General features: G+C 63.1%; 52 protein-coding genes and 5 pseudogenes (2 of these 57 running past the window's edge). 26 read left to right on the forward strand and 31 right to left on the reverse strand.

What is annotated here, in order from left to right:
- Positions 1-131, forward strand: partial view of a xanthine phosphoribosyltransferase gene (locus tag TU80_RS05895; RefSeq protein WP_017846032.1) — the final stretch only. The gene continues 442 nt to the left of window position 1, outside the view; only the last 131 of its 573 coding nucleotides appear in the window; the start codon falls outside the window, past its left edge; the stop codon is at positions 129-131.
- A gap of 130 nt (positions 132-261) precedes the next feature.
- Here the strand turns inward: TU80_RS05895 and TU80_RS05900 are convergent, their stop codons facing one another.
- From TU80_RS05900 to dadA, 6 genes are all read right to left on the reverse strand, one after another.
- Positions 262-2184: an acetyl-CoA hydrolase/transferase C-terminal domain-containing protein gene (locus tag TU80_RS05900; RefSeq protein ID WP_017846033.1), complete on the reverse strand. Its 1923-nt coding sequence runs from the start codon at positions 2182-2184 to the stop codon at positions 262-264.
- 136 nt (positions 2185-2320) lie between these two features.
- Positions 2321-2734, reverse strand: a complete 414-nt coding sequence (locus TU80_RS05905) for a c-type cytochrome (RefSeq protein ID WP_026139909.1) — start codon at positions 2732-2734, stop codon at positions 2321-2323.
- A gap of 181 nt (positions 2735-2915) precedes the next feature.
- Complete coding sequence (locus TU80_RS05910) at positions 2916-3464, reverse strand: cupin domain-containing protein (protein ID WP_046381653.1); 549 nt, start codon at positions 3462-3464, stop codon at positions 2916-2918.
- Between the two features lie 116 nt (positions 3465-3580).
- Positions 3581-4654 (reverse strand): alanine racemase, encoded by a 1074-nt coding sequence (alr, locus tag TU80_RS05915; RefSeq protein ID WP_046381652.1) that lies wholly within the window; start codon positions 4652-4654, stop codon positions 3581-3583.
- Positions 4655-4733: 79 nt separating this feature from the next.
- The gene (locus TU80_RS05920; RefSeq protein WP_017846037.1) at positions 4734-5087 is read right to left on the reverse strand and encodes a RidA family protein; all 354 of its coding nucleotides are present in this window, start codon (positions 5085-5087) and stop codon (positions 4734-4736) included.
- Positions 5059-6360 carry a D-amino acid dehydrogenase gene (dadA, locus tag TU80_RS05925; protein WP_017846038.1) on the reverse strand — a complete coding sequence of 434 codons (1302 nt, stop codon included), beginning with the start codon at positions 6358-6360 and terminating at the stop codon, positions 5059-5061. Before dadA ends, TU80_RS05920 begins: the two co-directional genes overlap by 29 nt.
- Before the next feature lie 155 nt (positions 6361-6515).
- Here dadA and TU80_RS05930 point away from each other — a divergent pair, with 155 nt between their 5' ends.
- Positions 6516-7004 carry an Lrp/AsnC ligand binding domain-containing protein gene (locus tag TU80_RS05930; RefSeq protein ID WP_017846039.1) on the forward strand — a complete coding sequence of 163 codons (489 nt, stop codon included), beginning with the start codon at positions 6516-6518 and terminating at the stop codon, positions 7002-7004.
- A gap of 47 nt (positions 7005-7051) precedes the next feature.
- Here TU80_RS05930 and TU80_RS05935 read toward each other — a convergent pair whose 3' ends face one another.
- Entirely contained in the window at positions 7052-7405 is a 354-nt protein-coding gene (locus tag TU80_RS05935) for a YkgJ family cysteine cluster protein (protein WP_017135860.1), read from the reverse strand.
- Positions 7406-7519: 114 nt separating this feature from the next.
- Between TU80_RS05935 and TU80_RS05940 the strand changes: the two genes are divergently transcribed.
- Positions 7520-8812: an NAD(P)/FAD-dependent oxidoreductase gene (locus TU80_RS05940; RefSeq protein WP_057004014.1), complete on the forward strand. Its 1293-nt coding sequence runs from the start codon at positions 7520-7522 to the stop codon at positions 8810-8812.
- 1 nt (position 8813) lies between these two features.
- Here TU80_RS05940 and TU80_RS05945 read toward each other — a convergent pair whose 3' ends face one another.
- Positions 8814-9038 carry a DUF1127 domain-containing protein gene (locus tag TU80_RS05945; protein WP_017846042.1) on the reverse strand — a complete coding sequence of 75 codons (225 nt, stop codon included), beginning with the start codon at positions 9036-9038 and terminating at the stop codon, positions 8814-8816.
- A gap of 165 nt (positions 9039-9203) precedes the next feature.
- Here TU80_RS05945 and TU80_RS05950 point away from each other — a divergent pair, with 165 nt between their 5' ends.
- Positions 9204-10628, forward strand: coding sequence for an aminotransferase-like domain-containing protein (locus TU80_RS05950; protein ID WP_046385149.1), 1425 nt, complete (start codon positions 9204-9206; stop codon positions 10626-10628).
- A gap of 62 nt (positions 10629-10690) precedes the next feature.
- Positions 10691-12259 (forward strand): phospholipase D family protein, encoded by a 1569-nt coding sequence (locus tag TU80_RS05955; protein WP_032804275.1) that lies wholly within the window; start codon positions 10691-10693, stop codon positions 12257-12259.
- Positions 12260-12344: 85 nt separating this feature from the next.
- On the opposite strand, the gene TU80_RS05960 is transcribed toward TU80_RS05955, so the two are convergent.
- The gene (locus TU80_RS05960) at positions 12345-13487 is read right to left on the reverse strand and encodes an MFS transporter (RefSeq protein WP_057004015.1); all 1143 of its coding nucleotides are present in this window, start codon (positions 13485-13487) and stop codon (positions 12345-12347) included.
- A 161-nt stretch (positions 13488-13648) separates the two neighbouring features.
- Positions 13649-15142 carry an aldehyde dehydrogenase gene (locus TU80_RS05965; protein ID WP_046381649.1) on the reverse strand — a complete coding sequence of 498 codons (1494 nt, stop codon included), beginning with the start codon at positions 15140-15142 and terminating at the stop codon, positions 13649-13651.
- 230 nt (positions 15143-15372) lie between these two features.
- On the opposite strand from TU80_RS05965, the gene TU80_RS05970 reads away from it, so the two are divergent.
- A complete protein-coding gene (locus TU80_RS05970; RefSeq protein ID WP_017846047.1) occupies positions 15373-15735 on the forward strand; it encodes a cupin domain-containing protein in 363 nt (120 codons plus the stop codon).
- 71 nt (positions 15736-15806) lie between these two features.
- On the opposite strand, the gene rpmG is transcribed toward TU80_RS05970, so the two are convergent.
- On the reverse strand, positions 15807-15962 hold the full coding sequence (rpmG, locus tag TU80_RS05975; protein WP_003176906.1) for a 50S ribosomal protein L33: 156 nt from the start codon (positions 15960-15962) through the stop codon (positions 15807-15809).
- A gap of 11 nt (positions 15963-15973) precedes the next feature.
- On the reverse strand, positions 15974-16207 hold the full coding sequence (gene rpmB / locus TU80_RS05980; RefSeq protein WP_003176907.1) for a 50S ribosomal protein L28: 234 nt from the start codon (positions 16205-16207) through the stop codon (positions 15974-15976).
- Between the two features lie 458 nt (positions 16208-16665).
- Between rpmB and TU80_RS05985 the strand changes: the two genes are divergently transcribed.
- Entirely contained in the window at positions 16666-18258 is a 1593-nt protein-coding gene (locus tag TU80_RS05985; RefSeq protein WP_057004016.1) for an ABC transporter substrate-binding protein, read from the forward strand.
- Positions 18259-18317: 59 nt separating this feature from the next.
- Here the strand turns inward: TU80_RS05985 and radC are convergent, their stop codons facing one another.
- Positions 18318-18992 carry a RadC family protein gene (gene radC / locus TU80_RS05990; RefSeq protein ID WP_017846051.1) on the reverse strand — a complete coding sequence of 225 codons (675 nt, stop codon included), beginning with the start codon at positions 18990-18992 and terminating at the stop codon, positions 18318-18320.
- Positions 18993-19135: 143 nt separating this feature from the next.
- On the opposite strand from radC, the gene coaBC reads away from it, so the two are divergent.
- The 4 genes and pseudogenes from coaBC to argB all read left to right on the forward strand — a co-directional run bounded on the left by coaBC (position 19136) and on the right by argB (position 23400).
- On the forward strand, positions 19136-20344 hold the full coding sequence (gene coaBC, locus TU80_RS05995; RefSeq protein ID WP_017846052.1) for a bifunctional phosphopantothenoylcysteine decarboxylase/phosphopantothenate--cysteine ligase CoaBC: 1209 nt from the start codon (positions 19136-19138) through the stop codon (positions 20342-20344).
- 5 nt (positions 20345-20349) lie between these two features.
- Positions 20350-20805 carry a dUTP diphosphatase gene (gene dut / locus TU80_RS06000; protein WP_017846053.1) on the forward strand — a complete coding sequence of 152 codons (456 nt, stop codon included), beginning with the start codon at positions 20350-20352 and terminating at the stop codon, positions 20803-20805.
- Between the two features lie 242 nt (positions 20806-21047).
- Positions 21048-22472, forward strand: a pseudogene (locus TU80_RS06005) (phosphomannomutase/phosphoglucomutase); the annotation flags it as partial.
- 22 nt (positions 22473-22494) lie between these two features.
- Positions 22495-23400 carry an acetylglutamate kinase gene (gene argB / locus TU80_RS06010; RefSeq protein ID WP_017846055.1) on the forward strand — a complete coding sequence of 302 codons (906 nt, stop codon included), beginning with the start codon at positions 22495-22497 and terminating at the stop codon, positions 23398-23400.
- A 148-nt stretch (positions 23401-23548) separates the two neighbouring features.
- Here argB and pyrE read toward each other — a convergent pair whose 3' ends face one another.
- Positions 23549-24196 carry an orotate phosphoribosyltransferase gene (pyrE, locus tag TU80_RS06015; RefSeq protein ID WP_017846056.1) on the reverse strand — a complete coding sequence of 216 codons (648 nt, stop codon included), beginning with the start codon at positions 24194-24196 and terminating at the stop codon, positions 23549-23551.
- Positions 24197-24278: 82 nt separating this feature from the next.
- Between pyrE and TU80_RS06020 the strand changes: the two genes are divergently transcribed.
- The gene (locus TU80_RS06020; RefSeq protein WP_003195493.1) at positions 24279-25058 is read left to right on the forward strand and encodes a catabolite repression control protein Crc; all 780 of its coding nucleotides are present in this window, start codon (positions 24279-24281) and stop codon (positions 25056-25058) included.
- Between the two features lie 60 nt (positions 25059-25118).
- Here the strand turns inward: TU80_RS06020 and TU80_RS06025 are convergent, their stop codons facing one another.
- Both TU80_RS06025 and rph read right to left on the reverse strand, forming a co-directional pair.
- Complete coding sequence (locus TU80_RS06025; protein ID WP_017846057.1) at positions 25119-25487, reverse strand: DUF4870 domain-containing protein; 369 nt, start codon at positions 25485-25487, stop codon at positions 25119-25121.
- Between the two features lie 22 nt (positions 25488-25509).
- On the reverse strand, positions 25510-26232 hold the full coding sequence (rph, locus tag TU80_RS06030; RefSeq protein ID WP_046381645.1) for a ribonuclease PH: 723 nt from the start codon (positions 26230-26232) through the stop codon (positions 25510-25512).
- Positions 26233-26461: 229 nt separating this feature from the next.
- On the opposite strand from rph, the gene TU80_RS06035 reads away from it, so the two are divergent.
- The 6 genes from TU80_RS06035 (at position 26462) to TU80_RS06060 (ending at position 31758) form a co-directional block, all read left to right on the forward strand.
- Positions 26462-27325 (forward strand): YicC/YloC family endoribonuclease, encoded by an 864-nt coding sequence (locus tag TU80_RS06035; RefSeq protein ID WP_017846058.1) that lies wholly within the window; start codon positions 26462-26464, stop codon positions 27323-27325.
- A 10-nt stretch (positions 27326-27335) separates the two neighbouring features.
- A complete protein-coding gene (gene gmk / locus TU80_RS06040) occupies positions 27336-27956 on the forward strand; it encodes a guanylate kinase (protein ID WP_017846059.1) in 621 nt (206 codons plus the stop codon).
- 167 nt (positions 27957-28123) lie between these two features.
- Positions 28124-28387, forward strand: a complete 264-nt coding sequence (gene rpoZ, locus TU80_RS06045) for a DNA-directed RNA polymerase subunit omega (RefSeq protein WP_003176920.1) — start codon at positions 28124-28126, stop codon at positions 28385-28387.
- A 60-nt stretch (positions 28388-28447) separates the two neighbouring features.
- The gene (spoT, locus tag TU80_RS06050) at positions 28448-30553 is read left to right on the forward strand and encodes a bifunctional GTP diphosphokinase/guanosine-3',5'-bis pyrophosphate 3'-pyrophosphohydrolase (protein ID WP_017846060.1); all 2106 of its coding nucleotides are present in this window, start codon (positions 28448-28450) and stop codon (positions 30551-30553) included.
- A 24-nt stretch (positions 30554-30577) separates the two neighbouring features.
- Positions 30578-30958: a RidA family protein gene (locus TU80_RS06055; RefSeq protein WP_003176922.1), complete on the forward strand. Its 381-nt coding sequence runs from the start codon at positions 30578-30580 to the stop codon at positions 30956-30958.
- 56 nt (positions 30959-31014) lie between these two features.
- Positions 31015-31758 carry a hypothetical protein gene (locus TU80_RS06060; RefSeq protein WP_017846061.1) on the forward strand — a complete coding sequence of 248 codons (744 nt, stop codon included), beginning with the start codon at positions 31015-31017 and terminating at the stop codon, positions 31756-31758.
- Positions 31759-31886: 128 nt separating this feature from the next.
- On the opposite strand, the gene TU80_RS06065 is transcribed toward TU80_RS06060, so the two are convergent.
- Positions 31887-32738, reverse strand: coding sequence for an SDR family oxidoreductase (locus TU80_RS06065; RefSeq protein ID WP_046381644.1), 852 nt, complete (start codon positions 32736-32738; stop codon positions 31887-31889).
- A 189-nt stretch (positions 32739-32927) separates the two neighbouring features.
- Between TU80_RS06065 and exbB the strand changes: the two genes are divergently transcribed.
- From exbB to TU80_RS06095, 6 genes are all read left to right on the forward strand, one after another.
- Positions 32928-33899: a tonB-system energizer ExbB gene (gene exbB / locus TU80_RS06070; RefSeq protein ID WP_046381643.1), complete on the forward strand. Its 972-nt coding sequence runs from the start codon at positions 32928-32930 to the stop codon at positions 33897-33899.
- A gap of 6 nt (positions 33900-33905) precedes the next feature.
- Positions 33906-34331, forward strand: a complete 426-nt coding sequence (exbD, locus tag TU80_RS06075) for a TonB system transport protein ExbD (RefSeq protein ID WP_017846064.1) — start codon at positions 33906-33908, stop codon at positions 34329-34331.
- Positions 34328-35077, forward strand: a complete 750-nt coding sequence (locus tag TU80_RS06080) for a TonB family protein (protein WP_017846065.1) — start codon at positions 34328-34330, stop codon at positions 35075-35077. Before exbD ends, TU80_RS06080 begins: the two co-directional genes overlap by 4 nt.
- Before the next feature lie 229 nt (positions 35078-35306).
- The gene (locus TU80_RS06085; protein ID WP_046381642.1) at positions 35307-36227 is read left to right on the forward strand and encodes a hydrogen peroxide-inducible genes activator; all 921 of its coding nucleotides are present in this window, start codon (positions 35307-35309) and stop codon (positions 36225-36227) included.
- 8 nt (positions 36228-36235) lie between these two features.
- On the forward strand, positions 36236-38311 hold the full coding sequence (gene recG, locus TU80_RS06090) for an ATP-dependent DNA helicase RecG (protein WP_017846067.1): 2076 nt from the start codon (positions 36236-36238) through the stop codon (positions 38309-38311).
- A 77-nt stretch (positions 38312-38388) separates the two neighbouring features.
- Positions 38389-39789: an aminoacyl-tRNA deacylase and HDOD domain-containing protein gene (locus TU80_RS06095; RefSeq protein WP_057004017.1), complete on the forward strand. Its 1401-nt coding sequence runs from the start codon at positions 38389-38391 to the stop codon at positions 39787-39789.
- Between the two features lie 108 nt (positions 39790-39897).
- Here TU80_RS06095 and TU80_RS31360 read toward each other — a convergent pair.
- Positions 39898-40011 (reverse strand): annotated as a pseudogene (locus tag TU80_RS31360) (helicase); the annotation flags it as partial.
- An 11-nt stretch (positions 40012-40022) separates the two neighbouring features.
- On the opposite strand from TU80_RS31360, the pseudogene TU80_RS32610 reads away from it, so the two are divergent.
- A pseudogene (locus tag TU80_RS32610) lies at positions 40023-40244 on the forward strand (histidine kinase); the annotation flags it as partial.
- Between the two features lie 108 nt (positions 40245-40352).
- Here TU80_RS32610 and TU80_RS31365 read toward each other — a convergent pair.
- Positions 40353-40466 (reverse strand): annotated as a pseudogene (locus TU80_RS31365) (helicase); the annotation flags it as partial.
- A gap of 11 nt (positions 40467-40477) precedes the next feature.
- Between TU80_RS31365 and TU80_RS32615 the strand changes: the two are divergent.
- A pseudogene (locus TU80_RS32615) lies at positions 40478-40699 on the forward strand (histidine kinase); the annotation flags it as partial.
- A gap of 108 nt (positions 40700-40807) precedes the next feature.
- Here the strand turns inward: TU80_RS32615 and TU80_RS06100 are convergent.
- The 12 genes from TU80_RS06100 to tssJ all read right to left on the reverse strand — a co-directional run.
- Positions 40808-41182, reverse strand: coding sequence for a hypothetical protein (locus TU80_RS06100; protein ID WP_046385148.1), 375 nt, complete (start codon positions 41180-41182; stop codon positions 40808-40810).
- 124 nt (positions 41183-41306) lie between these two features.
- Positions 41307-42236 carry a type VI secretion system-associated lipoprotein TagQ gene (gene tagQ, locus TU80_RS06105; RefSeq protein ID WP_046381641.1) on the reverse strand — a complete coding sequence of 310 codons (930 nt, stop codon included), beginning with the start codon at positions 42234-42236 and terminating at the stop codon, positions 41307-41309.
- 84 nt (positions 42237-42320) lie between these two features.
- Positions 42321-44033, reverse strand: coding sequence for a formylglycine-generating enzyme family protein (locus tag TU80_RS06110; RefSeq protein ID WP_057004018.1), 1713 nt, complete (start codon positions 44031-44033; stop codon positions 42321-42323).
- Positions 44026-45210, reverse strand: coding sequence for an ABC transporter permease family protein (locus TU80_RS06115; protein ID WP_057004019.1), 1185 nt, complete (start codon positions 45208-45210; stop codon positions 44026-44028). The genes TU80_RS06110 and TU80_RS06115 overlap by 8 nt, the downstream gene beginning before the upstream one ends.
- Entirely contained in the window at positions 45210-45914 is a 705-nt protein-coding gene (locus TU80_RS06120) for an ABC transporter ATP-binding protein (RefSeq protein ID WP_046381638.1), read from the reverse strand. Before TU80_RS06120 ends, TU80_RS06115 begins: the two co-directional genes overlap by 1 nt.
- Positions 45914-48895, reverse strand: a complete 2982-nt coding sequence (locus TU80_RS06125) for a serine/threonine-protein kinase (protein WP_057004020.1) — start codon at positions 48893-48895, stop codon at positions 45914-45916. The genes TU80_RS06120 and TU80_RS06125 overlap by 1 nt, the downstream gene beginning before the upstream one ends.
- Positions 48892-49611, reverse strand: coding sequence for a PP2C family protein-serine/threonine phosphatase (locus tag TU80_RS06130; RefSeq protein ID WP_046381636.1), 720 nt, complete (start codon positions 49609-49611; stop codon positions 48892-48894). Before TU80_RS06130 ends, TU80_RS06125 begins: the two co-directional genes overlap by 4 nt.
- Entirely contained in the window at positions 49612-50265 is a 654-nt protein-coding gene (gene tagF / locus TU80_RS06135) for a type VI secretion system-associated protein TagF (protein WP_017849971.1), read from the reverse strand. It lies immediately after the preceding gene.
- Entirely contained in the window at positions 50262-53762 is a 3501-nt protein-coding gene (gene tssM / locus TU80_RS06140; RefSeq protein ID WP_046381635.1) for a type VI secretion system membrane subunit TssM, read from the reverse strand. The genes tagF and tssM overlap by 4 nt, the downstream gene beginning before the upstream one ends.
- A complete protein-coding gene (locus TU80_RS06145) occupies positions 53759-55048 on the reverse strand; it encodes a DotU family type VI secretion system protein (RefSeq protein WP_017849973.1) in 1290 nt (429 codons plus the stop codon). Before TU80_RS06145 ends, tssM begins: the two co-directional genes overlap by 4 nt.
- A 6-nt stretch (positions 55049-55054) precedes the next feature.
- Complete coding sequence (tssK, locus tag TU80_RS06150) at positions 55055-56389, reverse strand: type VI secretion system baseplate subunit TssK (RefSeq protein ID WP_046381634.1); 1335 nt, start codon at positions 56387-56389, stop codon at positions 55055-55057.
- An 18-nt stretch (positions 56390-56407) separates the two neighbouring features.
- A protein-coding gene (gene tssJ / locus TU80_RS06155; protein ID WP_057004021.1) for a type VI secretion system lipoprotein TssJ crosses the window boundary here: on the reverse strand, positions 56408-56628 show its 3' portion. Its footprint extends 292 nt past the window's final position; 221 of the gene's 513 nt are visible here — the last part of the coding sequence; the start codon falls outside the window, past its right edge; its stop codon occupies positions 56408-56410.

Raw genomic sequence — 56628 nt, forward strand, 5'->3', positions numbered from 1 at the left:
CCGGCCTGGGGATCGTGATCGAGAAGTCGTTCCAGGGCGGGCGTGCCGAGCTGGATGCGCAGGGTTATCGGGTTGAATCGCTGGCGCGCGTGAAGTCGCTGAGCGGTGGTGTCGTCACCTTCATCGAGTAATCGCTGACGGAACCCGGTTAAACATGTGGGAGGGGCGGTGCGACGATTCGACTTGCCCCCGATAGCGGTGTATCAGTCACCAAATGTGTTGGCTGATCCACTGCTATCGGGGGCAAGCCCCCTCCTACATTTAGTGCGCGGTGGCCTGGAGGCCGGCGAGCAACAGCCGCTGATACACGTCCTCTTTTAGCCCTTCCGGCTGGTCCAACCCCATCCGCTTCAGATGCTCGGGAAACGCCTCCGGCTCCGGTGCATCCAGCGCCGCCTTGCCCAGGTCGAAAATCTCGCTCAGCTTGAATTTGCTCTTGAGCCAGTTCAACCCCCGCAACAGGTCCCGTTCGACATCCGTGAAGTCGGTGCCCAGCGGATACTCCGGAAACAACCGGCGATGCCGGGCCTGAAGGCTCTGGAGCCGCTGCGGAGTGTTGTCGGTAAAGCGCGGGTCCAGCTGGAAATCCCGGGGTAGCTTGCCGGCCTCTTGCGCCTGCTCGATCAAGTCGCCCTGGAACCTGGAGTCGGTGATGTTGAGCAACGCCTCAATTACCTTGGCATCGGTCTGACCGCGCAAGTCGGCAATTCCGTATTCGGTGATGACAATGTCCCGCAGGTGCCGTGGGATCGTGCAATGGCCGTACTCCCACACGATATTGGAACTGACCTCCCCCGCCGCCTCGCGCCAGCTGCGCAACATCAGGATCGCGCGCGCGCCTTCCAGCGCGTGGGCCTGGGCAACAAAATTGTACTGCCCGCCCACGCCACTGAGCACGTGGCCACCTTCCAGTTGGTCGGCAACCCCGGCGCCGAGCAAGGTCACCACGATCGCGCTGTTGATGAACCGCGCATCCAGACGCTGCAAACGCTTGAGTTCTTCCTGCCCGTACAGCTCGTTGATGTAGCTGATGCGCGTCATGTTGAACGCCTGACGCTTGGCGAGGGTCATGTCCTGCAAGCGTTGGTAAAAACTACGCGGGCCAACGAAAAAACCGCCATGGATCGAAATGCCGTCGGGCTGGGCCGCATCATCGAGCAGGCCGGCATTTGCCTGTTCCTGCGTCGCCACATCCGGGTAGACCTTGCGCCGCACAATCCCCGCATCCGCCAGCACCAGCAGGCCGTTGACGAACATTTCGCTGCAACCATAAAGGCCTTTGGCAAACGGCTCGACGCCCCCTTCACGGCTGATCAGCGCCGCCCAGCGGTACACATCGAGGTCGGTCAGCAGCAGCCGATAGGCTTCGTTATCGGCCTGGCGCGCAAGCAAGGCGGCGGTCAGCGCATCGCCCATCGAACCGATACCGATCTGCAAGGTGCCGCCATCGCGCACCAGGGTGCTGGCATGCAGGCCGATAAAATGGTCCTGGAAACCCACCGGCATATTCGGTGTGGAGAACAGCGTGCTGCTGTCCTTTTCATCGAGCAGGTAGTCGAACGCATCCATGCCCAACTCCGAATCCCCGGGCATGTAGGGCAAATCGGTGTGGACCTGGCCGACCATCAGCACGGTTTCCCCAGCGGCGCGACGCTTGGCGATCATCGGCAGCAGGTCGAGGGTGACATCGGGGTTGCAGCTCAGGCTCAGCCGGTCGGGGTGCTCGGCGCTGCTGGCCACCAACTGCGCCACCAGGTTCAGGCCGGCGGCGTAGATATCGCGCGCGGCATGGCTGTAGTTGCTGCTGACGTAGTCCTGTTGCGCGGATTGGCTATGAAGCAGGCTGCCGGGCTGCATGAAAAATTGCTGGACGTGGATATTCGCCGGCAGGCTGTCCTTGTGCAGATCGGCGAGATAATCCAGCTCGGGATAATCGCCAAACACCCGCTCGGTAAACGGTTCCAGGAAGCGCTTCTGCAAGCCATCGCCCAACGCCGGGCGACCCAGGCTCAAGGCGGTGTAAATCGTCAGCGCCCGCTCCGGCAGCTTGGCGATACGTCGGTACAGCGCGTTGACGAACAGATTGGGCTTGCCCAGGCCCAGGGGCAGGCCCATGTGGATATGCGCTGGCAAGCGCGCGAGTACGTCGTCAACGGCTTGCTCGATTGAACATAACTGCACCATCCGACCCTCCTGAACATTTGATGATTAGGGGTTGGATAGAGAGTGGCCCGTCTTGGTTGCAAAGAACAGCCTCAACCCTCGATCGCAGGCACAAAAAAGCCGCTCGTAAGCGGCATTTTTGACGAAGATCGCTGGATTACAACCCGGACATCTTCTTGATCGCACCTTTCAGATCAGCATCCGTGCAATCAGCACAGGTGCCTTTTGGCGGCATGGCATTGATACCCGTGATCGCCTTGGCCAGGATGCCGTCGAGGCCGCCCTGGTGGTCGGCGCGGTCTTTCCAGGCGGCGGTGTCGCCGATTTTCGGAGCACCCAACAGGCCGGTTCCGTGGCATGCATTGCAGTGCTTGGCAATGATCTCATCCGGTGTTTTCGCACCGCCGCCGCCGCCCGCTGTTGCGGCGACTTCCATCCCCTTGCACTCCTGCCCCTGCACACACACTTGGCCAACAGGCTCCAAGCGCTTGGCAATGTCATCATTGGTCGCAGCTTGAGCGCTGACAGCCCATAGGGCCAGTACGGTTGCTGGTGCAGCCAGCATTTTCATAATTAGGTTCACGCGTTCACCCTCAATGGTGGCTATTCACGCCTGCGGCCACGGTTTCGCAGGCGGCGAAAGTATAACGGTTAGCCCGTCTGGCTGAAACAACCCTATTAAGCAAAGGGAGATTCAGTCTCACGGAATACGCTGCGGGAGTCTCTGCAATGCTGGCTGGACGCCTCTTCTGTCAAAAGTTCGCGGGCGTGGCTGCGCTGATTAGTCGCGCCGGCACATCGAACGGATTACGAAAACGATGGGGCTTGGTGCTTTCAAAGTAGTAGCTATCGCCAGCTTCGAGCACAAAAGTTTCAAGACCGACGACCAATTCCAGGCGACCTTCCACCAGAATCCCGGTTTCTTCGCCTTCGTGGGTGAGCATTTCTTCGCCGGTATCGGCGCCAGGCGGGTAAATTTCGTTGAGAAACGTGATCGCCCGGCTCGGATGTGCGCGACCCACCAGTTTCATGGTGACAGCGCCGTCGGAGATATCAATCAGCTCGTTGGCTTTATAGACGACCTGGGTCGGTATTTCCTGGAGGATTTCCTCGGAAAAGAACTCGACCATCGACATGGGAATGCCGCCCAGCACCTTGCGCAAGGAACTGATGGAAGGGCTGACACTGTTTTTTTCGATCATCGAAATGGTGCTGTTGGTGACACCCGCACGCTTGGCGAGCTCGCGCTGGGAAAGACCCTTCAGTTTACGGATGGATTGCAGTCGTTCGCCGACGTCCAATGCGGGAGCCTCCTAGGATTCAGGCTTTGTTGTAATTGAGCGTTATCATGGCGACAGCGTTCAGTATTTACAACACTTGGGCCTAAATCCTCCCCCGCACCGTTCGTAGAGGCCGATCAAGCCCCGGAATAGAGCCTTGGCACGCGGCGCAGGTTGCAGAAGATCTGGTAGGGGATGGTCTCGGCGGCGGCCGCGACGTCACTGGCGAGGATGTTCTTGCCCCACAGCTCCACGGTGGAACCGAGGCCGGCCTGGGGCACGTCGGTGAGGTCGACGCACAGCATGTCCATGGACACCCGGCCGAGCAATTGGCTGCGCTGCCCCGCCACCAGCACCGGCGTGCCGGTGGGGGCGTGACGTGGATAACCGTCGGCATAGCCCATGGCAACCACGCCGACCCGCATCGGTTTCGGCGTGATGAATTTGGCACCGTAGCCCACCGGCTCGCCGGCCGGCAGTTCGCGCACGCAGATGACTTTCGATTCCAGGGTCATTACCGGCTGCAAGCGCGCGGCGGTGGCCTGGTCTTCACCAAACGGCGTCGTGCCGTACAACATGATGCCGGGGCGTACCCAGTCGCTGGGCACCTTCGGCCAGCCCATCACCGCCGGCGAATTGCGCAGGCTGACCTCGGCCGACAGCCCCTGGCGCGCCGCTTCGAACACCGCCACTTGTTCATTGCTGCGCACGCAATCGAGCTCATCGGCGCGAGCGAAGTGGCTCATCAATACGATCTTCGCCACCTTACCGCTGGCGAGCAGGCGCTGGTACGCCTCGTGGTAGTCCTTGGGGTGCAGGCCGACGCGGTGCATGCCCGAGTCCAGTTTGAGCCACACGGTGAGGGGCTTGCGCAAGGCCGCCTGCTCGATGGCCTCCAGTTGCCACAGCGAATGCACCACGCACCAGAAATCATGCTCGACGATCAGCGGCAGCTCGTCGGCTTCGAAAAACCCTTCCAGCAGCAATACCGGCGCGCGGATACCGGCAGCCCGCAGCTCCAGTGCTTCCTCGATACAGGCCACGGCAAAACCATCGGCCTCGGCTTCCAGCGCCTGGGCCACGCGCACCGCGCCATGGCCGTAGGCATCGGCCTTGATCACAGCGAGGGCCTTGGCCCCCGTGACTTCACGGGCCAATTGGTAATTGTGGCGCAGGGCTTGGAGGTCGATCAGGGCACGGGCAGGACGCATGGCGGCAGGCTTCTAGGCGGCAGAGTGAAAAAAAACCGGCACCGACCAACCGCATCGGTACCGGGAGAGGGATCGTTGCTTAAGGCAGGGCGGCCACGACGGACAGCTCCACCAGGATTTGCGGCTCGCACAGTTTCGCTTCAACCGTGGCGCGGGCCGGGGCGACGCCTTTGGGCAGCCATGCGTCCCACACCGCGTTCATGCCGGCGAAGTCGGCGTCGATGTCTTTGAGGTAGATCGTCACCGACAGCAGCTTGCTTTTGTCGGTGCCGGCCAAGTCCAGCAAACGCTCGATATTGGCCAGGGTTTCACGGGTCTGTTGTTCAATCCCGGCACTCAGGTCGTCGCCGACTTGCCCTGCCAGGTACACGGTGCCGCCGTGGGCAACGATCTGGCTCATGCGCTCATTGGTGAGCTGGCGCTGGATTGACATGTTTTGCAGACTCCTGGTGGTTGCCATAACGGGAAATATCGAGGCCTTCGGCACTGATCTGCGGCGTTTTCTTGGCCATCAGGTCAGCCAGCAAACGACCGGAGCCGCACGCCATGGTCCAACCGAGGGTGCCGTGGCCGGTGTTCAGGAACAGATTCTTGAACGGGGTGGCACCGACAATCGGCGTACCGTCCGGTGTGGTCGGACGCAGGCCGGTCCAAAAGATCGCTTCGGTCAGATTGCCGCCCTGAGGATAAAGGTCGTTGACGATCATCTCCAGGGTTTCACGCCGACGTGGGTTCAGCGACAGGTCAAAACCGGCGATTTCAGCCATGCCGCCGACACGGATGCGGTTGTCGAAACGGGTGATCGCGACCTTGTAGGTCTCGTCGAGAATGGTCGACGTCGGCGCCATCGCCGGGTTGGTGATCGGCACGGTCAGCGAGTAGCCCTTGAGCGGGTACACCGGCGCCTTGATCCCCAGCGGCTTGAGCAACTGCGGCGAATAACTGCCGAGGGCCAGGACGTAGCGGTCGGCGGTTTCCAGCTTGCCGTCGATCCACACACCGTTGATGCGATCACCGGCGTGGTCGAGGCGCTGGATGTCCTGTTCGAAACGGAATTCCACGCCCAACTGCTTGCACATGTCTGCCAGGCGCGTGGTGAACATCTGGCAGTCGCCGGTCTGGTCGTTCGGCAGGCGCAGGGCACCGGCGAGGATGTCGGTGACACTGGCCAGGGCCGGTTCGACGCGGGCGATGCCGGCACGGTCAAGCAATTCGAACGGCACGCCGGACTCTTTCAACACGGCGATATCTTTGGCAGCGCCATCGAGCTGCGCCTGGGTGCGGAACAGTTGGGTCGTACCGAGGCTGCGGCCTTCGTAGGCAATGCCGGTTTCAGCGCGCAGTTCGTCGAGGCAATCGCGGCTGTACTCGGACAGGCGGACCATGCGCTCCTTGTTCACCGCATACCGGCTGGCGGTGCAGTTGCGCAGCATCTGCGCCATCCACAGGTATTGGTTGATATCGGCGGTGGCCTTGATCGCCAGCGGCGCGTGGCGTTGCAGCAGCCACTTGATGGCCTTGAGCGGCACACCCGGCGCGGCCCATGGCGAGGCGTAGCCTGGAGAGACCTGGCCGGCGTTGGCGAAACTGGTTTCCATGGCCGCGGCTGGCTGGCGGTCGACCACGACCACCTCAAAACCGGCTCGCGCCAAATAGTAGGCACTGGTCACACCAATGACGCCGCTACCCAAGACCAGAACGCGCATTTTTATATCCTCATCGCGGCTTGACCGCCGACGTGTGTTGTTCGAGCAATGATGTGAGCAGTATAAAAAGCAATCACCAGTGCATTTCACTATATAAATGCCTATATTTGGCGACAATTCTTGGCAACAACCCTTTTCACAGAGGCGTATCCCCTATGCGTACCAACACCCAGACCAAACGGGAGCTGGACAAGATCGACCGGAACATCTTGCGCATCCTACAAGCCGACGGGCGCATTTCGTTCACGGAGCTGGGGGAAAAGGTCGGACTGTCGACCACCCCCTGCACCGAGCGCGTGCGCCGCCTTGAGCGTGAAGGGATCATCATGGGCTACAACGCACGCCTCAACCCCCAGCATTTGAAGGCGAGTTTGCTGGTATTTGTCGAGATCAGCCTCGACTACAAATCCGGCGACACCTTTGAAGAATTCCGCCGCGCCGTGCTGAAATTGCCCCATGTGCTGGAGTGCCACTTGGTCTCGGGGGACTTCGACTACCTGGTGAAAGCGCGGATTTCCGAGATGGCCTCGTACCGCAAACTGCTCGGCGACATCCTGCTCAAACTGCCCCATGTGCGGGAGTCCAAGAGCTATATCGTGATGGAAGAGGTGAAAGAGAGCCTCAATCTGCCCATCCCCGACTGACTGACACAACCGGGCCAATGTGGGCGAGGGCTTGCTTGCTCCCACATTTAGACCAGCACCTGCCGGGTACTCGCCATGTATTCGTGGATCTGCTTCTCCACCCGCGGGTGAATCAGCTCCACCGGCCGCCGTCCATTGGGGCACGGCAAGGTCTTTGTGGTGCCGAAAAGCCTACAGATCAGCGGGCGCTCGTCATACACCGTGCAGCCATTGGGCCCCAGGTGTACGCAGTTCAACTCGTCCATGGCGGCTTCCTGTTCGGCAGCGGTCTTACGCGGCAGGCGCGACATTTCCTCGGGGGAAGTCGTCACCGGCCCACAGCAATCGTGGCAACCGGGGACGCACTCAAACGAGGGGATCTGTCGGCGCAATGCGCTGATTTTCTGACTGTTGCAACTCATCGAAACACGTACCGAACGGCGAATAGGCGTGGATTCTGCCGCAAAACCCCGCGGTGAGACAGCTTCGTCCGACCGCTGTATCCTGCGTCAAATTTTCCAAACGGGGATGTTCCCATGACTGCCTGCGCCCGGCACACCGCTTCCTACTACGCCGCCAGCAGCCTGCCGCAACCCGACTATCCGGCGTTGGCCGGCGAAACAGTGGCCGACGTGTGCGTGATCGGCGGCGGTTTTTCCGGGCTCAACACCGCGCTGGAACTGGCCGAACGCGGGTTCAGCGTGGTGCTGCTGGAAGCGCGCAAGATCGCCTGGGGCGCCAGCGGGCGCAATGGCGGCCAGTTGATCCGCGGCGTTGGCCATGGCCTGGAGCAATTCACCAACGTGATCGGCACCGACGGCGTGCGCCAGATGAAACTGATGGGCCTGGAGGCGGTAGAAATCGTGCGCGAACGCGTCGAGCGTTTCCAGATCGCCTGCGACCTGACCTGGGGCTACTGCGACCTGGCCAACAAACCCCGCGACCTGCTCGGCCTCGCCGAAGACGCCGAAGAATTGCGCAGCCTGGGCTATCGCCACGAAGTACGCCTGCTGCAAGCCAGCGAAATGGGCAGCGTGATCGGTTCCGAGCGCTACGTGGGCGGCATGATCGACATGGGCTCGGGCCATCTGCACCCGCTGAACCTGGCCCTCGGCGAGGCAGCTGCCGCCCAAAAACTCGGCGTGCAACTGTTCGAGCACTCCGAAGTGACGCGCATCGACTACGGCCCCGAGGTCAACGTACACACCGCCCGCGGCAATGTGCGCGCCAAGACCCTGGTGCTGGCCTGCAACGCCTATCTGAAGGGGCTCAACCCACTGTTGAGCGGCAAAGTGTTGCCGGCCGGCAGCTATATCATCGCCACCGAGCCATTAAGCGCCGCCCAGGCGGCCCAATTGCTGCCGCAAAACATGGCGGTGTGTGATCAGCGGGTGACGGTGGACTACTTCCGACTGTCTGCCGACCGTCGTCTGCTGTTCGGCGGCGCCTGCCACTATTCCGGACGCGACCCCAAGGACATCGGCGCCTACATGCGGCCGAAGATGGTGCAGGTGTTCCCCCAACTGGCCGACGTGAAGATCGACTATCAATGGGGCGGCATGATCGGCATCGGTGCCAACCGCTTGCCGCAGATCGGCCGATTGGCAGATCAACCCAACGTGTATTACGCCCAGGCCTACGCCGGTCATGGCCTCAACGCGACACACCTGGCGGGCAAGCTGCTGGGCGAAGCCGTCAGCGGCCAGCAGCAGGGACGTTTCGATCTGTTCGCCCAGGTGCCGCACATCACCTTCCCCGGCGGCAAGCACTTGCGCTCGCCGCTGTTGGCGCTGGGGATGCTCTGGCACCGGTTGAAAGAACTGGTGTGACTCAACTGCGCCAGAACGGCTTCAAGCCTTCCTGGCGCGCCTGCTCGGCGGTCAACCCGATATCCCGCAGTTGCTCGGCAGTCAGCTCCAGCAGCACCTTGCGCGTGTGGCGACGGTGCCAGAACAGGCTCCAGCGGTTGCGGGTCGGGGCCGACATCGCCCGCGCCTGCCCCGCTTCGAGTTCCTGGCCGTGTAACGTCAGCCGCACATCGCTCATGCCGTTCATTTTGTCGTCCTCATTTGCTGGTTGCCATGAGTGACTAGAATGAGCGAGTGGACAAAACCATTACAGATTCAACCAATTTTTATTAAATCCATACAGATACTGCCCACGAGTGGCTGAATCCTGTATTTTCCCAGAATCTGTACTGGTCCCCTGGGAGTGATCACCGTGACCCTTTACGTCAACCTCGCCGAATTGTTGGGCACCCGCATCGAACAGGGCTTCTACCGCCCCGGTGACCGGCTGCCTTCCGTAAGGGCCTTGAGTGTCGAGCACGGGGTCAGTTTGAGCACCGTGCAGCAAGCGTATCGCATGCTGGAAGACAACGGCCTGGCGATGCCGAAGCCCAAGTCCGGTTACTTCGTGCCCGTCGGCCGTGAGCTGCCGGCCTTGCCCGAAGTCGGCCGCCCGGCCCAGCGCCCGGTGGAAATTTCCCAGTGGGACCAAGTGCTCGAGTTGATCCGCGCGGTACCGCGTAAAGATGTCGTACAGCTGGGCCGCGGCATGCCGGATGTGTTGTCGCCCACCCTCAAGCCGCTGCTGCGCAGCCTGGCCCGCGTCAGCCGGCGCCAGGACCTGCCGGGGCTGTATTACGACAATATCCTCGGCTGTATGGAGTTGCGCGAACAAATCGCCCGACTGTCATTGGATTCCGGCTGCCAGTTGACCGCCGAAGACATCGTGATCACCACCGGCTGCCATGAGGCGCTGTCTGCCAGCATCCGCTCCATCTGCGAGCCGGGGGATATCGTTGCGGTGGACTCGCCGAGCTTCCACGGCGCCATGCAGACCCTCAAGGGCCTGGGCATGAAAGCGCTGGAAATCCCCACGGACCCGCTCACCGGCATCAGCCTCGAAGCCCTGGAACTGGCGCTGGAACAGTGGCCGATCAAAGTCATTCAACTGACCCCCAACTGCAACAATCCTTTGGGCTACATCATGCCGGAGGCACGCAAGCGGGCGCTGTTGACCCTGGCCCAGCGCTTTGACGTGGCGATCATCGAAGACGATGTGTATGGCGAACTGGCCTACAGCTACCCGCGCCCGCGCACCATCAAATCCTTCGACGAAGATGGCCGCGTGTTGCTCTGCAGCTCGTTCTCGAAAACCCTGGCGCCAGGCCTGCGGATTGGCTGGGTCGCGCCGGGCCGCTACCTGGAGCGGGTGTTGCACATGAAATACATCAGCACCGGCTCCACCGCGACCCAGCCGCAGATCGCCATCGCCGAATTTCTCAAGGGCGGCCATTTCGAACCGCATTTGCGGCGGATGCGTACTCAATACCAACGTAATCGCGACATGATGCTCGACTGGGTCAGCCGTTATTTCCCCGCCGGCACCCGCGCCAGCCGACCTCAAGGCAGCTTCATGCTGTGGATCGAGCTGCCGGAAGGTTTCGACACCCTCAAGCTCAACCGGGTGTTGGTGGAACAAGGCGTACAAATCGCCGTGGGCAGTATCTTTTCCGCGTCCGGCAAGTACAGGAATTGCCTGCGCATGAACTACGCTGCCAAACCTACGCCGCAGATTGAAGAGGCGGTGCGCAAAGTCGGCGCCGTCGCGAGCAAGATGCTGGCCGAGGCCGCCGACTGACCTTTCCGGGAAAATAGCCGTCCTATGTCGACAACCGCCCTGATCTGGAAACGGTGCCCTTGATGACTCGACGGCTTTTAGCGTTTTTCCTGTTGGGCGCCCTGGCCCTGGGCGGCTGCGCCACGGTGAATGTGCCGCGCATCCCCAGCGATGCCCTGCCGGCGACGCAGTCGTCGTTCGGCCGTTCGATCCAGGCCCAGGCCGCGCCGCATCAGGGCCGCTCCGGCTTTCGCCTGCTGCCCAACAGCAGCGAGGCGTTCATGGCCCGCGCCGAACTGATCCGCAACGCCCAGACCAGCCTCGACCTGCAGTACTACATCGTCCACGACGGCATCAGCACCCGCCTGCTCGTGGATGAACTGCTCAAGGCCGCCGACCGTGGCGTGCGTGTGCGTATCCTGCTGGACGACACCACCAGCGACGGCCTCGATCAGGTCATCGCCACCCTCGCCGCCCACCCCAACATCCAGATTCGCCTGTTCAACCCGCTGCACCTGGGGCGCAGCACCGGCGTGACGCGCGCCATGGGGCGCCTGCTCAACCTGTCGCTGCAACATCGACGCATGCACAACAAACTGTGGCTGGCGGACAACAGCGCGGCCATCGTCGGCGGGCGCAACCTGGGCGACGAGTATTTCGACGCCGAACCCAACCTTAATTTCACCGACATCGACATGCTCAGCGTGGGCCCGGTGGCCGAGCAACTCGGCCACAGTTTCGACCAGTATTGGAACAGCGCCCTGAGCAAGCCCATCAATGAATTCATCTCCAACCTGCCGTCCAAAGGCGACCTGGCCAGCGCACGCCTGCGCCTGGAAGAATCCCTGGCCCAGTCGCGCCAACAGAACCACGCCTTGTACAACCGCCTGCGCACCTACAAGACCGAACCGCGCCTGGACATCTGGCGGCGCGAGCTGATCTGGGCCTGGAACCAGGCGTTGTGGGACGCCCCGAGCAAGGTACTCGCCAAGAATGATCCGGACCCGCGCCTGCTGCTGACCACCCAACTGGAACCGGAACTCGAAGGCGTCAACCATGAGTTGATGATGATTTCGGCGTATTTCGTGCCGGGGCAGCCGGGCCTGGTGTACCTGACCGGTCGCGCGGATGCGGGCGTCTCGGTGAGCCTGCTGACCAACTCCCTCGAAGCCACCGACGTGCCGGCCGTACACGGCGGCTACGCGCCCTATCGCAAGGCGCTGCTGGAGCACGGCGTGAAACTCTATGAGTTGCGCCGCCAACCCGGCGCACCCCGCACAGGCAGCGGGCCCCACCTGTTTCGTCGCGGCCTGTTCCTCGGCTCGGACTCCAGCCTGCACAGCAAGGCGATGATTTTTGATCGGCAGAAATCGTTTATCGGCTCGTTCAACTTCGACCCGCGTTCGGTGCTGTGGAATACCGAAGTCGGCGTGCTGGTGGACAGCCCTGAGCTGGCCGAACACCTGCGCAATCTGGCGCTGCAAGGCATGGCGCCAGCATTGAGCTACGAGGCGAAATTACAGGATGGCCAGGTGGTGTGGACCACCGAGGATAACGGGCAACCGCACACCCTGACCCGCGAGCCGGGCAGCTGGTGGCGCCACTTCAATGCCTGGTTCGCCACCTCCGTCGGCCTGGAACGCATGCTGTAGGAGCGAGCTTGCTCGCGAAGAACGCAAGAACACCACACTTAACCAGACCGTACCCGTCATCGCTAACGCCTTCATCCCCTCGCGCCTAAGCGGGCTGCGCGGCGCCAAACGCCCCCTGGCGCAACAACAGCACCACCAACCCCAGCGCCCCGGCCGCCATCAGCCACGGCAATGCATGCCCGCTGATCCACTGGCTGCCCGCACCGGCCACCAGCGGCCCGATCAGGCAACCGATGCCCCAGAGCTGCGCCACGTGGGCATTGGCGCGCACCAGCGCATCGTCGCGGTAACGCTCGCCGATCAGGATCAACGACAAGGTGAACAAACCACCCGCACTCGCGCCGAACAGCACCCACACCGGCCAGATCAGCAGCGTGTGCATCAACAACGGGACTGCCAGGCTCGCCCCCAGCAACAGCAGCGCGCAGCTCAAGAACAGCGTGCGCCGCGGCAGGTAGTCGGCCAGTGCGCCGATGGGCAGCTGCAGCAACGCATCGCCCACCACCACCGTGCTGACCATCGCCAGGGCGATCTCGGCCGTGAAGCCTTGCTGCAGGCAATACACCGGCAGCAGCGTCAGGATCATCGCCTCGAACGCCGCGAATAACGCCACCGCCCAGGCAATCGCCGGCAGGCTCCGACAGAAGCGCCACAGCTCGGCAAACGTCACGCTGAAGGACTCGGCGGTCGGCGCCCCGGAACGCCCCAGCAACAGCAACGGCGCCAGCGTCAACAGGCCCACGCCCACCCAGAACCCATAGTCATGATCGGTGCCCAGCACGCCCAACAGCAGCGGCCCCGACAGCTGGCTCAGCGCATAGGTGCAGCCATACAGCGCCACCAGCCGGCCGCGCCATTGCTCCACCACCAACTGGTTGATCCAGCTTTCGCCAAGAATGAACACGATGGTCAGGATCACCCCGATCATCAGCCGCAGCACCAGCCACACCGGGTAGCTCGGCAGGATCGCCAACAGACCGATGGACACCGCCCCCGCCCACAGGCACAGGCGCATCAGATGCGCAGTGCCCAGCCAGGACGCCAGCCGACTGGAAACCTTCGCCCCCAACAGCACGCCGAAGGCCGGCATCGCAGCCATCACTCCAATGGCGAAGCTGCCGTAGCCCCAGCCTTCCAGACGCAGGGACACCAGCGGCATGCTGACGCCCAACGCCAGACCAACGCTGAGCACCGAGGCCAGCACGGCGAAATAAGTCGCCCAACGCATTTCCACGCTCCTGTGGATAGTTTTTTCAGGGCTGCAAACGAACTGTAGGAGCGCGCTTGCTCGCGAAAAACGCCAACGATAACGCGTGCTGTCTGGTTGAACGCGGCGTCTTTGAGTTCTTCGCGAGCAAGCTCGCTCCTACAGGGGACCTGCGGTGTTGCTTAGAGCTTGATCCAGGTCGCCTTCAGCTCGGTGTACTTGTCGAACGCATGCAGCGACTTGTCGCGACCGTTGCCCGACTGCTTGAAGCCACCAAACGGCGCGGTCATGTCACCGCCGTCGTACTGGTTGACCCACACGCTACCGGCGCGCAGTGCCTTGGCGGTGAGGTGCGCCTTGGAGATATCCGCCGTCCACACCGCCGCGGCCAGGCCGTATTGGGTGTCGTTGGCGATGGCGACGGCTTCTTCGGCGCTGTCAAAAGTGAGCACCGAGAGGACCGGGCCGAAGATTTCTTCGCGGGCGATCTTCATGGCGTTGGTCACTCCGTCGAAAATCGTCGGCTCGACGTAAGTGCCACCGGTCTCTTCCAGCGTGCGCTTGCCGCCCGCCACCAGTTTGGCACCGTCGGCATGACCGGCTTCGATGTAGGACAGCACGGTGTTCATCTGTTGAGTGTCTACCAGCGCGCCGACGTTCGTGGCCGGGTCCAGCGGGTTGCCTGGCTTCCAGCCCTTCAGCGCGGCGATCACCAGCGGTAGGAATTTATCCTTGATGGAGCGCTCCACCAGCAGACGCGAACCGGCGGTGCAGACTTCGCCCTGGTTGAAGGCAATCGCGCCGGCGGCGGATTCGGCGGCGGCTTGCAGGTCCGGGGCATCGGCGAACACGATGTTCGGGCTCTTGCCGCCCGCTTCCAGCCATACACGTTTCATGTTCGATTCGCCGGAGCGGATCAACAGCTGTTTGGCGATTTTGGTGGAGCCAGTGAACACCAGGGTGTCGACATCCATGTGCAGCGCGAGCGCGTTACCCACGGTGTGGCCGTAGCCCGGCAGCACGTTGAACACGCCTTTTGGAATACCGGCCTCAACGGCCAGGGCCGCGATGCGGATGGCGGTCAGCGGGGATTTTTCGGACGGTTTGAGGATCACGGAGTTACCGGTCGACAGCGCCGGCCCGAGTTTCCAGCAAGCCATCATCAGCGGGAAATTCCACGGCACGATGGCGGCAACCACACCGACCGGCTCACGGGTCACCAGACCCAGCTGATCGTGAGGGGTGGAAGCGACTTCATCGTAAATCTTGTCGATGGCCTCGCCGCTCCAGCTCAGGGCATTCGCCGCGCCGGGTACGTCGATATTCAGGGCGTCGCTGATCGGCTTGCCCATGTCCAGGGTTTCCAGCAGCGCCAGCTCTTCGGCATTGGCCTTGAGCAACGCGGCGAAACGGATCATGGTGGCCTTGCGCTTGGCCGGCGCCAGGCGCGACCAGACACCGGAATTGAACGTGGCGCGGGCATTTTCCACGGCGCGCTGGGCGTCGGCGACGTCACAGCTGGCAACGCTGGTCAGCAGGCGGCCATCGACGGGGCTGATGCATTCGAACGTGTCGCCGGAAACGGCGGCGGTGTACTCGCCATTGATATAGGCGCGGCCTTCGATCTTCAGATCCTTGGCGCGTTGCTCCCAGTCGGCACGGGTCAGGGTGGTCATGCGAGTGTCCTCCTCTTATTGAATACAAGGGCCAGGCGATGTGCCCCGGCAGCCTCAAAGAATGCTTGCCCCGCCAGCCAGTTGTTCGGCTCAAGGCAACTGCCACCCTAAACCAGCGGCTGGGGATGTATCAATATATTTGACATAACGCCGGTAAACGCCCTTGCGATGTTCATTTTAATAAACATAGACTTTGGGCTCTCCAACCGCAGGCCAGACGGGACACGCACATGAGCATCCAGGACATCGTCGACTTCAGCCAAGCCAACACCGCCCCCGATCGCTACCTCCCTGCCCCGGAAAAAATCCTCAAGGGCAATCCCGAGCAAACGATCTACAACCACTACAACAGCCCGTGCGGCCAGATGAGCGCCGGCGTCTGGGAAGGCGAAGTCGGGCAGTGGAAGGTCAACTACACCGAACATGAGTACTGCGAGATTGTGCAGGGGGTTTCCGTACTGCGCGATGCCGAGGGCAACGCCAAGACCTTGCGCGCCGGCGACCGCTTCGTTATCCCGGCCGGCTTCAGCGGCACCTGGGAAGTGCTCGAGCCCTGCCGCAAGATCTATGTGGTGTTCGAACAGAAGGCCTGATCAGCAAATCCTGCGCAAAAAAAAGCCCGAATCGTGAGAAACGGGCTTTTTTTCACAAGGAAGAAAATCAATTACTTGATTTTGCCTTCTTTGTAGATCACGTGCTTGCGAACGCGCGGGTCGAACATTTTCTTTTCGAGCTTGTCCGGGGTAGTACGCTTGTTCTTGTCGGTAGTGTAGAAGTGACCAGTACCGGCGCTAGAGATCATTCGAATCAATTCACGCATGATAGAGCTCCTTAGATCTTGCCAGCGGCGCGGATTTCGGCCAGCACGACAGTGATGCCACGCTTGTCGATAATGCGCATGCCTTTGGCAGATACGCGCAGACGCACAAAACGTTTCTCTTCTTCAACCCAGAAGCGGTGATGCTGCAGGTTCGGCAGGAAACGACGACGGGTTTTGTTATTTGCGTGGGAAATGTTATTCCCAGTCACCGGACCCTTACCGGTAACTTGACAGACTCTCGACATGCCTCAGCCCTCTAAAACCACATGCCCAACCCGGCATGGGTTGGCCGCTTAATCTCTCAGTCATTTGGCGCCAGGCGCCGCGTTTCTTTAGGGTCTTACCGGCTACACCTACAAGCGAAGGAACCGGGCCCCTAGAAAAGAGCGCTGCTTTATACCAGAAAGACCCAAGTGCAACAACAGCCCGTGTGTTTTTACCGGCGTAAATCTCGGCGACAGATGGCCGAACCGTTGCCAGGAGGGGCCGCTGCAATAGCCGACCGCTCGTCGCACAGAATGATTTACAACGCCCGCAAGTACCAAAAAGTACAAGGCGAAACGCGCTGAGGCGCCATCAAAACAGCATTTGAGCCAAAAGCACAGGCAAAAATGGACTAGTCATTTATCAATCAGACCACTACGGTAGGACTTTTCCAGACTGCACTCGCAGATGGGCCTTCGATCTGCACAGGAAACCGAACATGCGCCTCGCTGCCCTACCGCTTTTGCTAGCCCCTCTGTTTATCGCGCCGCAGGCCTTGGCGGCCACCAATCTGAGCGTGTGTACCGAAGCCAGTCCCGAAGGGTTTGACGTAGTGCAGTACAACTCGCTGACTACCACCAACGCCTCGGCCGACGTGCTGATGAACAGCCTGGTGAACTATGACGCAGCCAGCGGCAAGCTGGTGCCAAGCCTGGCGGACAGCTGGGAAGTGTCGCCGGACGGCCTGACCTACACCTTCCAGTTGCACCCCAACGTAAAATTCCACCGCACCGACTATTTCACCCCGAGCCGCACCCTGACCGCCGAAGATGTCCGCTTCAGCTTCGAGCGCATGCTCGATCCGGCCAACCCATGGCACAAGATCGCCCAGAGCGGCTTCCCCCATGCCCAGTCGCTGCAATTGCCCGCACTGATCAAGAAGATCGACGCCCTTGACCCGCTGACCGTGCGCTTCACCCTCGATCACCCCGACTCGACCTTCCTCGCCGCGTTGAGCATGGGTTTTGCCTCGATCTACCCGGCCGAGTACGCCGACAAGCTGCTCAAGGCCGGCACCCCGGAGAAGCTCAACAGCCAGCCCATCGGCACCGGCCCGTTCATCTTCACGCGATTCCAGAAAGATGCCGTGGTGCGCTACAAAGCCAACCCGGATTATTTCGCCGGCAAACCGGCTGTGGATAACTTGATCTTCGCCATCACCCCGGATGCGAACGTGCGCCTGCAGAAACTGCACCGCGACGAATGCCAGATCGCACTGTCGCCCAAACCCCTGGATGTGGGCGAAGCCGAGAAAGATCCCGCACTCAAAATAGAAAAAACCGCAGCATTCATGACTGCATTCGTCGCGATCAACAGCCAGCACCCGCCGCTGGACAAGCCCGAAGTGCGCCAGGCGATCAACCTGGCCTTCGACAAGGACAGCTACCTCAAAGCCGTGTTCGAAGGCACCGCCGAAGCCGCCAACGGCCCCTACCCGCCCAACACCTGGAGCTATGCCAAGGAGTTGCCGGGTTATCCACAGGACATCACCAAGGCCAAGCTGCTGCTGGAGCGCGCCGGGCTCAAGGACGGCTTCAAGACCACAATCTGGACACGCCCCACCGGCAGTCTGCTGAACCCCAACCCCAACCTCGGTGCGCAACTGCTGCAGGCGGACCTGGCCGAGGTCGGCATCCAGGCCGAGATCCGCGTGATCGAATGGGGCGAGCTGATCCGCCGCGCCAAGGCCGGCGAACACGACCTGTTGTTCATGGGTTGGGCCGGCGACAACGGCGACCCGGATAACTTCCTGACTCCGCAGTTCTCCTGCGCGGCAGTGAAATCCGGCACCAACTTCGCCCGCTATTGCGACCCGACCCTGGACAAGCTCATCAGCGCCGGCAAGACCACCAGCGAGCAAGGGGTGCGCAGCAAGCTGTATCAACAGGCCCAGGCGCAGATCCAACAGCAGGCCCTGTGGCTGCCGCTGGCGCACCCGATGGCGTTCGCCCTGACCCGCAAGAATGTCGAGGGGTACCAGGTGAGCCCGTTTGGGCGGCAGGACTTTTCGAAAGTCAGCGTCAAGCCCTGAGCTGCAAGCTGCAAGCCCCCTTGAGGCTTGCAGCTGCAACCTTGCAACTGCTGCCCCTCCTACATCCACCCGTATTCCGCCATCGACAATGGATCACCATCGCCTACGATGATGTGATCCAGCACCCGCACATCCACCACTTCCAAGGCTTTTTGCAGAATCTTGGTCAATTTCCGATCAGCCGCACTCGGTTCCACACTCCCCGAAGGATGGTTGTGGCACAGGATCAACGCCGCCGCGTTATACGCCAGGGCGCGCTTGACCACTTGCCGCGGGTAAACCACGGTGGCGTCGATGGTGCCCTGGAACAAAGCCTCGAACCCCAGCACCCGATGCTTTGAATCGAGAAACAGGCAGCCGAAGATCTCGTGAGGCTCATGGCGCAACAGCGCCTTGAGGTAGTCCCGCACAGCGACCGGGCTTTCCAGCACCGAGTCGCTGCGCAGCTGTTCGGCCAAGTGGCGCCGGGACATTTCCAGTACCGCCTGCAGTTGGGCAAACTTCGCCGGCCCCAGCCCCAACTGCTGGCTGAACAGCACCTGGCTGGCCTCCAGCAGCGGGCGCAAGCCACCGAACTGCGCCAACAGATGCCGCGCCAGGTCCACCGCGCTTCGTCCGGCCACGCCGGTGCGCAGGAAGATAGCCAACAGTTCGGCGTCGGACAGCGTTGCGGCCCCCCATTCCAAAAGCTTCTCCCGCGGCCGCTCGGCCACCGGCCAATCACGAATACTCATCCCGCCTCCCTGTGCATGTGCGCCGCTGTTGCCTGGCGGACGCTGTGTTATCGTAGGCCCTCTTTTTTGCATGCGATTTCACCTGGGGAGGGGGCATCGCAGGCGTCACTGAACTGGCTTCACTGAACTGGAAAGGCAAACCAATGCAGCGTCTGTATCGGAAACGCATCGTTCTCGGCGTCGGCGGCGGCATTGCCGCCTACAAGAGCGCAGAGCTGGTTCGCAGGCTTCTCGACCAGGGCGCCGAAGTGCGCGTGGTCATGACCCGCGGCGGCAGTGAGTTCATCACCCCGCTGACCATGCAGGCCTTGTCCGGCCACCCGGTTCACCTGGACCTGCTGGACCCGGCCGCCGAAGCCGCCATGGGCCATATCGAACTGGCCAAATGGGCCGACCTGGTGCTGATCGCCCCGGCCACCGCCGACCTGATCGCCCGCCTGGCGCAAGGCATCGCCGATGACTTGCTGACCACGCTGGTCCTGGCCACCGACGCCACTGTCGCCATCGCCCCGGCCATGAACCAGGCCATGTGGCGCGACCCGGCCACCCAAGCCAACACGCAGCTCCTGCAAAGCCGTGGCCTCAAGGTGTTCGGCCCGGCCTCCGGCAGCCAGGCCTGCGGCGACGTCGGCATGGGCCGCATGCTCGAAGCCACCGACCTGGCACTGTGCGCCGCCGAGTGCTTCCAGCACCTGGCCCTGACTGGCAAGCACGTGTTGATCACCGCCGGCCCGACCCAGGAAAACATCGACCCGGTGCGCTACATCACCAACCATAGCTCAGGAAAAATGGGCTTTGCCCTGGCTGAAGCGGCGGTCGAGGCAGGCGCGCGCGTGACCCTCATCACCGGCCCGGTGCATTTGCCGACGCCCGATCGCGTCACCCGGATCGACGTGGTCAGCGCCCGGGACATGTTGGCGGCCTGTGAGGCGGCCATTCCCTGCGACCTGTTTATCGCCTCGGCAGCGGTTGCGGATTACCGCCCGGAAGTCGTCGCCCCGCAAAAGCTCAAGAAAGACCCTACCAGCGGCGACGGCCTGCTCCTGCAAATGGTGCGTAACCCGGACATCCTGGCCACCATCGCCAGCCGCCCGGACCGTCCGTTCAGCGTCGGTTTCGCCGCCGAGACCGAGCACCTGCTGGACTACGCCGCACGCAAATTGAAAGACAAAAACCTCGACCTGATCGTTGCCAATGATGTCGCCAACCCAAGCATCGGCTTCAACAGTGAGGAAAACGCCTGCAGCGTGATCGATCGCGACCTGCACGCCACCCTTTTCGCCCAGACCAGCAAGGGCAAGATTGCCCGCCAACTGATCTCTTTTATCGCCCAACGGCTGAACCAGGTTTAATTTACATGCACGCTTTGCAAGCCAAGATCCTCGACCCCCGCATCGGCACCGACTTCCCCCTGCCGGCCTATGCCACACCGGGCTCCGCCGGCCTGGACCTGCGCGCCATGCTCAAGGAAGACACCGTCCTCGAGCCGGGCCAGACCCTGCTGATTCCGACCGGCCTGTCGATCTATGTCGGCGACCCGGGCCTGGCGGCGCTGATTCTGCCGCGCTCGGGCCTCGGCCATAAGCACGGCATCGTGCTGGGCAACCTGGTCGGCCTGATCGACTCGGACTACCAGGGCGAGCTGATGGTGTCGTGCTGGAACCGCGGCCAGACCGCCTTCAACATCGTCGTCGGCGAGCGCATCGCGCAGCTGGTGCTGGTGCCGGTGGTGCAGGCGCACTTCGAACTGGTACAGGAATTCGACGCAACCCAACGCGGCGCAGGCGGTTTTGGGCATTCCGGCAGTCACTGACCACACCAAACCGGGGCGGACGCTACCGTCCGGCCCGGTTAGATGCCACCGCATGGCCTTTCAGGATGAAGAATGCGCGGACCTGACGAGCGACATTTTCCAAGTAAAATCAATGCATTACGCAGACATAAGCGCGGAGCGGATGCTCCGATGGCCTTTTTGCACCACGAACTCTGCACCGAAAACGCCGTCATACCCTTCAGTTTAAGCCTGCCGGTCAGCCACATTAAGGCCAGCCTTGTCTCTTTCAGATGGAGTTTCCCCCCGCGATGAGTACCGCCGCCCGAGTAGCCCCGACCTTCCCCGACAGCATCTTCCGCGCCTATGACATCCGTGGCGTGGTGCCCAAGACCCTGACCGCCGAAACCGCCTACTGGATTGGCCGCGCCATCGGCGCCCAAAGCCTGGCCCAGGACGAACCGAACGTTTCGGTCGGCCGTGACGGTCGCCTGTCCGGTCCCGAGCTGGTGGAGCAATTGATCCAGGGCCTGGCCGACAGCGGTTGCCATGTCAGCGACGTCGGCCTGGTGCCGACCCCGGCGCTGTACTACGCCGCCAACGTGCTGGCCGGCAAATCCGGGGTGATGCTCACCGGCAGCCACAACCCGTCGGACTACAACGGCTTCAAGATCGTCATCGCCGGCGACACCCTGGCCAACGAACAGATCCAGGCCCTGCACACACGCTTGAAAACCAACGACCTGACCAGCGGCAAAGGCAGCATCACCAAGGTCGACATTCTTCAGCGCTACTCCGACGAAATCACCGGCGACGTCAAACTCGCGCGCCGCCTGAAAGTGGTGGTGGACTGCGGCAACGGCGCGGCCGGCGTGATCGCCCCGCAACTGCTCGAAGCCCTGAACTGCGAAGTGGTGCCGTTGTTCTGCGACGTCGACGGCAACTTCCCCAACCACCATCCAGACCCGGGCAAGCCTGAAAACCTGGTGGACCTGATCGCCAAGGTCAAGGAAACCGGGGCCGACGTCGGCCTGGCCTTTGACGGCGACGGTGACCGCGTGGGCGTGGTGACCAACACCGGCGAAAACGTGTTCGCCGACCGCCTGCTGATGCTGTTCGCCCGTGATGTGGTGGCGCGCAACCCGAATGCCGAAATCATCTTCGACGTAAAATGCACCCGTCGCCTGACGCCGCTGATCAAGGAATATGGCGGTCGCCCGCTGATGTGGAAGACCGGTCACTCGTTGATCAAAAAGAAAATGAAGGAAACCGGCGCGCTGCTGGCCGGCGAAATGAGCGGCCACGTGTTCTTCAAGGAGCGTTGGTTCGGGTTTGACGACGGCATTTACAGCGCCGCTCGTCTGCTGGAGATCCTCAGCAAGGAAAAATCCACGGCACAGGAGCTGTTTCAGACCTTCCCGAATGATATTTCTACGCCAGAGATCAATATCCATGTGACCGAAGAGAGCAAATTCAGCATCATTGACGCATTGCACGATGCGCAATGGGGCGAAGGCGCCAACCTGACCTCCATTGATGGTGTGCGAGTCGATTACGCCAAAGGCTGGGGCCTGGTTCGCGCGTCCAACACCACACCGGTGCTGGTGCTGCGTTTCGAGGCGGATACCGAGGCTGAGTTGCAGCGCATCAAAGACGTGTTCCACGTCCAGTTGAAACGTGTTGCCCCCGATCTCCAATTACCGTTCTGATTTTTTTGCACCGGAGCCCTGAATGACCCTCGAACGCGAAGCCGCTGCCAACACCGCCAAGGTCCTGTCCGAAGCGTTGCCCTACATTCGACGCTACGTCGGCAAGACGCTGGTGATCAAATACGGCGGCAATGCCATGGAAAGCGACGAGCTGAAAACCGGCTTTGCCCGCGATATCGTGTTGATGAAAGCCGTGGGGATCAACCCGGTGGTGGTCCACGGCGGCGGCCCGCAGATCGGCGACCTGCTCAAGCGCCTGTCGATCGAAAGCCACTTCATCGATGGCATGCGTGTCACTGACGCGCAGACCATGGACGTGGTGGAGATGGTCCTCGGCGGCCAGGTGAACAAAGACATCGTCAACCTGATCAACCGCCACGGCGGCAGCGCGATTGGCCTGACCGGCAAGGACGCGGAGCTGATCCGCGCGAAAAAACTGACCGTGACCCGTCAGACGCCGGAAATGACCCAGCCAGAAATCATCGACATCGGCCAGGTGGGCGAAGTGATCGGTATCAACACCGACTTGCTGAACCTGCTGGTCAAAGGTGATTTCATCCCGGTCATCGCGCCGATCGGCGTGGGCGCCAACGGCGAGTCCTACAACATCAACGCCGACCTGGTTGCAGGCAAAGTGGCCGAAGCGCTGAAGGCTGAAAAGCTGATGCTGCTGACCAACATCGCCGGCCTGATGGACAAGCAAGGCAAGGTGCTGACCGGCCTGACCACCCAACAAGTGGACGAGCTGATCGCCGACGGCACCATCTACGGCGGCATGCTGCCGAAGATCCGTTGTGCGCTGGAAGCGGTACAGGGCGGCGTCGGCAGCTCGCTGATCCTTGATGGCCGCGTGCCGAATGCGATCCTGCTGGAAATCTTCACCGACACCGGTGTGGGTACGCTGATCAGCAACCGCAAGCGTCCTTAAACACAAAAAGCCCCACCCTCTGTAGGAGCGAGCTTGCTCGCGAAAAACGTAAAGGCGCCGCGTTCATCCAGAATAAACGCGTCATCGTTGGCGTTCTTCGCGAGCAAGCTCGCTCCTACAGGGGGTGGGGCTTTTTGTTGTGCGGCGTTTACTGGACGCCGAATTGCTCGCGGTACGCCCGTACTGCCGGCAAGTGTTGCTTGAGCTGCGGATCATCTTCCAGGAACTGCAACACCTGGTTCAACGACACGATGCTCACCACCGGGATGCCGAAATCGCGTTCCACTTCCTGGATCGCCGACAACTCACCATTGCCACGCTCCTGGCGGTTCAAGGCGATCAACACGCCTGCGGCCTTGGCACCCTCCTGGGAGGCGATGATCTGCATCACTTCACGGATGGCGGTGCCGGCGGTGATCACGTCGTCGATGATCAGCACGTTGCCGGTGAGCGGTGCGCCCACCAGGCTACCGCCTTCGCCATGGGCCTTGGCTTCCTTGCGGTTGAAGCACCACGGCAGATCGCGCCCATGGTGTTCGGCCAACGCCACGGCCGTCGCGGCGGCCAGGGGGATGCCCTTGTAGGCCGGACCGAACAGAACGTCGAAGGAAATACCGCTTTCAACGATGGCTGCCGCGTAGAAACGCCCCAGTTGAGCCAGGGCCGAACCCGAGTTGAACAAGCCGGCATTGAAGAAATACGGGCTGGTGCGCCCGGACTTGAGGGTGAACTCACCGAAGCGCAAAACCCCGCGATCGATGGCAAAACGAATGAAATCGCGTTGATACGCCTGCATGAAAAAAGCCTCAGATACCACGGATTTAGCTAATTAGGTAGACGGCGTGTATCATACACGCACGCGATTTTTGGGGCCATTTATGCGGATCATCAGTGTGAACGTTAATGGTATTCAGGCTGCAGTCGAGCGTGGTTTGCTCAGTTGGCTGCAAGCCCAGAATGCCGACGTCATCTGCCTGCAGGACACCCGCGCCTCCGCCTTTGAACTGGACGATCCAGCCTTCCAACTGGATGGCTACTTCCTTTATGCCTGCGATGCCGAAGTGCCCACCCAAGGTGGCGTGGCTTTGTACTCGCGGTTGCAACCCAAGGCGGTCATCAGCGGCCTCGGCTTCGAGACAGCCGACCGCTACGGGCGCTACCTGCAAGCCGATTTCGACAAGGTCAGCATCGCGACCTTGCTGCTTCCTTCGGGGCAGAACGGCGATGAAGACTTGAACCAGAAGTTCAAGCTAATGGACGACTTCGCCCGTTATCTGGATAAACAGCGACGCAAACGTCGCGAGTACATTTATTGTGGCTCGCTGTACGTGGCGCAACAGAAGCTGGATATCAAGAACTGGCGCGACAGCCAGCAATCCCCGGGTTTCCTGGCGCCGGAACGGGCCTGGATGGACGAGATTGTCGGCAACATGGGCTATGTCGATGCCCTGCGCGAAGTCAGCCGCGAAGGCGATCAGTACAGCTGGTGGCCAGACAACGAACAGGCTGAGATGCTCAACCTGGGCTGGCGTTTCGACTACCAGCTGCTGACCCCAGGCCTGCGTCGCTTTGTGCGCAGCGCACGCCTGCCACGCCAGCCGCGCTTCTCGCAGCACGCGCCGCTGATCGTGGACTATGACTGGACACTGACCATCTGAGGTCTTTGCCCAGGCACAAAAAAAACCGACATCGCTGTCGGTTTTTTTGTGCGCGCCTGGTTACTTGATCAGCCGCCAGGTCCATGGGTAGCGGTAGGCCGTGCCGTTGTTGGCCTTGATCCCGCCAATGATCGTCAGCACCAGCGCCGCGACCACCAGGATCAACATCAACAGGAAGCCGATCACCACGAACCCCAGCACCATGCAGACCAGCCAGGCAATGGCCACGGTGATCTGAAAATTCAGGGCTTCCTTGCCCTGATCATCGATCAGCGGGTCCATGTCCTTCTTGATCTGCCACAGGATCAGCGGCCCCAACAGGCTGCCGAAAGGGAACACCAGGCCCAGAAACGCCGCGAAGTGACACAACATCGCCCATTGGCGGACTTCCTTGGACGGTGCCGGAACCGGCAATTGACTGTCACTCATGGCGTTTCTCCTTGAAGCCGGTTCAGTCGGCCAGCGCGGCGTTCTGCAGCTCGAAAATCTCGGTCATGCCTTTCTGCGCCAGCGCCAGCATGGCATTCAGCTCAGACGGCTGGAATGGCGCACCTTCGGCGGTGCCCTGCACTTCGATGAAACCACCGGTGCTGGTCATCACCACGTTCAGGTCGGTCTCGGCGGCCGAGTCTTCCAGGTAATCCAGGTCCAGCACCGGCTCGCCCTGGTACATGCCCACCGACACAGCGGCGATCATCTGCTTGAGCGGGTCGCCGGCTTTCAGGCCGCCACGCTTCTTGATCACTTTCAACGCGTCGACCAGCGCAACCATGGCACCGGTGATGGAGGCAGTGCGCGTGCCGCCGTCGGCCTGGATCACGTCGCAGTCGACGTACAGGGTCACGTCGCCCAGCTTGGACATGTCCAGGGCAGCACGCAGCGAACGGCCGATCAGGCGCTGGATTTCCAGGGTACGGCCGCCTTGCTTGCCACGGCTGGCTTCACGCTGGTTACGCTCGCCAGTGGCGCGCGGCAGCATGCCGTATTCGGCGGTCAACCAACCCTGGCCCTGGCCCTTGAGGAAACGCGGCACGCCGTTTTCGACGCTGACGGTGCAGATCACCTTGGTATCGCCAAACTCGACCAGTACAGATCCCTCGGCGTGTTTGGTGTAGTTGCGGGTGATGCGGATCGAGCGGAGCTGATCGGCAGCGCGACCACTTGGACGTTTCATAGGGGATACCTGTACGGAGGACGAAAAACTGCCGAGCATTATAGAGCCGCGAGCCGATTCGGGGCACGTCTAAAAAATTCGGTTACGAATCGTCGACTGGCGGTGCTTTGTCAGTGCCAGGGTTTGGGGCCAATCGCCCCACTGCGCTACACTCCTGCGCCTTCGCAGCCTGTCGGCTTCAATTTACCCATCAGCCCGCCATCGCGGGACTGCAACGCGAGGTACCTCCATGGTGCACAGCATGACCGCCTTCGCCCGCGTCGAAAAAGCCGGCGCGCAAGGCACCCTGAGCTGGGAACTGCGCTCGGTCAACAGCCGCTACCTGGAGCCGCACCTGCGCCTGCCGGAATCGTTCCGCGACCTCGAAGGCGCGGTACGTGAAGCGCTGCGCCAGGGCATTTCCCGCGGCAAGCTGGAATGCACCCTGCGCTTTACCGAGGAAACCACCGGCAAACCGCTGCAGGTCGACCGCGAGCGCGCCGCGCAACTGGTCGCCGCCGCCGAAACCATCGCCGGCCTGATCAAGCAGCCGGCCGCGCTGAACCCGCTGGAGGTGCTGGCCTGGCCCGGCGTGCTGGTGGCCGACGCCAGCGACCCGCAAGCCCTCAACGCCGAAGCCCTCGCCTTGTTCACCCAGGGTTTGAAGGAACTCAAGGCCGGCCGCGAGCGCGAAGGCGCCGAGCTGGCCCGCCTGATCAGCGAGCGCCTGAGCGCGATCGAAGCCGACGTGGTCACCTTGCGCGAGCTGGTGCCGCAGATGCTCGCGACCCAGCGCCAGAAGGTCCTCGACCGCTTCGCCGACATGAAGGCCGACCTCGATCCGGTACGCCTGGAGCAGGAAATGGTCCTGTTGGCGCAGAAGAGCGACGTCGCCGAAGAGCTCGATCGCCTGAGCACCCACATCCTTGAAGTACGCCGCGTGCTCAAGTCCGGCGGCGCCGCCGGTCGGCGCCTGGATTTCCTGATGCAGGAACTCAACCGCGAAGCCAATACACTGGGCTCCAAGGCGTTCGATCCGCGCAGCACCACGGCGGCGGTCAACCTCAAAGTGTTGATCGAGCAAATGCGCGAACAAGTACAGAATATTGAGTAAGGCAACTTCCATGACCCACAGCACCGGCACCCTTTACATCATTTCCGCCCCCTCGGGCGCGGGCAAGAGCAGCCTGGTCAAGGCCCTGACCGACGCTGACGAACAGATCCGCATCTCGGTGTCCCACACCACCCGCGCCATGCGCCCGGGCGAGGTGAACGGCGTTCACTACCACTTCGTCGAGCGCACCGAGTTCGTCAAGATGATCGAGCACGGCGCCTTCCTTGAGCGCGCCGAAGTGTTCGGCAACCTCTACGGCACCTCGCAAAGCCACCTGCAACAGACCCTGGACGAAGGCCACGACCTGATCCTGGAAATCGACTGGCAGGGCGCCGAGCAAGTGCGCCAGCTGATGCCCAAGGCGCGGTCGATCTTCATCCTGCCGCCGTCCCTGGAAGCCTTGCACCAGCGCCTGACCAACCGCGGCCAGGACAGCGACGCGATCATCGAAGGCCGCATGCGTGAAGCCGTCAGCGAAATGAGCCACTACGTCGACTACGATTACCTGATCATCAATGACGATTTTGCCCACGCCCTGGACGATTTGAAGGCGATTTTCCGCGCCAATCAGCTCCAGCAAAAACGCCAACAACAGCGTTTCGGCAAGTTATTGGCCGAACTGCTCGGTTGATCAGCTCTTCCCAAAACCGCTGCGAGGGCCTTACATTGGCACTTGCAGCGGTTTTGCGAGAGCCTGGGGAAAATCAGCGCTTCCCTAAACGCTGGTGATTTTTTAAACTGTTTAGTCCGCTCGCCCAACCGGGCAGCGCGCATCTTGCATTCGCTCCGAGGAATACCATGGCCCGCGTAACCGTTGAAGACTGCCTAGAACACGTGGATAACCGCTTTGAGCTGGTCATGCTCTCTACCAAGCGTGCCCGTCAACTGGCCACTGGCGGCAAAGAGCCCCTGGTCCAGTGGGAAAACGACAAGCCTACCGTTGTCGCTCTGCGCGAAATCGCTGAAGGCCTGATGAGCTACGAGTTCATCGCCAACGCCGAGATCGTTGAAGACGAACCGCTGTTTGCAGCGTTCGAGGACGAGTCCAACGAGGCCGTCTAAGCCTATGCCTGGTCGACGTAGCACGGCGCGGTGTCAACGCACGCGGCAGGAGTCCATCCTTTGCCGAGCATAGACGCCCTCGCCGATCGCTTATCGACCTACCTCGGCCCAGACCAGGTCAACCTGGTCCGCCGAGCGTATTTCTACGCCGAACAAGCCCACGACGGCCAACGCCGCCGCAGCGGCGAGGCGTATGTCACCCATCCTCTTGCGGTGGCCAATATTCTCGCCGACATGCACATGGACCATCAGAGCCTGATGGCCGCGATGCTGCATGACGTGATCGAAGACACCGGCATCGCCAAGGAAGCGCTCAGCGCGCAATTTGGCGAAACCGTGGCCGAACTGGTCGATGGGGTCAGCAAACTGACCCAGATGAACTTCGAGACCAAGGCCGAAGCCCAGGCGGAAAACTTCCAGAAGATGGCGATGGCCATGGCCCGGGATATCCGTGTGATCCTGGTCAAGCTGGCCGACCGGCTGCACAACATGCGGACACTGGAAGTGCTGTCCGGCGAAAAACGCCGGCGCATCGCCAAGGAAACCCTGGAAATCTACGCGCCCATCGCCAACCGGCTGGGCATGCACGCCATTCGTATCGAATTCGAAGACCTCGGCTTCAAGGCCATGCACCCGATGCGTTCGGCGCGCATCTACCAGGCAGTCAAGCGCGCCCGGGGCAACCGCAAGGAAATCGTCAACAAGATCGAAGAGTCGCTGAGCCATTGCCTGGCGATCGACGAGATCGAGGGCGAGGTCAGCGGGCGGCAGAAGCACATCTACGGCATCTACAAGAAGATGCGCGGCAAGCGCCGGGCCTTCAACGAGATCATGGACGTGTATGCGTTCCGGATCATCGTCGACAAGGTCGACACCTGCTACCGCGTATTGGGCGCTGTACATAATTTGTACAAACCCCTGCCGGGCCGCTTCAAGGACTACATCGCCATTCCCAAGGCCAACGGCTATCAGTCGCTGCATACCACGCTGTTCGGTATGCATGGGGTGCCGATCGAGATCCAGATCCGCACCCGGGAAATGGAAGAGATGGCCAACAACGGCATCGCCGCCCATTGGCTGTACAAATCCAGCGGCGACGAGCAGCCCAAAGGCACCCACGCCCGCGCGCGCCAGTGGGTCAAAGGCGTGCTGGAAATGCAGCAACGTGCGGGCAACTCCCTGGAATTCATCGAGAGCGTGAAGATCGACCTGTTCCCGGACGAGGTCTACGTGTTCACGCCCAAGGGCCGGATCATGGAGCTGCCCAAAGGCTCCACGGCCGTCGACTTTGCCTACGCCGTACACACCGATGTCGGCAACAGCTGCATCGCTTGCCGCATCAACCGGCGCCTGGCCCCGCTGTCGGAACCGCTGCAAAGCGGCTCCACCGTGGAGATCGTCAGCGCACCGGGCGCCCGGCCGAACCCGGCGTGGCTCAACTTCGTGGTCACCGGCAAGGCGCGCACCCATATTCGCCACGCCCTGAAACTGCAGCGCCGCTCCGAGTCCATCAGTCTGGGCGAACGTTTGCTGAACAAGGTGCTCAACGGCTTCGACAGCGCCCTCGAGAAAATCCCCGGCGAGCGCGTGCAAGCGATGCTCAGCGAGTATCGCCAGGAAACCATCGAAGACCTGCTGGAAGACATCGGCCTGGGCAACCGCATGGCCTATGTGGTCGCCCGTCGCCTGCTCGGCGAAGGCGAGCAATTGCCAAGCCCGGAAGGTCCGCTGGCGATTCGCGGCACCGAGGGCCTGGTGCTCAGCTACGCCAAGTGCTGCACGCCGATCCCGGGCGACCCGATTGTCGGGCACCTGTCGGCGGGCAAAGGCATGGTGGTCCACCTGGACAACTGCCGCAATATCAGCGAAATCCGCCACAACCCGGAAAAATGCATCCAGCTCTCGTGGGCCAAGGATGTCACCGGCGAATTCAACGTCGAGCTGCGGGTCGAGCTGGAGCACCAGCGCGGCCTGATCGCCCTGCTGGCCAGCAGCGTCAACGCGGCCGACGGCAATATCGAGAAAATCAGCATGGACGAGCGCGATGGTCGCATCAGCGTGGTCCAACTGGTGGTCAGCGTACACGACCGCGTACACCTGGCCCGCGTGATCAAGAAACTGCGCGCCTTGACCGGTGTGATCCGCATCACCCGCATGCGTGCATAGCCCACCTCTTACAAGGAGTCATTCATGACCAAGACTGTTATCACCAGCGACAAAGCCCCAGCCGCCATCGGCACCTACTCCCAGGCGATCAAGGCGGGCAACACCGTCTACATGTCCGGCCAGATCCCACTGGACCCAAAGACCATGGAACTGGTTGAAGGCTTCGAAGCACAAACCGTACAGGTCTTCGAAAACCTCAAGTCGGTCGCCGAAGCCGCCGGCGGTTCGTTCAAGGACATCGTCAAGCTGAACATCTTCCTCACCGACCTGAGCCACTTCGCCAAGGTCAACGAGATCATGGGCAAGTACTTCGAACAGCCTTACCCAGCCCGCGCCGCTATCGGCGTCGCTGCCCTGCCAAAGGGCGCACAGGTTGAGATGGACGCGATTCTGGTCATCGAGTAAAACACCCGGCGCAGCCTCCACAGGCTGCGCCGACTTCGTTTTAAAAGGATTTCATGATGCGCAAAGCGCTTGTAGCCTCTTCGTTGCTCGCCCTGTTGCTCGGCGGCTGTGCCAGCAACCCCGCCGACCTGGATGTGAGCGGCACCTGGATCAACCAGGTTGCCATCGACGCGGCAGCCAAGGGCGGCCCTTTGCGTGAAGCACTGCAGAGCTTTGGCCCGAACCTCGAGTGGGACGTCAACACCAAGGCCCTGCAGGCCCGCTACTACAACGGTTTTGAAGTAGCGGAAGGCAAGTTGCTCGGTGAGAAGCCCGGTGCCTGGAGCGTCGACTTCTACGGCAGCGCCGCCACCGATCTCAAGCGCAAAGGTCGGCAACTGCTGCAAGTGGCCAACGACAACGAGCCCGAACAGCTGTTTGCCCGCGCCAAGGAACCTGCACCGGAAGGCGCGCCATTGGGCGCCAACTTCGAGCGCGCGCTGTACGCCGCTTATATGGGCGGCGACTGGAAAATCGCCAACGGCAATGGCGAAGGCGCCACCGTGCAGTTCCAGGCCAACGGCCAAGTGGCCGGCTTGCCGGGCGCCGATCGATATTCGTTATGCCTGGCGGGTGATTGCGCCTCCATGAGCGGCGGCTACGACAGCATGTGGTTGCAGCGCAACGGCGTGGGCAATGCGTGGATCTTTGCCCGCAAGGGCAAGCAGCTGGAAATCTTCCAGGCGATCAATACCTCGCAGGCCGACGAAGTGCCCTCGTTTACACCGGGGCCACGCCAGTGGCTGCTTGAAAAACAATAACCGTCATCCCACAGACCTGAATGTGGGAGGGGCGCTGCGACGATTCGACTTGCTCCCGATCGCGGTGCATCAGCCACTACAACCGTGGCTGACAAAGCAAACCCCCTCCCACCTTTTCTGACCGCGGCTCAGCCCTTCAGGATGGCCGCGTAGCCTTCGCGATAACTCGGATACGTCGGCACCCAGCCCAACGCCTTGGCCCGGGCATTGCTGCATTGCTTGCTCCCGGCGCGGCGCACACTGGCGTCATCGGACCATTGCGTCACACCCAGGTACTCACGCAACCAGGCCACCACCTCGGCCAACGGCGCCGGTGCGTCATCGACACCGATATAGATCCGATCCAGCGAACCGCCCTGCTCCACATGCCGCAATAAAAACGCCAGCAGGCCAGCCGCATCATCGACGTGGATCCGGTTGCCATATAAAGGCGGATCGATCGCCACGCGATAACCCTGGCGCACCTGCGTCAGCAGCCACTCGCGGCCCGGCCCGTAAATCCCGGTCAAGCGCACGATGCTCGCCGCAATGCCGCTGTTCAGCGCGATTTGCTCGGCTTCCAGCATCACCTGCCCGGAATAGCCTTTTGCCTGGGTCTCGGACGTTTCGTCGACCCATTCGCCCTGCTGCTGCCCATACACACTGCTGCTGGACACAAACAGCAGATGCTTGGGCTCCTGGCCGTAATCCTTCAACCACTCCAACACATGCTGCAACCCCTGCACATAAGCGGCGCGATAACCGGCTTCGTCGTGATCCGTCGCCGCCGCGCAATACACCAGGTAATCCACCCCGCCGATCGGCCAGGTGTCAGGGCAATCCTTATTGAACAGGTCACCGGCAATGCCGATCACGCCATCGGGCAGGCGCGAAATATCGCGCCGCAGGCCATGAACCTCCCATTCCGAGGCGAGCAATTGGCTGGCCAGCCGACTCCCCACATCGCCACAACCGGCAATCACAACAGAAGGCGCAGACATCACAAAACTCCGTACTGAAAGGTCTAGATTAGCCGTCGCAAGAGACCAGCGGCCAGAAAAAGGACAAATAAAGTTACTGTATTACTTCTGTTAACAAGAATTACTTGCAATAATAACGACCCATTTGTCCTCGACCTCGCAGGGTCTGGAAGGACGATCACTCATTTTTTTCTCTCAGGTCCGGCCAGCATGACACGTAATACACACCCCGCTTCGCCAACCAAACTTCACAGTCCATCCCGCGCCTGGCGTGCGATTGCGGCGCTGCTGTTCAGCGTACTGCTGGCACCGACCGCCGCATTCGCTGATGCCACCGCGCCGGCGGCTCCTGCTGCCGCTGAACAAAATGCCACCGCCGCCCCTGCGGTGCCGGCCGCCACAGACCCAGCCCAGGCTGCAGCGCCGGCCACCGCCGACGAGCCCGGCGTAGTGCTGGAAGAAAACAACACCCTTGGCATGGCCCACGACCTGTCGCCATGGGGCATGTACCAAAACGCTGACGTGGTGGTGAAAGCCGTGATGATCGGCCTGGCCATCGCCTCGATCATCACTTGGACCATCTGGATCGCCAAAGGCTTCGAACTGCTGGGCGCCAAGCGCCGCCTGCGCAGCGAGATCGTCCACCTGAAAAAGGCCACCACCCTCAAGGAAGCCAGCGAAACGGCGACCAAGAAGGGCACCCTGGCCAATACGCTGGTACACGACGCGCTGGAAGAAATGCGCCTGTCGGCCAATACCCGCGAAAAAGAGGGCATCAAGGAGCGCGTGGCATTCCGTCTCGAGCGCCTGGTGGCAGCCTGCGGTCGTAACATGAGCAACGGCACCGGCGTGCTGGCGACCATCGGTTCCACCGCGCCGTTCGTCGGTCTGTTCGGCACCGTGTGGGGCATCATGAACAGCTTCATCGGCATCGCCAAAACCCAGACCACCAACCTCGCCGTCGTCGCTCCCGGCATCGCCGAAGCCTTGCTGGCGACCGCCCTGGGCCTGGTTGCCGCGATTCCCGCGGTGGTGATCTACAACGTCTTCGCCCGTTCGATTGCCGGCTACAAGGCCCAGGTATCGGACGCGTCGGCAGAAGTCCTGCTGCTGGTCAGCCGCGACCTCGATCACCTGCCTTCCGAGCGCAGCTCGCAACCGCACATGGTGAAAGTGGGGTAATCGGCCATGGGCCTGCATTTGAATCAAGGCGACGACGAACTCGTCGAGAACCACGAAATCAACGTCACGCCGTTTATCGACGTGATGCTGGTGCTGCTGATCATCTTCATGGTGGCGGCCCCCTTGGCCACCGTGGATATCAAGGTCGACCTGCCCGCCTCCAGCGCCAAACCCGCGCCGCGGCCGGAGAAGCCGATTTTCCTCAGCGTCAAGGCGGACCAGCGCCTGTTCCTGGGCGAAGAAGAAGTCAAAGCCGAAACCCTGGGGCCGGCGCTCGACGCCAAGACCCAAGGCAAGAAAGACACGACGATCTTCTTCCAGGCCGACAAAGGCGTGGACTACGGCGACCTGATGAGCGTGATGGATGCCCTGCGGGCAGCCGGCTACCTCAAGGTCGGCCTGGTCGGACTTGAGACGGCAGCCAAAAAATGATCACGACGCGCCACAAACTGACGCGTTATGGCACCAGCCTCGCCGTCGTGCTGGGCGTGCATGCCATCGCGATTGCCATCGCGCTCCACTGGTCGGCGCCGCGCACGGTCCAGCTGCCACCGGCGGCCATGGTCATCGACCTGGCGCCGATGCCCGCCCCGCCGCCGCCGGCACCGCCCAAGGTGGTCACGCCGCCGCAGCCGCCCGCCCCGGTGGAAGAGCTGCCGCTGCCGAAACTGGCCGAGGCGCCCAAGCCGACGATCCAGGTGCCCAAGCCGGTCAAGCCCAAGCCGAAACCCCAGCCGCCCAAACCGGAGGAGAAAAAGCCCGAGCCGCCCAAGGAGAAACCTTCCGAGACGCCACCAAGCGACACGCCGCCGACCAATACACCGGCGGAAAAATCGGCCCAGCCCGCACCGGGCCCGTCGCCGCAACAGGTCGCCGCCAAAGCCTCCTGGGAAGGCGCCCTGCTGGCGCACTTGCAGAAGTACAAAAAGTACCCGCAAAGCGCGCAGAACAGTGGCAAGGAAGGCATGAATCGCTTGCGCTTCGTGGTCGATGCCGAAGGCAATGTGCTGTCCTACGAGTTGGTGGGCCGCTCCGGCAACGCCGACCTGGACCGCGCCACCCTGGACATGATCCGTCGCGCCCAGCCATTGCCCAAGCCACCGGCCGACATGGTGAAAAGCGGCAGCATCGAGATCGTCGCGCCGTTCGTTTACAACATCGAGAAGCGTCGCCGCTAAAGGCACGCGCAGGGCTATGTGAGAGGGGGCTTGCTCCCGATGACGGTACATCAGTCGACACGTCCTCGACTGACCCATCGCTATCGGGAGCAAGCCCCTTCCCACATCGGGTTTTATCGCTTCAGCAAAATCTCGCACATTCCCCGCTCAATCCTTATCAAAGTTCTGATAACGTGTGTCTATCGATTGCAGCCGGTATGCTTGGCTCGCAACCTCATGGACGCCCGCTATGACTCTTACAGAATTACGCTACATCGTGACCCTCGCCCAAGAACAACACTTCGGCCACGCGGCCGAGCGTTGCCACGTCAGCCAGCCGACGCTGTCGGTGGGCGTGAAAAAGCTTGAAGACGAACTCGGTGTGCTGATTTTCGAGCGCAGCAAAAGCGCCGTGCGCCTGACCCCGGTCGGTGAAGGCATCGTTGCCCAGGCCCAAAAGGTCCTGGAGCAAGCCCAAAGTATTCGCGAACTGGCCCAGGCCGGCAAAAATCAGCTGACCGCGCCGCTGAAAGTCGGCGCCATCTACACCGTCGGCCCGTACCTGTTCCCGCACCTGATTCCGCAACTGCACCGCGTCGCGCCGCAGATGCCGCTGTATATCGAAGAGAACTTCACCCACGTGCTGCGCGACAAACTGCGCAACGGCGAGCTGGACGCGATCATCATCGCCCTGCCGTTCAACGAGGCTGACGTGCTGACCCTGCCGCTCTACGACGAGCCGTTCTACGTGCTGATGCCGGCCTCGCACCCGTGGACGCAGAAAGACAGCATCGACGCCGGCCTGCTCAACGACAAGAGCCTGCTGCTGCTCGGTGAAGGCCACTGCTTCCGCGACCAGGTGCTGGAAGCCTGCCCGACCCTGACCAAGGGCCACGACGGCGCCAAACACACCACCGTGGAATCCAGCTCCCTGGAAACCATTCGCCACATGGTCGCCTCCGGCCTGGGCATTTCGATCCTGCCGCTGTCGGCGGTGGACAGCCATCACTACGCCCCGGGCGTGATCGCCGTGCGCCCGCTCACGCCGCCGGTGCCGTTCCGCACCGTGGCGATCGCCTGGCGCGCCAGCTTCCCGCGGCCCAAAGCCATTGAGATCCTGGCCGACTCGATCCGCCTGTGTTCGGTGGCCAAACCGCCCGCTGCGAGCTGAGCCACTGTATGACTGAGCTGTCGCAGGTGTCGGTGACGGCACTCAAGGGTGTCGGCGAAGCCATGGCTGAGAAGTTGGCCAAGGTCGGCCTGGAGAACCTTCAGGACGTGCTGTTCCACCTGCCTCTGCGCTATCAGGACCGCACCCGCGTGGTGCCCATCGGTCATTTGCGCCCTGGGCAGGACGCAGTGATCGAAGGCACCGTCAGCGGCGCCGACGTGGTGATGGGCAAGCGCCGCAGCCTGGTGGTGCGCCTGCAGGATGGCACCGGCGGCCTGAGCCTGCGCTTCTACCATTTCAGCAACGCGCAGAAGGAAGGCCTCAAGCGCGGCACCCGCGTGCGCTGTTACGGCGAAGCACGCCCCGGCGCCTCGGGCCTGGAGATCTACCATCCGGAATACCGCGCCATTACGGGCGACGAGCCGCCGCCGGTCGACACCACCCTGACGCCGATCTACCCGCTGACCGAAGGCCTCACCCAACAACGCCTGCGCCAACTGTGCCAGCAGACCCTGACGATGCTCGGCCCGAAAAGCCTGCCCGACTGGCTGCCCGTGGAGCTGGCCCGCGACTATCAACTGGCGCCGCTGGACGATGCGATCCGCTACCTGCATCACCCACCGGCCGACGCGGACGTGGACGAACTGGCCCTCGGTCATCACTGGGCGCAGCACCGCCTGGCCTTCGAAGAACTGCTGACCCACCAACTGTCCCAGCAACGCCTGCGCGAGAGCATGCGCTCCCTGCGCGCCCCGGCGATGCCCAAGGCCACGCGCCTGCCCGCGCAGTACTTGGCGAACCTCGGCTTTGCGCCGACCGGTGCCCAACAGCGCGTGGGCAATGAAATCGCCTACGACCTCAGCCAGCCCGAACCCATGCTGCGCCTGATCCAGGGCGACGTCGGCGCGGGCAAGACCGTGGTCGCCGCCCTCGCCGCCCTGCAGGCACTCGAAGCCGGTTACCAGGTGGCGCTGATGGCGCCCACTGAGATTCTCGCCGAGCAGCACTTCATCACCTTCAAGCGCTGGCTCGAACCGCTGGGCCTGGAAGTGGCGTGGCTGGCGGGCAAACTCAAAGGCAAAAACCGCACAACCGCGCTGGAGCAGATCGCCAGCGGCGCACCGATGGTGGTGGGCACCCATGCGCTGTTCCAGGACGAAGTGCAGTTCAAGAACCTTGCGCTGGTGATCATCGACGAACAGCATCGCTTCGGCGTGCAACAGCGCCTGGCCCTACGCCAGAAAGGCGCGGGCGGGCGCATGAGCCCGCATCAATTGATCATGACCGCCACGCCGATCCCGCGCACCCTGGCCATGAGCGCCTACGCCGACCTCGACACCTCGATCCTCGACGAACTGCCGCCCGGCCGCACCCCGGTCAATACCGTGCTGGTCACCGACTCCCGGCGCGTGGAAGTCATCGAGCGCGTGCGCGGCGCCTGCGCCGAAGGCCGCCAGGCGTATTGGGTATGCACGCTGATCGAAGAGTCCGAAGAGCTGACCTGCCAGGCCGCCGAAACCACTTACGAAGACCTCACCAGCGCCTTGGGCGAACTCAAGGTCGGGCTGATCCACGGGCGCATGAAACCGGCGGAAAAAGCCGCGGTGATGGCGCAATTCAAGGCCGGCGACCTGCAACTGCTGGTGGCCACCACGGTGATCGAGGTCGGGGTGGACGTGCCCAACGCCAGCCTGATGATCATCGAAAACCCCGAGCGCCTGGGCCTGGCGCAACTGCACCAGCTACGTGGCCGCGTCGGCCGGGGCAGCGCGGCCAGCCACTGCGTGCTGCTGTATCATCCGCCGCTGTCGCAGATCGGCCGTCAACGCCTGGGCATCATGCGTGAAACCAACGACGGTTTTGTCATCGCCGAAAAAGACCTCGAACTGCGCGGCCCCGGCGAGATGCTCGGCACCCGCCAGACCGGCCTGCTGCAATTCAAGGTCGCCGACCTGATGCGCGACGCCGACCTGCTGCCGGCAGTGCGCGATGCGGCCCAGGCCCTGCTCGAGCGTTGGCCGGATCACGTCAGCCCGCTGCTGGATCGCTGGCTCAGGCATGGGCAGCAATACGGCCAAGTGTGACGCCTGTTTCACTTATCCGACCAACATTTGTATCAAGCTGGTTATACTCCAAAGACTGTACGAATTTGGATCAGGCCATGTCAGAAGTTGCCCACGCCGCCGCACCACTGACCGCCCCGCCGGTTATTCGGGCGCTGCTCGCGAAACTCTCCATCAGCTACACGGAAGTCGCCGAACATCCGGGCCTGAACCCTGCGCGAAAGATCCAGGCGGTGCTGCTGGAAGATGCGGTGGGCGCGCTCATGGTGCTGTTCCCGCAGAACCAGTTGCTCGACCTCAACCGCCTGACCGAACTCACCGGCCGCCGCCTGACATCGGTGTCGCCGGAACGTATCGAACGCATGCTGGGCAAGCATGACCTCAGCCTGCTGCCCGGCCTGCCGGCGCTGACCAGCTCACCTTGCCTGTATGAAGGCAGCCTGCTCGATGAGTCGAGCCTGCTGGTTCACTCGGGCGAAGCCGGTTTGCTGCTGGAGATCGCCAGCGTCGACTTCAAGACCATGCTGACCAAGGCCAGCGCCGCTCAATTCGGCGAACCGCTGAGCAACATCCGGCCCAACCTCGACCGGCCCCATGATGACCGCGAGGAAATCACCCAGGCCATGCAGGCGTTCACGGCCCGGCGCATCCAGCAACGCCTGGAAGCGACCATCGAGATTCCGCCGCTGGCCGACACTGCGCAGAAAATCATCAAACTGCGCGTCGACCCCAACGCCACCATCGACGACATCACCGGCGTGGTCGAAACCGACCCGGCGCTGGCCGCCCAGGTGGTCAGTTGGGCCGCCTCGCCCTATTACGCCTCGCCGGGCAAGATCCGCTCGGTGGAAGACGCCATCGTGCGGGTGCTGGGCTTCGACTTGGTGATCAACCTGGCGCTGGGCCTGGCCCTGGGCAAAACCCTGAGCCTGCCCAAGGACCACCCGCACCAGGCCACGCCGTACTGGCACCAGTCGATCTACACCGCCGCCGTCATCGAAGGCCTGACCCGCGCCATGCCGCGCGCGCAACGCCCGGAAGCCGGCCTGACCTACCTGGCCGGTCTGCTGCACAACTTCGGATACCTGCTGCTGGCCCACGTGTTTCCGCCGCACTTCTCGCTGATCTGCCGACACCTGGAGGTCAACCCGCACCTGTGCCACAGCTATGTGGAGCAGCATTTGCTGGGTATCAGCCGCGAACAGATCGGCGCCTGGCTGATGCGCTACTGGGACATGCCGGACGAACTGTCCACCGCCCTGCGCTTCCAGCACGACCCGTCCTACGACGGCCAATACGCCGAGTACCCCAACCTGGTGTGCCTGGCCGTGCGCCTGCTACGCAGCCGGGGCATCGGCTCCGGGCCGCACGAAACCATTCCCGACGAGCTGCTTGAACGTTTGGGCTTGAGCCGTGACAAGGCTGAAGAAGTCGTGGCCAAGGTGCTGGATGCCGAGGTGCTGTTGCGCGAATTGGCCTCGCAGTTCAGCCAGGGCTGAATCGGTAGCTTGTTAGATCGCTATCGGGGGCAAGCCCCCTCCCACATTTTGATCTGCGAACACGGTCAAGTGTGGGAGGGGGCTTGCCCCCGATGAATCCACCTCGGTCTACTGCTTTTTCTTCGGCTTCAAATACTTGGTCAAGCCCTGGAACCAGATCACCAGCGCCGGGTTGCCCTTGATCTGGATCGACTTGTCCTGAATCCCCGTCATGAACGCCAGGTCTTTGTCACCCAACCTACGACGGCCAATACGCCGAGTACCCCAACCTGGTATGCCTGGCCGTGCGCCTGCTGCGCAGCCGGGGCATTGGCTCCGGGCCGCACGAAACCATCCCCGACGAGCTGCTTGAGCGCCTGGGCTTGAGCCGTGACAAGGCTGAAGAAGTCGTGGCCAAGGTGCTGGATGCCGAGGTGCTGTTGCGCGAATTGGCCTCGCAGTTCAGCCAGGGCTGAATCGGTAGCTTGTTAGATCGCTATCGGGGGCAAGCCCCCTCCCACATTTTGATCTGCGAACACGGTCAAGTGTGGGAGGGGGCTTGCCCCCGATGAATCCACCTCGGTCTACTTCTTTTTCTTCGGCTTCAAATACTTGGTCAAGCCCTGGAACCAGATCACCAGCGCCGGGTTGCCCTTGATCTGGATCGACTTGTCCTGAATCCCCGTCATGAACGCCAGGTCTTTGTCACCCAACCTACGACGGCCAATACGCCGAGTACCCCAACCTGGTATGCCTGGCCGTGCGCCTGCTGCGCAGCCGGGGCATCGGCTCCGGGCCGCACGAAACCATCCCCGACGAGCTGCTTGAGCGCCTGGGCTTGAGCCGTGACAAGGCTGAAGAAGTCGTGGCCAAGGTGCTGGATGCCGAGGTGCTGTTGCGCGAATTGGCCTCGCAGTTCAGCCAGGGCTGAATCGGTAGCTTGTTAGATCGCTATCGGGGGCAAGCCCCCTCCCACATTTTGATCTGCGAACACGGTCAAGTGTGGGAGGGGGCTTGCCCCCGATGAATCCACCTCGGTCTACTGCTTTTTCTTCGGCTTCAAATACTTGGTCAAGCCCTGGAACCAGATCACCAGCGCCGGGTTGCCCTTGATCTGGATCGACTTGTCCTGAATCCCCGTCATGAACGCCAGTTGCTTGTTCTTCGCCTGCATCGTGGCGAAGCCATAGGCGGCGTCTTTAAAGGCAATGGCGAAGGCCGGCGCAGGGTGGACACCCGAGCGGCTGGTGATGCGCTGGTCTTTGACGATGAAGTGACGGGCAACCTTGCCGTCGAGGGTCTGCAACTGGAACGCCAGGTCTTTGTCACCCAACTGCTGCTGGAACGCAGGGTTGGTGCGGCTGGCTTTGCCCATCATCAGGCCCAGTACCCAGAGGAGAAGACGAAATTTCATGCACACGGCCTCGGTGTAATTATTGAGTGGCCGCAGCAGTGTAACGAATTGCCGAAAGAACGCCACCGATCTCGCGCTTTAGCCGGAGATCGGTTGGCGTTTACCGCTTATAGCAACAACTTGCTTATACGTTAGGGCACGGTACCGGCGCCCAGTCGGCCAGGTTCGGATCGCGGCAAGTGCCTTCGATCTGTGCTTTACCGGCGCTGGCGACCTTCTTGCTTTCATCTTGCTTGGTCTGGGCAGTCTGGAAGGTTCTTTCGGTGGCGACCGCTTCTTTCGGCACCACAGGCAGCGGCGGACGCTTGGTCACGACTTTGCTGGTCAACTTACCTTTCTTGGCCGGTACAACCGCCGGAGTGGCATCCGCTGTCGCCACGGTGACCACGTCGTTGCGCTGCACGCCTACCTGTTGCAGGTCTTTCTCGTAAGCCTGGGTGTAGTTGTTCAGGTCTTCGCTGGCCTTGCCGTTGACCGCGACGATCAGGTCATTGGATTCCTTCAGGCCGGAAACGATTTCCGCCAGGCGCTTGCGGCCTTCGGTGTCGTTGACGGTCTTGGCCTTACGGTCGGCCACCAGCTTGGTGAACGCGCTCTGGTAGCACTGCTGGGAGGCCTTGGCGTAGGCGGTGCTGCGGTCGATGTCGGAGGCGCTTTTATTGACGTCGGCTGCGTAGGAGCCAATACGCTGGTTGTCATCGGCGATCTGCTTCTGACGCTCGGTGTAGTAACCCGCCGCGCCGCCAGCCAGGGCACCGCCCGCGGCACCGATTGCGGCGTTACGGCCGCGCTTCTCGGAGTCGCCGGTCAAGGCGCCGAGCAATGCACCGCCGGCAGCGCCGATGGCCGCGCCGGTGACGACCGACTTGGTCATGTCCGAATCGGTCGCGCGCAGGTGCTGCACCGGCTCGTAGCAGTTCGGGTAATACTCGACCTTGGTGCTCGACGCGACTTTGGACGTCGGCGACGTGGCACAACCAGTCAACACGGTGCTGAAACCGGCTGCGATCAGCAGCAAGTGACGCTTGGAAACCGCCTTACGGGAAAAAAGCATAGGTGTGTTCTCTTTTAAGTTTGACTTGCCCAGCACGGCCCACCGCCGCCTGAGTCCCTTCCAAGCTCGCTCTATAGCCAGCGATCAAGACCGCTGACCACTGGCTGCGAGCAATTCCTTCAAGATCGTTGCCGGGTCGGCCCGCTGTTGCTTGCGGTAGTTGCCGACATGGCGAACGAACAGTGTCGCGCGCGTCACCAGGCTTTTGCCGAGCACTGGCTTGCGATCCAACTCTTCCTTGATCCGTTGAAACTGCGCCTGGATCACCGCATCGGTGTAACGCGTGCCGGTGGCCAGGTTGTCGATATAGATCGCCACTGCGCCGTCGAGGGCGCTGCGCCCGTTGGCAATGGCTGCGGCAAACAGCTGCGCGCTGGCCTCGTCCTTGGCGTCCACGGCCTGCTGGCGGCTCTTCTGCAGATTGGTCAGGCGGATGTTGTAGTTATTGATGGTCTCGGCCACCAACGCCGCCGACTGAATCAGGTTGCCCGCCGCTTCTTCGCGTTGCTGGGCGATCAGCGAGACGTTGCGCTTGAGCTCTTCGTTGACCAGCCCCAGCTCGGCTTGCAGGCGTGGGTCGACGCTGGCGGCGATGATGCTGTCCAGGCGCTTGGTCGGGTCCTGGGCGTCATCGATGGCATCGGTCAGCGAGGCCAGGCGGCCTTCTTTCTGCCACTGCGCGAACAGCTCCTTGTAGCGCGAACGCGGTGCCGACAGCGCGCCGATCGCCACGCGAAAACCGGTGGTCTCGTTGCTTTGCTCGGTGCCGTCGGTGGCGAACAACGGGTACTCGCGGCGCATGCCGGTGAACAGCGTGCCTTCGCCCTCCAGGTAATTGCCGCCCTTGACCACAAAGCCGCCATAGGCGCCCTGGCGACGCCCGGCGTGTACCAGCTGGAAGGATTCCTGGACCATTTCCGCCGCGTTGCCGATCACATCGAACAGGCCGATCGGGTTGGGCAATTTGGTGCCGATGGGCATCAGCCGCGCGGCCTGGCCGGTGCCGCCGGCGACTTGGTTGAACACCGCCCAATCGGCTAGCGGGCCGTCGCTTTCGCTGCCTTCGATGCGCCGCGGGAACAGGCGCCCTTCCAAGTCCTGGCGGCTCACGGCCTGGGCCCCGCGTGCGGCGAACTCCCATTCCACTTCGGTGGGCAGGCGCACAAAACCCAGGCCGCCGTCGTCCGCCGAAGCGCCACGCCCGCTCACCGGCAGCAACTCGCGGTGGTATTTCATCAACCAGGCGCTGTACACCGCCGAGAAGCGTTCGGCTTCAAAGCGCGACAGCTTGACCTTGGGCAAACGCCCGGCCATGCCGCTGGGCGCATCGCACGCGGGCGCCGGTTCGCCACTGGCCAGCGATTGCGCCTGGGACATCACCAGAGCGTATTGGCGCGCGGTCACTTCGTACTTGCCGATGAAGTAGAGCATCGGCTTGAGCGGGGTCTTGGCGTCGGTCTTCGGCATCAAGGGCGTGATGACGTTGTTCCAGTCTTTCGGCAGGTCCTTGAGGCTGAACTGGCCGTTGATGAAGTCGCGGCGATAGCCGGAAATGAACGACTGCTGATAGCCCGCCTCGCCTTCGGCAAAGGGGTAGCCGAGGCTGATCTCGCGGTCGTCCAACGTGCCTTGGGCCAGTACATAGACGTAGCGGAACACCATGTTGCCTTCGCACGGCAGCGGCAGGCTGACGTCGTCTGGCAACGGCTTGGGGTTGTCGAGCTTATCGCTTGCCTCATCGGCCCACGCCAGCGAGGCGAGGCTCAGCGCCAAGGCGGCGCCCAGTAACTTATACATCTCGGATTCCTTCAGAAGCCTGGATACGCGCCACGCGCCAACCGCCACACGCTGCCGCCACGGCGCTGACGCCGAGCACAGCCACCAGGGCCAGGCCGTAATGACGCGCCAGCAGGTGGCTGGCGTGTTCGCCCGGCACCTGCACGAATAATTGATTCAAGCCCGCCTCGGCCAGGCCATACAGACCCGCACTGAACACGGCGGCCAAGCCGGCGCTGTAGAGCGCCTGCAGCACCACAAACAGCAACAGCGCGGCGGTGGAAAAGCCCAACAGACGCAACACCGACAACTCCCTGCGCTTGCGCGCCACGGCGGCCAGCGCCCCGGCGAAGATCGCCGCGAACGCCCCCGCCAAGGCCAACCCGGCGATGATCCAGAACACGATCGACAGGTTGCGGCTCAACGACTGCACCTGGGCGATGCTCAATGCCTGGGTCGCCACCAACAGATTCTGCCCGGCGAAAAACACCCGCAGCGGCTCCACATCGGTGAGGTTGCGCGCATACAGGCGAAACGCCGGATACACCCGCTGCTCGCCCGCGCCGACCGCGTCGCCGTCCCAGCCCAGCGCTGGCACGGCACGGCCGTCGCGGTAGTCTTCCACCGCTTCCAGCAGGCTCAATTCAGCAAACAGGCCGTCGCGGGCGAAGGCTTCCAGCGGCAGTACCGCGAGCACCTGCAAACGCGTGCGCCGGGTTTCGACGCGCCCCGCGACCTGGCGCGCAAAGCCGGTCTCCAGCCAATCCCCGGGCCGCGCCGCGAGCTTCTCGGCGGCGGTGTGGCTCAGCACGATCTGCGCTAGGCCCTGGGGCACCGGCAAACCGTTGAGCAGTGGATCGCCCGGCGCGGTCGGCAGCATTTCCAGGGTCAATGTGCCCACCTGCGCGGTCGCCGCGATCTGCCGCGTGCGCGGGATGGCGAACGCCACATCGCCGCGCTGACCCAACTGCTCGACAAAGGCGCGGCTGAATCGACCACCGCCCAACGGAATAATTTCACGGGTGGCCGGGTCGTTCTCCAGGCGTTCGGTCAGACTGCTGACCAGCCCGAACTTCAGGCCGAACAACACCAGCAACGGCGCGACGACGGCAACGAGCGCAAGCACCGCGCAGGCCGACAGCCACGCATCGTTGCGGTAATCCTGCCAAGCCAGGGAAGCCACCAGACCGAGGCGCATCAGCACACCTCCCCGAGGGTGGCGGTGATGCCGCCATCAGTGTCGCGACGGCAAGCGATACGGCGCACCTGCAAGCCGCTGGCGCGAGCCAGGGGTTCGTCATGGGTGGCGATCACGCAAGCGGCGCGGTGTTCGCGAGCGCGGGCCAACAGCGCCTGCATCACCCGTTCGGCGTTAAGCGGGTCGAGGGACGCGGTCGGCTCATCGGCCAAGACCAATTGCGGCGCATGGGCCAGGGCGCGGGCGCAGCTCACGCGCTGGCGTTGGCCGACCGACAGCGCCGCCGGCTTCTTGGCCAGTTGATCGCTGATTTCCAATTGCTCGGCCAGGCGCGCCACGCTGCCATCGTCCTTCAACCCCAGCAGTTGCCGGGATAAGGCGATATTGCTGCGCACATCGAGAAAGCCCAGCAAGCCGCCGGTTTGCAGGACGTAACCGAGGTGCCGGCTGCGCAGCTCGGCCAGGGCGGTCTGCCGATCGGCGCGCCACAACCCGCCGATATCGGTCTGATTGAATTCGAAGCGGTCCACCTGATCCGGCGCGAGCACCAGGGCCAGCAGGTCGAGCAAGGTGCTTTTGCCGCACCCGCTCGGCCCGACAATCGCCACTTGCTCCCCCGCGCGCAGGTGCAACGCCGGAATCACCAGGCTATAGCGCTGGGCGCCGACGCCCCGGCTCTTGTGTACCGCGTTCAGGTTCAGCATTACGGCAGCGTCGACAACGGGACGCGGTACAACGCATCGCCCGGCTCGGCAGCGCCGAAACGGACCCAGTTGGCCAGGTCATTGTGGAAGGTTTCATAGAGGCGGATCTTCGAATCCAGCTCGTCGATAAAGTCTTCCTGCTCGGCCACGCTCAACGACAGCCATAGATCCTGGGTCATGTTCAGCGACTTGCTGCGGTACGGCAGGCCTTCCAGGTATTCGCCGAGGATGCCGCCATCGGCCAGGTTGCCGCCCTTGCGCAGGGCCTGCGGGTCGCGGCTCATATAGGCCGAGGCGCTGGCGATTTCCTGGAAGAAGTCTTTGGGCGAGGTCTGGGTTTTGCGGGCGGCGTCGACGATCAGTTTCAGCGACTGCTGCAGGTCGTTGAGCTGCAATTTGGTCAACATCACGCACACCTGGAACGCCGGCAGCGCCGGGTTGGTCAGGTCGCGGTCGGCGGTCCAGGCGCTGACCAGTTGCGGCGCCTGGCTCGCGGCTTTGCGCCCGAGGAAGTCCATGTGCATGGCGTAGCCGATGGCGGCGGATTTATCCGCCAGGCTTGGCGCGGCGCTCAGCAAGGGCAGCGGCTGCGGCGTGTCATTGCGTACCTGATGCACCAGGTTGGCGAACACCGTGCCGATCTCATCGACGCGCTCGCCCAGCTTGCGTACATCGCCACCCGGCACCTTCGTATACAGGTCGCCGATCTGCGGGTTGGCGTCGGCGGTGAGGATGCGGTACTGGCTTTCGGCGCCGGCGTGGGTTTTCTTGCCGGCGTCGGTGCGCAGGTGCAGGGCGTAGATCTTGATCTGCTTGCCCAGCGCCGCCTGGCGCACTTCGGCTTCGTTCATCTGGGTGGCGGCGAACGGGTCGTTCTTGCGCAGCGCGCCAGCGTCGGTGACCAGCAGGATGATACGGCCGCCGTAGCCGGACCAGTCCATGCCCTCCACGGCCTGCATCACCCCGGCAAACGCGTCCTCGTTGAAAGAGTGACTGGACACGGTCGACGCCTTGACCCCGCGCGCCAGGTCGAGGAAGCGCTGCGGGTCGCGGCCCTGGTCGAGGGTGATCAGGGTCTTGGCCACGTATTCCAGGCCCGGGGTTTTCTTGATGCTGTTGCGAAAACCCACCAGGCCGAAGCTGACGCTGTCCAACTCGCCGCGTTCGGCGATGCGGGTTTGCAGCTCGTGGACCACATCGCGGATCTGGTCGATATACGGCTGCATCGACACGGTGGTGTCGACCACCAGCACCACCGCCGTGCGGAAGGCATCGGCATTGGCGTTGATCAGCGCGGTCGCGGGCTTGGCGACCGCGCTGCTGCCAGGGTCGATGGACGCGACGTTGAGCAACTGCACCGGCTGGCCGTTGTCGTCGAAGCTCTCTTTGGAGTCGAAGATCGGCAGCAGGTAGAACTGGTTCTGCGGCACCGCGCTGGCGGCCGGCTCCAGGGCCAGCACCTGGCCGTTGTCGTCGCGGTTGTTCTGCGCCTTGGCCAGCACGCCTTTGGCAGCGGCGGGGTCGGCCAGCAGCTTTTCCACTTCGCCGGATTGGCGCAGGAACATCACCGGCGCCCGGCCGGAGCGTTCGGTGAACTTGAGCACCAGGCTTTGCTTCCAGTCGCTGACCTGGGCGGCCGGCAACCAACCGTCGCTGCGCCCATCGGTGGCGGCGCCGACGCGTAGCCATGGGCTGCCGTCGACGTCCTTGCGCTGATACACATAGAGCACGGAAAACGCCGGCAGGGCTTTGCCTGGCGCGCTGCCGGCAGCGCTGGCGAGTTTCGCGCCGGGTTTGCTGAGCACGCGCTGGAACAGGGTTTTCTTGCCCGCCATCAGCAAGGGCCGTTGACCGCCGTCCACTTCGGCGACCGCCACCGGTGACGTCACCGGTGGTGTCACCTTGGGCACTGTCGCAGCCGGTGGCTTGGCGGGCTGATCACTGCCGCTCAACCACCAGTAACCCGCGCCACCTATGGCCAAGGCAACCGCCACCGCCACGGCGGCCAACGCCAGTACCGGCCCACGGCGCTGCTCGGACACCGTGTGCCGTGGGGTTGGCGGCACCACCGGCTGGCGCGCCGGTTGCGGCTTGTCGGTCGGGATCTCGATGGATTGCGGAGTGATGCCGGCCAGATCAAAACTCAGCGGAATCGGCAACGGCCGCACCTGCGTGGCGTCCGGCGACTCGGTCGGCAGTTGATCCAGCGCCAGCAGCAACGCCGCCGCATCCGGGAAGCGCTCATTCGGGTCCTTGGCCAACAGCTTGCGCAGCACGTCCTGATAACGCCCGTGATGCAGCGGCAGTTCCGGCAGCGGCTCGGTCAGGTGGGCCAAGGCCGTGGAGAGCGCGTCGGTGCCGTTATAAGGCAGCTTGCCGACGAGGATTTCATAGAGCACCACGCCCAGCGCATACAGGTCTGCGCGGCCATCGATTTCCTGGCCACGCGCCTGTTCCGGGCTCATGTAGCTCGGCGTGCCCACGGCGAAACCGGCCTGGGTGAACTGGGTGCGGTCGTCCAGGGATTTGGCGATGCCGAAGTCCGACAGCACGGCGGTGCCGTCGGCGCGGAACAGAATGTTCGCCGGCTTGACGTCGCGGTGGACCAACCCCTGCGCATGGGCATAACCCAGCGCCGAAGCGATCTGGCGGATCAGCGTGAGGCCCTGCTCCGGAGTGAGGCCGGCGGCGATGCGCTCCTTGAGCGTGCCGTTGGGCAGGTACTCCATGGCCATGTAATACAGCTCGCCGACATTGCCGATGTCATGGATGGTCACCGTGTGCGGGTGCGACAGCCGCGCCAGGGTCTTGCCTTCGCGCAGGAAGCGCTCGCAGAAACTCGGGTCCGCCGCCAGCGCCGCCGCCATCACCTTGAGCGCGACCTTGCGCTCCAGCGAGCGCTGGGTCGCCAGGTACACGCTGGCCATGGCGCCTTCGCCGATCTCGCCTTCGATGTCGTAGCCCGGGATCACGATGTTCATGCCGATACCTTCACGACGATGGCGGTGATGTTGTCCGGTGCGCCGCGGTTCAGCCCCAGGTGGACCAGGCTGCGCACGATTTCATCCGGGGCGTCATGGCTGAGCACTTCACGGATCTCGTGGTCCTCGACGGTCTTGTTCAGGCCATCGCTGCACAGCAGGTAACTGTCGCCGGGAGCGATCAGCAGGTCGACCACCGCCAGTTCCAGTTGGGCTTCCACACCGATGGCGCGGGTGACGATGTTGGCGCGCGGATGCACGCGGGCATCGGCCTCGCTGAGCAGGCCGCTGTCTTGCAGGTCTTGCACGTAACTGTGGTCGCGCGAAATGCCGTCGAGAACGCCGTCGCGCAGGCGATACAGGCGACTGTCGCCGGCCCACAGGCACACGCCGCGCAAGCCGCGTGCGGCGAACACCACCACGGTGCTGCCCATCATGGTCACGCCACGGTTGGCGGTTTCTTCACGCACGGCCGCGTTGATGCGGATCAGGTCGTTGCGCAAGGCCGCCGAGTATTCCTCGAGGGAACGTCCCAGCGGCACACTGCGCAGGCTGTCGACGATCAGGCTGCTGACGTAATCCCCCGCGGCGTGCCCGCCCATGCCGTCGGCCACCACCCACAGGCGATTCTCGGGCAGGTCCAGGCACGCGTCTTCATTGACCTGGCGAACCATGCCCACATGGCTTTTGCTCGCGGATTTGTACGTCGACCCCATCTACATCACACCTTCTTGTCCGAGCAAAAACTGCGCAAAATCGCTGGTGGCGGGCAGACCCTGACACCGCAATAAACCAGGGGAAATCGTCTGCGAACCCCGCCCCCACCACAGGCTGGCGCCTTCGCAGGCCTGTTCGGCGAGTGCGGTCATGCGCGCATGGGGCTCCGTGGCGGCGACCCGCTGCAGCCCGGCGAAACGGCTGTCCACCGCGCGCGGTTCCGTCGCCGGCAAGCCCAGGCAGTCGAGGCCGGCGTTGAAATTCTCGAAGGTGGCACCGGCATCCAGGGTGCCGAGCAACAGCTCTTCGGCCTCTTCAAACCAGCGGTCCGGGCCGCCCACCAGGGACGCCGGATTGGTGTCGTGATCGAGCAAGGCGACCACGGCCAGCGGAAAATACCGCCCGACCCGGTCGATGCTCGGCATCACCACGCCCGCCGCCGCGTTCGGCCCGCACACGCCGGGCGCCAGCACAAAGCGCCACAGCGGGCTGACCAGATACACGTTGAGCCAACCGGCGCCGAGGCTGTGTTGACTGGCGAGCAGGCCCGCCGCCAGCCAGCTGTCCCACGGGCCGATAAAACTCTGCGGCAAGGCGCGGCTGACAAAATCGCCGCGACTGGCCAACTTGCCGTAGAAGCCCAACGTCGTCATAACCGCTCCGGCAGGCTGAAGCCACTGAGCACGCGGCTCTTGAACGGGTTGAAGGCGCTGTTGGCACGCAATTCGTAGGCGATGCTCGCACCGTCGACCCGCAGGCGCAGGTTGAAGCGGTCCGGCGCATTGCCGGGCGTGAGGTCCGATTGTTCCAGCAGGCGGAACCAGGCCCACGGGCCGTCCAGGGTCACGCCGGAACGACCGCTGGCCGACGGCGGCATGATCGAAATACGCACCACGCCAATGCTGCCGGGGTTCGGCCATTGCATCGCCACCGGGCGGCTCGGGCCGTGGTCGTAGCTCAATTGCTGGCCGTCGAGGTCGAGCAGGAACTGGGTGATGCTGGCGTCCATCGCCACCGGCTTGAGCTCGAAACGCACGATCGGCTGAGTACCGCCTGAGCGAAAGAACGCATCGCGGATCGTCGCCGCGCGCTGGAAGGTTTGCAGCACACCCGGCGCAATCCCGAGTTTCTGCGCCGCGCCCGGCTGCCAACGCCAGGTCTGTGCGGAGGTATCGACGTAGGGTTGCAGGTATTTGCGGAAGTAGTTATCCATCACCCCGCCCACGCCGAAGAACTGGCCGAAATCATCCAGGGTCGCGTCACGCGCGCTGCCCGGCGACATCGGATAACGCCCGGCCAGGGACTGGCGATACACGTTCACCACTTCGCTGACCCACGCCGCGTTCAGCTGGTTGCGCACCCCGCCCATCATGCTGTTGGTGGTCGAGTTGACCACCGACTTGACCATGCCCTGCACCAGCGGCGGCTGGCGCTCGGCGTTCAGGCTGACCCGCGTGGCCGCCGCTGCCGCCTGGTTCTTGGCCTCACCGAGCAAGGCATCGCCGCTGGCGCCGACCATGGCGCTGACTTGCACGTACAGCGCGTTCATATCCGCCAGCAGGCCGTCGATGGCCGCCGGCTCGCCTTCGTTCTTGCTGACGATGCTGTTGAGCTCGGCGAAGTGCGCGGTCACCGGGTCGTCCGCAGCGGCCGGCGCATCCGCGTTCGGTTGCGCCTGGCCGAGCAGGTTGCCCAGGCGTTCCTTGAGCTTGTCCACGCCGCCTTCGACCGGCACGCCCTTGGCCGCCAACTGGCGTTCCTCTGCCTGCAAGTCGGTTTCCCTGGCCACCGCCACCAGCAGTTTTTTCAGCGGCGAGGTCGGCCCGGAAATCACCCGCAACACGTCCGCCGCCTGGGCCACGCTGGTGATCGGCACAAAGTCGATGTCGGCAAGCAACGCATCCCACTGACGCTGGTAGTCCTGGAAGTACAGACGGCGCACGTCGGCGGCCAGGCTGACCACGTTCTGCTGGTCGGCCTGCTCATGGCCGAGCACCCATTGCTCTTCGGCCAGGGTGCCGGTCTGGTTCAGGCTGCTCAGCAGGAACGCCTGGCGATAGCCCTTGGCGGTGAAGAAACCACTCAGCGGCTCGCCCAACGGCTTGCCGCTTTTGCGGCTGAACACCAATGCGGCGTCGCGACCGGCGGCTTCGTTGAGGCGGAAGTCTGGAATGCCGTCGGGCAGTTTCTGGCGTTTGACCCGGTCATACACGCGCTGGGCCACCGGCAGTTGTTGCAACTGCCGACGCAGGTCGTCGATCAAGCGCGCATCGAGGCGTGCGCTCGGCGGGTGACGTTCGAACAACGCCTGCAAGTGTTCGGCCAGCGCCTGGCGCTGATCGGCGGGCAGGTCGCGCGGCAGGTTGCGGTCCCAGTCGAGGGCGATCCAGGCCTTGATGAAGTCCGCGTCGTAATGCTCGGTGTCGGCGAGCATCAGGTAAGCCTTGAGGCCTTCGTAGAGGAAGTCGGAGTTACCGCCGCCGTGAAGTTGCTCCTCGATGCGCGTCACCAGGCGCGGCGCGAAGACGGCGATCAACAGCTTGCGATAGACGCTGGCGGATTCGGCTTCGAGCATATCGCCCTGATACAGGCCCAGACCCTCGGACCAACTTGGCGAATCCCCGGCGAGGTGTTTCACCGCGTTGAGCAACGGCAACACGGCGAGCACTTCGCGCTGTGCCGGGCTGAGGTTCTGTACGGCCTGGCCCAGGGGCGCGACCTTCTGGTCGACCTGGGCGATATACGCCTGGTTGGCGCGATAACTGACCCACCACAGGCTGCTGACCACGATCACCAGCGCCACGGTGGCCGCGAGCACGCCGCGTGCGATCCATTTGCGCCGCCGCTCGACCTGCGGGTTGACGCCCACCAGCCCGCGCTCGGCAAAGGCTACTGCGCTGAACAGTTTCTCGATGAAGTAACTGCGCCCGCTGCCGCTCTGGCGTGCCAGGTGCTGGCGGTCCAGGTTCATGCTCTGGGCCATGGTGCCGATCAAGCGATCGATCGGGCTGCCTTCCTGGGTGCCGCTGGTGAAGTACACGCCGCGCAGCAAGACGCGCTCTTCAAAGGCGTTGGGTTTGAACACGCCTTCGAGGAAGCTTTGCAGGCAATCTTTCAATGCGCCGAACTGCTGCGGGAAGCCGTAGATCAAGTCGCGCCGCGCCGGGTCGCGTTCCTGTTGCAGGCGTTCGACCAGGCGTTCGTTGAGGCGCTGTTCGAGGCCGGCGAATTCGCTTTGCAGGTGCGCCAGGGGGCTGTCGCTGTGCTTGCCGTCGTCCAGGGCAAAGGTCATGCCCCACACCTGGGCGCGTTCTTCCTTGCTCAGGTTGTCGAAGAACTCCATGAAGCCCGGCACCAGGTCGAGCTTGGTCAGCATCAGGTAGATCGGGAAACGCACGCCCAGCTGGGTGTACAGCTCCTGGATACGCAGGCGAATCGCCGCCGCGTGGGCAGCGCGTTCGGCTTCGCTGCCCAGCAGCAGGTCCGACAGGCTGATGGCGATAAAGGCGCCATCGATCGGGCGGCGCGAGCGCTGCTTTTTCAACAGGTCGAGGAAGCCCAGCCAGGCGGCTTTGTCCACCGGGGAGTTGCTGTCCTGGGTGGTGTAGCGGCCGGCGGTATCGAGCAATACGGCCTGGTCGGTAAACCACCAGTCGCAGTTGCGCGTGCCGCCGACGCCCCGCACCGCCCCGGCGCCCAATTGGGCAGCCAGCGGGAAATGCAGCCCGGAATTGACCAGCGCGGTGGTCTTGCCCGAACCCGGCGGGCCGATGATCACGTACCACGGCAGCTCGTAGAGGTTGCGCCGCTCATCCCCGCCGAGCTTGGCTTTTTTCAGCAGGGCCAGGGCTTCGTCCATGCGCTGGCGCAGGCTGGTGAGTTCTTCGGCGGTGGCGACGCTGTTGGGGTCGGCCGGGGTTTGCGCGGCCAGGCTGCGCATCACTTCGGCGGCCTGGCGACGGGCCTGGAGGATGCGGAACACACGGTAGGCGAGCCAGGCCGCAAACAGCAGGACGATCAGCGCCCAGCGCCGCCCTTCGGGCACCAGCACGTCGAGCAGGGGCCCGACAAACCAGATGATCAAGCTCAGGGCGATCAGGCCCAGCAACGGGATCACCCAGCGAATCATGAAACTGAAAAACGCCTTCACTCGACGCCCTCCGCGAGTACGGTGATTTCAACCCGACGATTGCGGGCTCGGCCTTCGGCGGTGGCGTTGGTCGCCACCGGCTCGGTGTCGCTTCTGCCCTCGGCACTGAAGCGATCGCCCTGGCCGGTCTTGGCCGCGAGGATCTCCAGCACCGACTTGGCCCGCGCTTCGGACAAGGCCCAGTTGGACGGGAAGCGCAGCGTGGCAATCGGGCGGTTGTCGCTGTGCCCGGTGACGCGCACCTGGCCCTTGACTTTGCGGATCGCGTCGGCGATGCGCAGCATCAGCGGCTGGTAGTCGTCGACGATGCTGGAGCTGGCCGACGCAAAGAGCTCATCACCGCGGATCGTCACGACGGAACGGTCGACCTTGTCTTCCACCGCGACGCGACCGGCCTTGATGTCTTCCACCAGAAAACCGGCCAGGCGCGGGCGCTCGATCACTTTCGGCTGCGCCACGGGGCGGTCGATGGCCTGCACCGGGATCTCGCCCAAGGCATGGATATTCTTGAACACCGGCTCGGCGTCTGCGGCCAGCTTCAGGCGCAGGCCGAACAGCAACGCCAGCAGCAGCGCCAGGCCGATGGCCACGGCGATCCATGGCGGCATGAACTGCGCCAGGCGATCGCGCGCCACGGTGACGCCGCGCCAGTGCGGCGACAGCTCGCGTTCGTGGTCGCCCCGGGCGCTGCGAATCGCCGCGGCGGTACGTTCACGCAGGGCTTCCAACTGGCTGCGACCATCGTTCATCACGCGGTAGCGGCCTTCGAAACCCAGGCACATGCACAGGTACAACAGTTCCAGCAGGTACAAGCGCTCGCGTGGGCTTTGCAGGCAATGGTCGAGTAGCTGGAAGACCTTTTCGCCGCCCCAGGCTTCGTTGTGAACGGTGATCAGCAGGCTCTGCTTGCCCCAATCGCTGGTGCTGCCCCACGGCGTGCTCAACACCGCCTCATCCAGTGCGGTACACAGGGCGTAACGCGCCAGCAGCACTTCGTTGCGCGCCACGCCAGCAGCTTCGGCGCGCTCTTCGAACTGGCGCAGATAGGCCAGCAACTGCGCACGCAAACTGGCCGGCGCCGGGTGGGCGATGGTGTTGCGCAGGCGTGTCAGCAAGGCCAGCAGCGGGCCGGCGGCGCTTTCCAGCGGGTTCAGGCCGTGGCTTTTGCCGGTCAGGATCGGCGCGGCCGGCATCGACAGCGGCGCCGGTTCGGCACGCGCGGGTTCGGGCGCACGGCCACCCGGGCGCGGCATGAACTGGGTGCGGTCATCATCATTGGGGTGCATCGCGGATTATCCTCGGATCGCCCAGAAGGCCAGGTTCAAGCCCGGGAACTGCCCGGCGATATGGAAGGCGAAGCCGCCGGAATTGCTCAACTGCTGCCAGTGCTCGCTGCCCCGGTCCAGCTCGTAATAGGTCGAGCCTGCGTGGTACGGCAGTTGGCGCGGCGCCACCGGCAACGGCAGCAGGCCAATGCCGGGCAGTTGCAGGTTGACCAAGTCGCGAATGTGCTCCACCGAGCCGACTTTGCTCTGCTGGCCGAAGCGCGCGCGCAGGGTCTCGCCGGGCACATCGGCGCGTACCACGAGGATGAAACTGGCGCTGTCGATCAAGGTTTTGTCGGCGAGCATGGCCACGTGGATGCCGTAGGCTTTCTCGACGATCGGGATCGGCGTGGCCTTGCTGTCGATCAACATCGACAGCGCTTCACGCAGGGCCTGCATCACCGGGGCAAAACTCAAGGCCAGGTCGTCGTGCTGGTACTGCGGGTATTCCTGGGGGCGCCGGCCGGTGGTGGAGAAGGTAGCGAACTCACCGGCCAGGCTGACCAGTTCGCTGAACAACCGCTCCGGGTGCAGCGGGCTCAGTTGGCTGAGGTGCTGGATCAGCGGCTGGGCACGGTTGACCAGTTGCAACAGCATGAAGTCGGCAATCTCCGACGCGCCGCCCGCGCCCGAGGCGACCACACGCCCGGCCAGGGCTTCGCCGCGCTGGTGCAGCAGGCCGAGCAGTTCGCTGCGAAACGCGGTCAGCGGTTTGCTCGCGGCCACATCGAGGACTGGCGGGATGTAGCTGTCATCAAGGACCAGCGCACGGTCGGCGCGTTTTTCCTTGATACGCACCAGGCCGATGGCCGCGTAATCGCTGATGCCGTCCTGCGCGGTCAACAGGCGCAGCGCACGGGAGCCGACGGCCACCGGGGCGCGGTTCTCGAACGGTGCGTTGTCGTCACGCACTTCGCGCACCTGGCTCACGTAGCGGGCGGCGCCAAGCGCTTCGCCGTCGTCGACGGTGTCGCGGGCCCCTGCGCGCTTGAGCGGCAAGGCCAGGTAGACGAGGCCGTCACGCAGGCTGTCGTCGATATTCAGCGGGCTGGGCGCCAAGTCATCCTGGGGGATATTGAACGGCGTGCCGTCGGGCAGCAGGCCGCGTGCCGACACAATCGCCAGCTTGCCCTGGGCCAGCAGGCCCTGATCGATCAGCAGCTCGGAAAACCCCCAGGCCCCGGCCGACAACGGGCGACTGCGGGCGTCGATCAGGTTTTCCAGGTAACGGTCATGCTGCTGGAAGTGCTGCGTTCCGATGAACATGCCTTCCGACCAGACCACGCGATTGTTCCAGGACATGGGGGCTCCGATTGCTTGTTATTGGGCTGGGCTGGATGGGGAAACCACGACGTCCGCACGCACGGCGCGCACATCGAGGCTGATCTGGTATTCGGTGTATTGGCGCGGCGGCACGTTGAGCACCGTGCGCCATTGCGCGCGGTCCAGCTCGCGGTAGCCCACCAACAGGCCGATCTGGCGGGTGGACGGGTCGAGGTCGCGCTGGATGCTCAACTGCTGGCCGGGCTGCACCATCACTT

The organism is Pseudomonas veronii, from assembly GCF_001439695.1.
Classification (GTDB): domain Bacteria; phylum Pseudomonadota; class Gammaproteobacteria; order Pseudomonadales; family Pseudomonadaceae; genus Aquipseudomonas; species Aquipseudomonas veronii.

What these genes read in the sequence shown, in the direction of transcription:
- argB (WP_017846055.1), top strand. Translation starts at nt 22,495, where the DNA reads ATGACCCTCGAACGCGAAGCCGCTGCCAACACCGCCAAGGTCCTGTCC.
- TU80_RS05920 (WP_017846037.1), bottom strand. Translation starts at nt 5,087, where the DNA reads ATGTCAATCCAGCGCCAGCTCACCAATGAGCGCATGAGCCAGATCGTT.
- TU80_RS05970 (WP_017846047.1), top strand. Translation starts at nt 15,373, where the DNA reads ATGAGCATCCAGGACATCGTCGACTTCAGCCAAGCCAACACCGCCCCC.
- TU80_RS05905 (WP_026139909.1), bottom strand. Translation starts at nt 2,734, where the DNA reads ATGAAAATGCTGGCTGCACCAGCAACCGTACTGGCCCTATGGGCTGTC.
- TU80_RS06085 (WP_046381642.1), top strand. Translation starts at nt 35,307, where the DNA reads ATGACTCTTACAGAATTACGCTACATCGTGACCCTCGCCCAAGAACAA.
- TU80_RS06055 (WP_003176922.1), top strand. Translation starts at nt 30,578, where the DNA reads ATGACCAAGACTGTTATCACCAGCGACAAAGCCCCAGCCGCCATCGGC.
- rpmB (WP_003176907.1), bottom strand. Translation starts at nt 16,207, where the DNA reads ATGTCGAGAGTCTGTCAAGTTACCGGTAAGGGTCCGGTGACTGGGAAT.
- dadA (WP_017846038.1), bottom strand. Translation starts at nt 6,360, where the DNA reads ATGCGCGTTCTGGTCTTGGGTAGCGGCGTCATTGGTGTGACCAGTGCC.
- exbD (WP_017846064.1), top strand. Translation starts at nt 33,906, where the DNA reads ATGGGCCTGCATTTGAATCAAGGCGACGACGAACTCGTCGAGAACCAC.
- TU80_RS06120 (WP_046381638.1), bottom strand. Translation starts at nt 45,914, where the DNA reads ATGCTGAACCTGAACGCGGTACACAAGAGCCGGGGCGTCGGCGCCCAG.
- TU80_RS05940 (WP_057004014.1), top strand. Translation starts at nt 7,520, where the DNA reads ATGACTGCCTGCGCCCGGCACACCGCTTCCTACTACGCCGCCAGCAGC.
- dut (WP_017846053.1), top strand. Translation starts at nt 20,350, where the DNA reads ATGCACGCTTTGCAAGCCAAGATCCTCGACCCCCGCATCGGCACCGAC.
- TU80_RS06115 (WP_057004019.1), bottom strand. Translation starts at nt 45,210, where the DNA reads ATGCGCCTCGGTCTGGTGGCTTCCCTGGCTTGGCAGGATTACCGCAAC.
- rph (WP_046381645.1), bottom strand. Translation starts at nt 26,232, where the DNA reads ATGAAACGTCCAAGTGGTCGCGCTGCCGATCAGCTCCGCTCGATCCGC.
- TU80_RS06035 (WP_017846058.1), top strand. Translation starts at nt 26,462, where the DNA reads ATGGTGCACAGCATGACCGCCTTCGCCCGCGTCGAAAAAGCCGGCGCG.
- TU80_RS06065 (WP_046381644.1), bottom strand. Translation starts at nt 32,738, where the DNA reads ATGTCTGCGCCTTCTGTTGTGATTGCCGGTTGTGGCGATGTGGGGAGT.
- TU80_RS06100 (WP_046385148.1), bottom strand. Translation starts at nt 41,182, where the DNA reads ATGAAATTTCGTCTTCTCCTCTGGGTACTGGGCCTGATGATGGGCAAA.
- gmk (WP_017846059.1), top strand. Translation starts at nt 27,336, where the DNA reads ATGACCCACAGCACCGGCACCCTTTACATCATTTCCGCCCCCTCGGGC.
- recG (WP_017846067.1), top strand. Translation starts at nt 36,236, where the DNA reads ATGACTGAGCTGTCGCAGGTGTCGGTGACGGCACTCAAGGGTGTCGGC.
- tagQ (WP_046381641.1), bottom strand. Translation starts at nt 42,236, where the DNA reads ATGCTTTTTTCCCGTAAGGCGGTTTCCAAGCGTCACTTGCTGCTGATC.
- pyrE (WP_017846056.1), bottom strand. Translation starts at nt 24,196, where the DNA reads ATGCAGGCGTATCAACGCGATTTCATTCGTTTTGCCATCGATCGCGGG.
- coaBC (WP_017846052.1), top strand. Translation starts at nt 19,136, where the DNA reads ATGCAGCGTCTGTATCGGAAACGCATCGTTCTCGGCGTCGGCGGCGGC.
- TU80_RS05935 (WP_017135860.1), bottom strand. Translation starts at nt 7,405, where the DNA reads ATGAGTTGCAACAGTCAGAAAATCAGCGCATTGCGCCGACAGATCCCC.
- rpmG (WP_003176906.1), bottom strand. Translation starts at nt 15,962, where the DNA reads ATGCGTGAATTGATTCGAATGATCTCTAGCGCCGGTACTGGTCACTTC.
- tssK (WP_046381634.1), bottom strand. Translation starts at nt 56,389, where the DNA reads ATGTCCTGGAACAATCGCGTGGTCTGGTCGGAAGGCATGTTCATCGGA.
- TU80_RS06110 (WP_057004018.1), bottom strand. Translation starts at nt 44,033, where the DNA reads ATGTATAAGTTACTGGGCGCCGCCTTGGCGCTGAGCCTCGCCTCGCTG.
- TU80_RS05985 (WP_057004016.1), top strand. Translation starts at nt 16,666, where the DNA reads ATGCGCCTCGCTGCCCTACCGCTTTTGCTAGCCCCTCTGTTTATCGCG.
- radC (WP_017846051.1), bottom strand. Translation starts at nt 18,992, where the DNA reads ATGAGTATTCGTGATTGGCCGGTGGCCGAGCGGCCGCGGGAGAAGCTT.
- TU80_RS06125 (WP_057004020.1), bottom strand. Translation starts at nt 48,895, where the DNA reads ATGAACATCGTGATCCCGGGCTACGACATCGAAGGCGAGATCGGCGAA.
- TU80_RS05900 (WP_017846033.1), bottom strand. Translation starts at nt 2,184, where the DNA reads ATGGTGCAGTTATGTTCAATCGAGCAAGCCGTTGACGACGTACTCGCG.
- TU80_RS06080 (WP_017846065.1), top strand. Translation starts at nt 34,328, where the DNA reads ATGATCACGACGCGCCACAAACTGACGCGTTATGGCACCAGCCTCGCC.
- TU80_RS06060 (WP_017846061.1), top strand. Translation starts at nt 31,015, where the DNA reads ATGCGCAAAGCGCTTGTAGCCTCTTCGTTGCTCGCCCTGTTGCTCGGC.
- TU80_RS05960 (WP_057004015.1), bottom strand. Translation starts at nt 13,487, where the DNA reads ATGCGTTGGGCGACTTATTTCGCCGTGCTGGCCTCGGTGCTCAGCGTT.
- TU80_RS05955 (WP_032804275.1), top strand. Translation starts at nt 10,691, where the DNA reads ATGACTCGACGGCTTTTAGCGTTTTTCCTGTTGGGCGCCCTGGCCCTG.
- tagF (WP_017849971.1), bottom strand. Translation starts at nt 50,265, where the DNA reads ATGACGACGTTGGGCTTCTACGGCAAGTTGGCCAGTCGCGGCGATTTT.
- TU80_RS06095 (WP_057004017.1), top strand. Translation starts at nt 38,389, where the DNA reads ATGTCAGAAGTTGCCCACGCCGCCGCACCACTGACCGCCCCGCCGGTT.
- TU80_RS06145 (WP_017849973.1), bottom strand. Translation starts at nt 55,048, where the DNA reads ATGCACCCCAATGATGATGACCGCACCCAGTTCATGCCGCGCCCGGGT.
- exbB (WP_046381643.1), top strand. Translation starts at nt 32,928, where the DNA reads ATGACACGTAATACACACCCCGCTTCGCCAACCAAACTTCACAGTCCA.
- alr (WP_046381652.1), bottom strand. Translation starts at nt 4,654, where the DNA reads ATGCGTCCTGCCCGTGCCCTGATCGACCTCCAAGCCCTGCGCCACAAT.
- TU80_RS05965 (WP_046381649.1), bottom strand. Translation starts at nt 15,142, where the DNA reads ATGACCACCCTGACCCGTGCCGACTGGGAGCAACGCGCCAAGGATCTG.
- TU80_RS06025 (WP_017846057.1), bottom strand. Translation starts at nt 25,487, where the DNA reads ATGAGTGACAGTCAATTGCCGGTTCCGGCACCGTCCAAGGAAGTCCGC.
- TU80_RS05930 (WP_017846039.1), top strand. Translation starts at nt 6,516, where the DNA reads ATGCGTACCAACACCCAGACCAAACGGGAGCTGGACAAGATCGACCGG.
- TU80_RS06130 (WP_046381636.1), bottom strand. Translation starts at nt 49,611, where the DNA reads ATGGGGTCGACGTACAAATCCGCGAGCAAAAGCCATGTGGGCATGGTT.
- TU80_RS06020 (WP_003195493.1), top strand. Translation starts at nt 24,279, where the DNA reads ATGCGGATCATCAGTGTGAACGTTAATGGTATTCAGGCTGCAGTCGAG.
- rpoZ (WP_003176920.1), top strand. Translation starts at nt 28,124, where the DNA reads ATGGCCCGCGTAACCGTTGAAGACTGCCTAGAACACGTGGATAACCGC.
- TU80_RS05945 (WP_017846042.1), bottom strand. Translation starts at nt 9,038, where the DNA reads ATGAACGGCATGAGCGATGTGCGGCTGACGTTACACGGCCAGGAACTC.